The 57671-nt window shown below is 52.0% G+C and carries 45 protein-coding genes (2 of these 45 only partly in view); 17 read left to right on the top strand and 28 right to left on the bottom strand.

What is annotated here, in order from left to right:
* The 10 genes from sthA to SBL51_RS01595 all read right to left on the bottom strand — a co-directional run.
* On the bottom strand, positions 1 to 529 hold the beginning of the coding sequence (gene sthA / locus SBL51_RS01640) for a Si-specific NAD(P)(+) transhydrogenase (protein ID WP_317928726.1). 881 nt of this gene lie to the left of the window's left edge; the window shows 529 of its 1410 coding nt (coding positions 1-529); it begins with the start codon at positions 527 to 529; its stop codon lies beyond the left edge, outside the window.
* A 473-nt stretch (positions 530 to 1002) separates the two neighbouring features.
* On the bottom strand, positions 1003 to 1230 hold the full coding sequence (gene nqrM / locus SBL51_RS01635) for a (Na+)-NQR maturation NqrM (protein ID WP_317928725.1): 228 nt from the start codon (positions 1228 to 1230) through the stop codon (positions 1003 to 1005).
* 10 nt (positions 1231 to 1240) lie between these two features.
* The gene (locus SBL51_RS01630; RefSeq protein ID WP_317928724.1) at positions 1241 to 2296 is read right to left on the bottom strand and encodes an FAD:protein FMN transferase; all 1056 of its coding nucleotides are present in this window, start codon (positions 2294 to 2296) and stop codon (positions 1241 to 1243) included.
* On the bottom strand, positions 2262 to 3494 hold the full coding sequence (gene nqrF / locus SBL51_RS01625) for an NADH:ubiquinone reductase (Na(+)-transporting) subunit F (RefSeq protein WP_317928723.1): 1233 nt from the start codon (positions 3492 to 3494) through the stop codon (positions 2262 to 2264). Before nqrF ends, SBL51_RS01630 begins: the two co-directional genes overlap by 35 nt.
* A gap of 14 nt (positions 3495 to 3508) precedes the next feature.
* Entirely contained in the window at positions 3509 to 4117 is a 609-nt protein-coding gene (gene nqrE / locus SBL51_RS01620; protein WP_317928722.1) for an NADH:ubiquinone reductase (Na(+)-transporting) subunit E, read from the bottom strand.
* A gap of 3 nt (positions 4118 to 4120) precedes the next feature.
* Positions 4121 to 4777, bottom strand: coding sequence for an NADH:ubiquinone reductase (Na(+)-transporting) subunit D (locus tag SBL51_RS01615; protein ID WP_317928721.1), 657 nt, complete (start codon positions 4775 to 4777; stop codon positions 4121 to 4123).
* Between the two features lie 2 nt (positions 4778 to 4779).
* Positions 4780 to 5538 carry a Na(+)-translocating NADH-quinone reductase subunit C gene (locus tag SBL51_RS01610; RefSeq protein ID WP_317928720.1) on the bottom strand — a complete coding sequence of 253 codons (759 nt, stop codon included), beginning with the start codon at positions 5536 to 5538 and terminating at the stop codon, positions 4780 to 4782.
* Positions 5531 to 6727 (bottom strand): NADH:ubiquinone reductase (Na(+)-transporting) subunit B, encoded by a 1197-nt coding sequence (locus SBL51_RS01605; RefSeq protein ID WP_317928719.1) that lies wholly within the window; start codon positions 6725 to 6727, stop codon positions 5531 to 5533. The genes SBL51_RS01610 and SBL51_RS01605 overlap by 8 nt, the downstream gene beginning before the upstream one ends.
* Before the next feature lie 3 nt (positions 6728 to 6730).
* Entirely contained in the window at positions 6731 to 8071 is a 1341-nt protein-coding gene (locus SBL51_RS01600) for a Na(+)-translocating NADH-quinone reductase subunit A (protein ID WP_317928718.1), read from the bottom strand.
* A gap of 603 nt (positions 8072 to 8674) precedes the next feature.
* Complete coding sequence (locus tag SBL51_RS01595) at positions 8675 to 10144, bottom strand: glyceraldehyde-3-phosphate dehydrogenase (RefSeq protein WP_317928717.1); 1470 nt, start codon at positions 10142 to 10144, stop codon at positions 8675 to 8677.
* Between the two features lie 274 nt (positions 10145 to 10418).
* Here SBL51_RS01595 and mfd point away from each other — a divergent pair, with 274 nt between their 5' ends.
* Both mfd and SBL51_RS01585 read left to right on the top strand, forming a co-directional pair.
* Positions 10419 to 13859 (top strand): transcription-repair coupling factor, encoded by a 3441-nt coding sequence (gene mfd / locus SBL51_RS01590; protein WP_317928716.1) that lies wholly within the window; start codon positions 10419 to 10421, stop codon positions 13857 to 13859.
* A 13-nt stretch (positions 13860 to 13872) separates the two neighbouring features.
* Positions 13873 to 14868, top strand: a complete 996-nt coding sequence (locus SBL51_RS01585) for a CsiV family protein (protein WP_317928715.1) — start codon at positions 13873 to 13875, stop codon at positions 14866 to 14868.
* Positions 14869 to 15750: 882 nt separating this feature from the next.
* Here SBL51_RS01585 and SBL51_RS01580 read toward each other — a convergent pair.
* The 4 genes from SBL51_RS01580 to nagZ all read right to left on the bottom strand — a co-directional run bounded on the left by SBL51_RS01580 (position 15751) and on the right by nagZ (position 19172).
* A complete protein-coding gene (locus SBL51_RS01580; RefSeq protein ID WP_317928714.1) occupies positions 15751 to 15972 on the bottom strand; it encodes a cold shock domain-containing protein in 222 nt (73 codons plus the stop codon).
* A gap of 422 nt (positions 15973 to 16394) precedes the next feature.
* Positions 16395 to 16955: a hypoxanthine-guanine phosphoribosyltransferase gene (locus SBL51_RS01575; RefSeq protein ID WP_317928713.1), complete on the bottom strand. Its 561-nt coding sequence runs from the start codon at positions 16953 to 16955 to the stop codon at positions 16395 to 16397.
* Complete coding sequence (locus SBL51_RS01570) at positions 16952 to 18040, bottom strand: mechanosensitive ion channel family protein (protein ID WP_317928712.1); 1089 nt, start codon at positions 18038 to 18040, stop codon at positions 16952 to 16954. The genes SBL51_RS01575 and SBL51_RS01570 overlap by 4 nt, the downstream gene beginning before the upstream one ends.
* A 94-nt stretch (positions 18041 to 18134) precedes the next feature.
* Positions 18135 to 19172 carry a beta-N-acetylhexosaminidase gene (gene nagZ, locus SBL51_RS01565; protein WP_317928711.1) on the bottom strand — a complete coding sequence of 346 codons (1038 nt, stop codon included), beginning with the start codon at positions 19170 to 19172 and terminating at the stop codon, positions 18135 to 18137.
* Positions 19173 to 19642: 470 nt separating this feature from the next.
* Here nagZ and lexA point away from each other — a divergent pair, with 470 nt between their 5' ends.
* Positions 19643 to 20254 (top strand): transcriptional repressor LexA, encoded by a 612-nt coding sequence (gene lexA, locus SBL51_RS01560; RefSeq protein WP_317928710.1) that lies wholly within the window; start codon positions 19643 to 19645, stop codon positions 20252 to 20254.
* Complete coding sequence (locus tag SBL51_RS01555) at positions 20254 to 20709, top strand: hypothetical protein (protein ID WP_317928709.1); 456 nt, start codon at positions 20254 to 20256, stop codon at positions 20707 to 20709. Before lexA ends, SBL51_RS01555 begins: the two co-directional genes overlap by 1 nt.
* A 602-nt stretch (positions 20710 to 21311) precedes the next feature.
* Here SBL51_RS01555 and SBL51_RS01550 read toward each other — a convergent pair.
* On the bottom strand, positions 21312 to 21842 hold the full coding sequence (locus tag SBL51_RS01550) for a DUF6586 family protein (RefSeq protein WP_317928708.1): 531 nt from the start codon (positions 21840 to 21842) through the stop codon (positions 21312 to 21314).
* A gap of 50 nt (positions 21843 to 21892) precedes the next feature.
* The gene (gene topA, locus SBL51_RS01545) at positions 21893 to 24544 is read right to left on the bottom strand and encodes a type I DNA topoisomerase (protein ID WP_317928707.1); all 2652 of its coding nucleotides are present in this window, start codon (positions 24542 to 24544) and stop codon (positions 21893 to 21895) included.
* Positions 24545 to 24948: 404 nt separating this feature from the next.
* On the opposite strand from topA, the gene SBL51_RS01540 reads away from it, so the two are divergent.
* On the top strand, positions 24949 to 25587 hold the full coding sequence (locus SBL51_RS01540) for a hypothetical protein (protein ID WP_317928706.1): 639 nt from the start codon (positions 24949 to 24951) through the stop codon (positions 25585 to 25587).
* A 10-nt stretch (positions 25588 to 25597) separates the two neighbouring features.
* Here SBL51_RS01540 and SBL51_RS01535 read toward each other — a convergent pair whose 3' ends face one another.
* A complete protein-coding gene (locus SBL51_RS01535) occupies positions 25598 to 26074 on the bottom strand; it encodes a hypothetical protein (protein WP_317928705.1) in 477 nt (158 codons plus the stop codon).
* A gap of 104 nt (positions 26075 to 26178) precedes the next feature.
* Here SBL51_RS01535 and SBL51_RS01530 point away from each other — a divergent pair, with 104 nt between their 5' ends.
* On the top strand, positions 26179 to 26610 hold the full coding sequence (locus SBL51_RS01530; RefSeq protein ID WP_317928704.1) for a universal stress protein: 432 nt from the start codon (positions 26179 to 26181) through the stop codon (positions 26608 to 26610).
* Positions 26611 to 26734: 124 nt separating this feature from the next.
* On the opposite strand, the gene SBL51_RS01525 is transcribed toward SBL51_RS01530, so the two are convergent.
* Positions 26735 to 28657 (bottom strand): ATP-binding cassette domain-containing protein, encoded by a 1923-nt coding sequence (locus SBL51_RS01525; RefSeq protein WP_317928703.1) that lies wholly within the window; start codon positions 28655 to 28657, stop codon positions 26735 to 26737.
* Positions 28658 to 28825: 168 nt separating this feature from the next.
* Between SBL51_RS01525 and SBL51_RS01520 the strand changes: the two genes are divergently transcribed.
* Entirely contained in the window at positions 28826 to 30805 is a 1980-nt protein-coding gene (locus SBL51_RS01520) for a transglycosylase SLT domain-containing protein (RefSeq protein ID WP_317928702.1), read from the top strand.
* Between the two features lie 34 nt (positions 30806 to 30839).
* On the opposite strand, the gene SBL51_RS01515 is transcribed toward SBL51_RS01520, so the two are convergent.
* The 3 genes from SBL51_RS01515 to SBL51_RS01505 form a co-directional block, all read right to left on the bottom strand.
* Complete coding sequence (locus tag SBL51_RS01515; RefSeq protein WP_317928701.1) at positions 30840 to 31781, bottom strand: chemotaxis protein; 942 nt, start codon at positions 31779 to 31781, stop codon at positions 30840 to 30842.
* Positions 31782 to 32021: 240 nt separating this feature from the next.
* Complete coding sequence (locus SBL51_RS01510; protein ID WP_317928700.1) at positions 32022 to 32318, bottom strand: glutaredoxin family protein; 297 nt, start codon at positions 32316 to 32318, stop codon at positions 32022 to 32024.
* A 19-nt stretch (positions 32319 to 32337) separates the two neighbouring features.
* Positions 32338 to 33207: an FHA domain-containing protein gene (locus SBL51_RS01505; RefSeq protein ID WP_317928699.1), complete on the bottom strand. Its 870-nt coding sequence runs from the start codon at positions 33205 to 33207 to the stop codon at positions 32338 to 32340.
* Between the two features lie 205 nt (positions 33208 to 33412).
* Between SBL51_RS01505 and SBL51_RS01500 the strand changes: the two genes are divergently transcribed.
* Positions 33413 to 34192: a PP2C family protein-serine/threonine phosphatase gene (locus SBL51_RS01500; protein ID WP_317928698.1), complete on the top strand. Its 780-nt coding sequence runs from the start codon at positions 33413 to 33415 to the stop codon at positions 34190 to 34192.
* 16 nt (positions 34193 to 34208) lie between these two features.
* A complete protein-coding gene (locus tag SBL51_RS01495) occupies positions 34209 to 36389 on the top strand; it encodes a bifunctional serine/threonine-protein kinase/formylglycine-generating enzyme family protein (protein WP_317928697.1) in 2181 nt (726 codons plus the stop codon).
* A gap of 23 nt (positions 36390 to 36412) precedes the next feature.
* Here the strand turns inward: SBL51_RS01495 and uvrB are convergent, their stop codons facing one another.
* From uvrB to rlmKL, 4 genes are all read right to left on the bottom strand, one after another.
* Positions 36413 to 38410, bottom strand: coding sequence for an excinuclease ABC subunit UvrB (gene uvrB / locus SBL51_RS01490; RefSeq protein ID WP_317928696.1), 1998 nt, complete (start codon positions 38408 to 38410; stop codon positions 36413 to 36415).
* Positions 38411 to 38557: 147 nt separating this feature from the next.
* Positions 38558 to 39022: a CYTH domain-containing protein gene (locus SBL51_RS01485; RefSeq protein ID WP_317928695.1), complete on the bottom strand. Its 465-nt coding sequence runs from the start codon at positions 39020 to 39022 to the stop codon at positions 38558 to 38560.
* A 31-nt stretch (positions 39023 to 39053) separates the two neighbouring features.
* Positions 39054 to 39935 carry a CHAD domain-containing protein gene (locus tag SBL51_RS01480; RefSeq protein ID WP_317928694.1) on the bottom strand — a complete coding sequence of 294 codons (882 nt, stop codon included), beginning with the start codon at positions 39933 to 39935 and terminating at the stop codon, positions 39054 to 39056.
* Between the two features lie 24 nt (positions 39936 to 39959).
* A complete protein-coding gene (gene rlmKL, locus SBL51_RS01475; RefSeq protein ID WP_317928693.1) occupies positions 39960 to 42119 on the bottom strand; it encodes a bifunctional 23S rRNA (guanine(2069)-N(7))-methyltransferase RlmK/23S rRNA (guanine(2445)-N(2))-methyltransferase RlmL in 2160 nt (719 codons plus the stop codon).
* A gap of 369 nt (positions 42120 to 42488) precedes the next feature.
* Between rlmKL and rmf the strand changes: the two genes are divergently transcribed.
* Positions 42489 to 42692, top strand: coding sequence for a ribosome modulation factor (rmf, locus tag SBL51_RS01470; RefSeq protein ID WP_317928692.1), 204 nt, complete (start codon positions 42489 to 42491; stop codon positions 42690 to 42692).
* Between the two features lie 286 nt (positions 42693 to 42978).
* On the opposite strand, the gene SBL51_RS01465 is transcribed toward rmf, so the two are convergent.
* Genes SBL51_RS01465 through SBL51_RS01455 form a run of 3 tightly spaced genes read right to left on the bottom strand, consistent with a single transcriptional unit; the run spans position 42979 to position 49245 of the window.
* The gene (locus tag SBL51_RS01465) at positions 42979 to 43995 is read right to left on the bottom strand and encodes a quinone-dependent dihydroorotate dehydrogenase (protein ID WP_317928691.1); all 1017 of its coding nucleotides are present in this window, start codon (positions 43993 to 43995) and stop codon (positions 42979 to 42981) included.
* A gap of 45 nt (positions 43996 to 44040) precedes the next feature.
* On the bottom strand, positions 44041 to 44274 hold the full coding sequence (locus SBL51_RS01460; RefSeq protein ID WP_317928690.1) for a DUF2835 family protein: 234 nt from the start codon (positions 44272 to 44274) through the stop codon (positions 44041 to 44043).
* Between the two features lie 6 nt (positions 44275 to 44280).
* On the bottom strand, positions 44281 to 49245 hold the full coding sequence (locus tag SBL51_RS01455) for an NAD-glutamate dehydrogenase (protein ID WP_317928689.1): 4965 nt from the start codon (positions 49243 to 49245) through the stop codon (positions 44281 to 44283).
* A 437-nt stretch (positions 49246 to 49682) separates the two neighbouring features.
* Here SBL51_RS01455 and SBL51_RS01450 point away from each other — a divergent pair, with 437 nt between their 5' ends.
* The 7 genes from SBL51_RS01450 to SBL51_RS01420 all read left to right on the top strand — a co-directional run.
* Positions 49683 to 50642 (top strand): MoxR family ATPase, encoded by a 960-nt coding sequence (locus SBL51_RS01450; protein ID WP_317928688.1) that lies wholly within the window; start codon positions 49683 to 49685, stop codon positions 50640 to 50642.
* Between the two features lie 34 nt (positions 50643 to 50676).
* Positions 50677 to 51687: a DUF58 domain-containing protein gene (locus SBL51_RS01445; protein ID WP_317928687.1), complete on the top strand. Its 1011-nt coding sequence runs from the start codon at positions 50677 to 50679 to the stop codon at positions 51685 to 51687.
* 4 nt (positions 51688 to 51691) lie between these two features.
* Positions 51692 to 52237, top strand: a complete 546-nt coding sequence (locus SBL51_RS01440; protein ID WP_317928686.1) for a DUF4381 domain-containing protein — start codon at positions 51692 to 51694, stop codon at positions 52235 to 52237.
* Complete coding sequence (locus SBL51_RS01435; RefSeq protein ID WP_317928685.1) at positions 52224 to 53270, top strand: VWA domain-containing protein; 1047 nt, start codon at positions 52224 to 52226, stop codon at positions 53268 to 53270. The genes SBL51_RS01440 and SBL51_RS01435 overlap by 14 nt, the downstream gene beginning before the upstream one ends.
* Positions 53267 to 55198, top strand: a complete 1932-nt coding sequence (locus SBL51_RS01430; RefSeq protein WP_317928684.1) for a vWA domain-containing protein — start codon at positions 53267 to 53269, stop codon at positions 55196 to 55198. Before SBL51_RS01435 ends, SBL51_RS01430 begins: the two co-directional genes overlap by 4 nt.
* A 51-nt stretch (positions 55199 to 55249) precedes the next feature.
* Positions 55250 to 56977 carry a BatD family protein gene (locus SBL51_RS01425; RefSeq protein ID WP_317928683.1) on the top strand — a complete coding sequence of 576 codons (1728 nt, stop codon included), beginning with the start codon at positions 55250 to 55252 and terminating at the stop codon, positions 56975 to 56977.
* Between the two features lie 439 nt (positions 56978 to 57416).
* Positions 57417 to 57671: the 5' portion of a hypothetical protein gene (locus SBL51_RS01420; protein ID WP_317928682.1), read on the top strand. 243 nt of this gene lie beyond the right edge of the window; 255 of the gene's 498 nt are visible here — the first part of the coding sequence; the start codon lies at positions 57417 to 57419; its stop codon lies off the right edge, out of view.

The following is a 57671-nucleotide window of genomic DNA, read 5'->3' as shown; positions in this document are numbered from 1 at the left end:
TTCGCGGTGTATGCTCCATAGTGAGGATGGTATCGCTGTCGTAGATGCGCGGATGGTCGAAATCAACATTGGTTGGACGATAAGGTCGAGAGCCCGTTGCAATCACAATAGTCTGCGCCGTGATCACCTCAACCGCTCCGTCACTCAGGGAAATCTCTACTGTATTCTGATCCCGAAAACTGGCAGAACCAAAATAGAGTTGAATACGGTTGCGGGTAAAATTGGAGCCGTGCATCTCCACCTGCTTGGGAATCACCCGGGATGCAGCCTTGAGCACTTCTGGAAACGGTAATCGGCGATGATCACCCACCACACGGAACAGTGCATCGTTTTTGAAGCGAATAATCTGCTTAACAACGTGCCGCAGCGACTTTGAGGGGATAGTACCTTTATGTGCACAGTTGCCACCCACCATGCTCTGCGACTCAATCAGCGCAGTGCGTAAACCGTGCTTCGCACAGTAAATTGCCGCAGACTCACCGGCCGGGCCGGAGCCGATAATGATAACGTCGTAATTAAATTCGCTCATGCCGAAGGCATACTCCCTATACAGATTTCAATAAAGAAATCGGCCAACCAAGGGCTATAACAGTTTCCACAAACGCAATCGACCCTCTAACCGCAATAGAAGAAAAGGAATGAAGACGCGTCTAACAACTGTTATGCAGCACCCAGGTTATAACCAACCACTTAATTAGTTTAGTAAAGAATGAAGATATTATTAATCATCTACTGATAAGTCGACTAATTGGTGATACTACGCCAATACCAACAATCAATCATTACGACCAAGGCAGGGGTGACCACCAAGAGATGGGCTGTAACCCGTCAATAGCAGAGATTCAATAGCACTTGGCCAGACTGGGATGTACCGCCGGAAACAACAATTAAACGCGTTCCTGCGGCCTATGACTTATAGAGCTGTAGCCGTCGAGTCTTTGCAGCTTTCGATATAAAAACGAGCAGCAGCCGAGATTACAACGACTACGGCCCTGCACAACACTACTTGCGACTGGCGTCATAGCCGAGATTAGATTGCCCCATTTGCTGCTGGCGGGTTTCGCACTTACTTTCATCGCCACCACAATATTCACAAACGTAGTTTTCATCTTTCAGTGCTGCACCGACCCCGCCACAGGAGCCAGTAATTGGCTTACGCCCCATGATTACGCCGATGGACATCACTGTTACCACAATTAACATGACTAAAAAGGTTACTAAATAGATCATGGTATGCCTCCTACTGCATGTAAGGCTTGAAAGCCGAGGAGTAGTGTTCAATAAAACCGGAGCCATCGTGCTGTATGAAGAAACAAGCCAGTTGCTGCTCTTCACACACTTTTTGCGCTCTCTCATAACCCATGGCGTTTAAGCCAGTGGCCAGTGCATCGGCACGCGCCGTGCTCTTATCCAGTATGGTGATCGAAGCTAGGTCGGGAGCAATTGGCCGGCCAGTACTCGGGTCGATAGTATGAGAATAGCGAATTCCGTCGGCGTCGAAGAAGTTACGGTAATCACCCGACGTGGCAACCGCCACATCGGCAATACTAACAGATTGCACCGCGCCTGTATGTGCCAAGGATGGTGATTCAATTCCTATCCGCCAGCGTTCGCCCTCTCCGTTATGGCCCTTTACCCTTAGTTCGCCCCCAATCTCGACCAGGTAATTGATAATTCCCAGGCTCTCCAGATATTCCGCGACCCAATCGACCGCGTACCCTTTCGCAACAGAAGAGAGATCAATCTGGCTGGCAACAGAACGGGTTACGCTTTTTGTTTCCGCATCCATATGCAGTTTATTAAAACCAACCAAGGCCAAGGTCTCTGTGATTTTCTCGTCACTGGGCACCCCGTTAAGCGCTTCACTGCCAAAACCCCATAGGTTCACCAGAGGGCCGACCGTAACATCATAAACACCGTTGGTGAGCTCATATACTTCACCGCTGATCACCAACATATCGAACAGTTTGTCAGACACCTCTATCGGGGTATTAAGTTCCGCCCGATTTAAGCGCATCAATTCAGAGTCTGGAATATAGGTAGAGGCAATATTGTTGGCCTCGGCCAGAATATCAGTTACCACCGCCTCGATTTCTGGTTTTCTCGAGGGGGAAACTCCCACGATGGTTATATTAAAGCGGGTACCCATCGTCGGGCCACTGATGTGAAACAGCTCAGTTTTGGAACAAGCTGTTAGCAGAAGCACCAGGAAACAAAACAGGGCCCCGAAGGACCCTGTAGTAAGTTTGCCTGGAAGCGCTCTACCCACCGAAATCGTCGAGTAGGATATTTTCATCTTCAACTCCAAGGTCTTTCAACATCTTGATAACCGCCGCGTTCATCATCGGAGGCCCACACATGTAGTACTCACAATCTTCAGGTGCAGGATGATCCTTCAGATAGTTATCGTAGAGCACATTGTGAATAAAGCCCGTTAAACCGCTCCAGTTATCTTCCGGTTGCGGATCAGACAGTGCGATGTGCCAATTGAAGTTTTCATTCTCAGAGGCTAACTGGTCGTACTCATCTTGATAGAAAAGCTCGCGTAAAGAACGCGCACCGTACCAGAAAGACATCTTGCGATCGGTCTTAATGCGACGCAGCTGGTCGAAGATATGAGAGCGCATCGGCGCCATACCCGCACCGCCACCAATGAATACCATTTCAGCATCGGTGTCTTTAGCGAAGAATTCACCAAACGGTCCAAACACAGTGATTTGGTCACCAGGTTTTAAGCTAAACACGAAGGAAGACATCTGGCCTGGCGGAATACCAGTAGAGCCAGGAGGCGGTGTTGCAATACGAATATTGAACTTCACCACGCCCTTCTCTTCTGGATAGTTCGCCATGGAGTAGGCACGGATAATAGGCTCGTCTACTTTGGATTCCAAATTAAAGAAACCAAAACGCTCCCAGTCACCGCGATACTCAGCATCGATATCGAAGTCCTTGTAGTAAACGTGATGCGGAGGGGCCTCCAACTGAACATAGCCACCTGCACGGAAGTCCACGTTCTCTCCTTCCGGTAAGCGCAGGGTGAGTTCTTTAATGAAGGTCGCCATGTTGGGGTTGGATTCAACAGTACAGACCCACTGTTTTACCCCAAACACATCCTCTTCAACGTGAATTTCCATGTCCTGCTTAACAGGAACCTGGCAGGACAATCGCCAGCCCTCGCGAGCTTGACGCTTGTTAAAGTGCCCTTCTTCAGTCGGCAGCATAGAACCACCACCGCTGTTAACAATACACTTACACTGTGCACAGCTGCCACCGCCACCACAAGCCGAAGGCAGGAACATACCGCTTTCAGCCAGCGTTTGTAGAAGCTTACCACCGGCAGCGACGGTAAGTGTTTTTTCACCGTTAACAACGATATTTACATTGCCACTGCTAACCAGCTTGGAGCGAGCAACCAGAATGATTGCCACCAACACCAATACAATGACGGTGAACATAATGACACCGATCAAAATTACGCTTGTCGTACTGTCCATTTATCAACCACCCATTACAGATTGATGCCGCTGAACGACAGAAAACCAAGAGACATCAAGCCCACGGTAATGAACGCGATTCCCAAGCCTTGTAAGCCAGCAGGAACGTCGCTGTATTTGAGCTTTTCGCGAATACCGGCCAGTACAACAATGGCCAAAGCCCAACCAACACCAGCACCGACACCAAATACAGTACTCTCGGCAAGGTCGTAGTCACGCTCAACCATCAACAGCGAAGCTCCCATAATGGCACAGTTCACAGTGATCAAAGGCAGGAACACACCCAAGGCGTTGTAGAGAGCTGGTACATACTTATCGAGTACCATCTCCATGATCTGCACCAAAGCAGCAATTACGCCGATGTAACTGATCAAGCCCAGGAAGCTTAAATCGACATTGGGTAAGCCTGCCCAGGCAAGTGCGCCGTCGGCCAGCAGATAGGTATAAAGCAGATTGTTAATCGGCACAGTGAGGCCAAGTACAACAACTACCGCAATACCCAAACCAATTGCCGCATCAATTTTTTTGGAAAGTGCCAAAAAGGTACACATCCCCAAAAAGAAGGACAACGCCATATTGTCGATAAAAATCGACCGGATAAATAAGCTAAGGTAATACTCCACGGCTTATACCTCCTTAGGCTTGCTGTTGGCGGTGATTTTGAATTCCGGCTCTTCCGCCTGTTTCGGCTTCCAAGAGCGGAGCGCCCAAATAATCAGACCAATCAGGAAGAAGGCACTCGGTGGCATCAGTAACAGGCCATTGGAAACGTACCAACCACCATCGGTTGTCAAAGGCAGAACTTCAATGCCAAACAGCTTACCGGAGCCAAACAGCTCACGAATCACCGCCAGAGTTACCAACATAGCGCTGTAGCCCAAACCATTACCAATACCATCCAGGAAGCTTGGTATCGGTGGGTTTTTCATCGCATAAGCTTCAGCGCGGCCCATCACGATACAGTTGGTGATGATCAAGCCCACAAATACTGACAGTTGTTTACTGATATCGTAAAAGAATGCCTTGAGGATCTGATCCACCACAATTACCAATGAGGCAATGATGGTCATCTGTACGATGATCCTAATACTGCTCGGAATAAAATTACGAACCGCAGCCACAAAGAAGTTGGAAAAAGCCGTTACCAGTGTCAGAGCAACGGCCATTACCAAGGTAACTTTAAGACTACTGGTTACCGCCAGTGCCGAACAGATCCCTAGGATCTGCAAGGCAATTGGGTTGTTTTCAACAACCGGTTTAAAGAGTAGCTCTTTGGTTTTCATAATCAGGCGTCTCCCTCTTTGAGGTTGGACAAGAAGGGTCCAAAACCGTGATCTCCCAGCCAGAAGTGAACTAGGTTATTCACGCCCTTACTGGTGAGTGTTGCACCGGAAAGGGCATCTACTCGGTGAGGATTGTCGCCACTGAGCCCTTTCATCACTTCAAGGGCAACGCCGCCATCGTCACCGTAGACCTCTTTACCGACCCAAATGGCTTTCCAGCGAGGGTTATCAACCTCGCCACCCAGCCCCGGGGTCTCGCCATGTTCATAAAAGCCGATACCAACGACTGTGTTGAGGTCAGCCTCTAAGGCGATAAAGCCGTAGAGCGTCGACCACAAACCATAGCCACGAATCGGTAAAATGATCTTGTCGATACCGGAGTCACTTTCCACCAAGAATACCTTGGAGACATTTTCAAGTCGGGAAATTTTGGCGATATCGTCGTCATCGGAAAGCTCTTCTGAGCTTTTGGGATCTTTAGCAGCGAGCCATTGATCGTAGGTGTCCACATCACCGTCGGTAAAGGTACCCGACTGCAAATCAACCAGTTTGGTAGTGATCTGGCTGAACTGCTCCTCAATGGATTTACCTTCTACCAACAAGCCGGCCGCTTCCAGAATACCGGCTTGGAAGTCCTTCTGCTTATTGGCCTGCTGTGCAGGTTTCAACATAACCGCGGCAGTAGAGACAATCACTGAGCAGACAATACAGAGCACCAACGCGACGATGATCGTGCGGGCTGTAGATTCTTGATTAGACACGAGACAGTCTCCTCTTGATATTACCCTGCAACACGAAGTGATCAATGATCGGTGCGAAGAGGTTACCAAACAGAATGGCGAGCATCATGCCTTCGGGGTAAGCGGGGTTAACAACACGGATAACAACCGCCATAAAGCCTATCAAGATACCAAAATACCATTTACCAATGTTTGTCATGGCCGCTGATACCGGGTCGGTGGCCATGAAGATCATGCCGAAGGCAAATCCACCAACCACCAGATGCCAGTACCAAGGCATGGCGAACATTTGATTGGTATCGGAGTCAATCCAGTTAAATACGGTAGCCGTAGCGATCATACCCAGCATTACACCGCCGACAATGCGCCAGGAGGCGATCTTGGTGATCAGCAGGAACACCCCACCAATCAGAATAGCGAGTGTTGAAGTTTCACCAATTGAGCCCTGCATGTGGCCCAAGAAGGCATCGCTCCATGTAAGACCAAGAGAAGTCTGCATACCCGTCAGTCCCTGTGCCGCGGCTGTAGCCAGTGCAGTGGCACCGGTAAAGCCATCGACCGCGGTCCAGACAGAGTCGCCAGACATAAACGCAGGATAGGCGAAGAACAGGAAGGCCCGACCCGCCAGCGCTGGGTTAAGGAAGTTTTTGCCGGTACCACCGAACACCTCTTTGGCGATGACAACACCAAAGGTGATACCCAGGCCAGCCAGCCATAAAGGCAGGGTTGGAGGGCAAATCAAAGCGAACAGAATAGAGGTGACAAAAAAGCCTTCGTTAACTTCATGGCCGCGCTTCATCGCGAACAGCACTTCCCAGAAACCACCAACAATGAATGTCACGGCGTAGATAGGCAGGAAGTAGAGAGCGCCGTGCCAAAAACAGGCCAATACACTGTTAGGGTCGAAACTGGAGATAAACAAATCTCGCCAGTTACCGATCTCAGTAATACCGTTGGCCAACATGAAAGTGTTAGCTTGCCAACCGATGTTGTACATACCGTAGAGCATCGCCGGGAAGGTACACAGCCAGACAGTGATCATAATACGCTTCAGGTCAACGCCATCACGCACATGGGCACTGGATTTGGTTACAGAGTTGGGGCGATAGAAAATGGTATCGACCGCTTCATAAAGCGAATACCAGGATTCATATTTGCCGCCTTTATGGAAATGAGGTTCCAGATTGTCGAGAATTTTACGTAAAGACACCGATTAGCCCTCCTTCTCGATTCGCGTCAGATTGTCACGCAAGATGGGGCCGTATTCGTATTTGCCTGGGCACACAAAGGTACACAAAGCCAAATCTTCCTCATCCAACTCCAGGCAACCCAGCTTCTGCGCCATGTCAGTATCACCAACGATTAAGGACCGCAACAGATGGGTGGGCAGAATATCCAGTGGCATCACTCGCTCATAGTTACCAACCGGCACCATCGCGCGCTCACTACCACCGGTAGTGGTATCGAAGTCAAACTTTTTGCCAGAAAAGAGCTTAGATACGTAGATACCCATGGTGGAAAAATAATCAAAGCCTGGGCGCAAGTAGTGCAGAACCGGACGATCACGGCCTTCAAGCAACACCGAAACCTGGTTATGGTAGCGACCTAGATAGGCAAAAGCCCCTTTTGCGGTGCGACCACCAAACACCGAACCGGAAATAACCCGGTTGTCACCGGACTTCAGTTCACCGGCACACAGCTCTATCAGGTCGGCACCCAAACGGGTTTTGACCAGACGAGGTTTGTCGACTTGAGGACCAGCCAGGGCAATCACTCGCTCAGCAAACAGCTTACCAGTGGTGAACAGCTTGCCGACGGCAATCACATCTTGATAACCGATGGTCCAAACCGTTTTGGCGATTGAAACCGGATCCAGGAAGTGAATGTGAGTACCGGCATTACCGGCGGGATGCTTACCCTCAAACTCTTCCACTTTTACGTTGGCGCCAGTCGCAGAAATCTCTGCACGAGGAGCCTTACACACATAAACGCTACCTTCCGTCAAGGCGGAAAGTACTGTTATGCCGTTTTGGAACTCCTGCTGGTAAGCAGAGATAACAACTTGCGGATCGGCTGCCAAAGGGTTGGTATCTATGGCAGTGATAAAAATGGAATTGGGGGTTGAATCGATGGCGGGAACTTTACTAAACGGGCGGGTGCGTAAAGCAGTCCACAGTCCCGACTCCACCAGATTAGAGCGTACATCGTCTGCGGTTAGCGAAGCTAACGCCCCTTCCTCGAAGCTTTTGAATTGCTCGAACTCATCCCCTTCGACATCAATGACTACGGATTGTAATACCCTTTTCGCACCACGATTAATCGCGCTGACGGTACCTGCAGCAGGCGCTGTGTATTTGACACCTTCGGTCTTCTTATCTGTAAATAACAGCTGGCCAAGTTTAACCTTATCGCCGACCTGAACGGCCATGGTAGGTTTCATGCCATGATAATCTGGACCGATTACAGCAACCGAGGTAACTCGCTTGCTGTCATCAATGGCCTGTTGGGGTGCCCCGGTTATGGGTAATTCCAATCCCTTACGGATCTTTATCATACACCTTGCCTAATCACTAGTTGGACTGGAGTGGCGGCAACTAAGACAAAGCGATAGTTTGCAATCTGTATTAGGCCGCCATTCGCGGTTTCAGAATTGCTATTGTCTACATGGACGGTCTCTCGACAGTCCATCTCGATGGTCAGATGTTGAATGCCTATCTCGATGGGACGACCGGGCTCGTGCAGCTCGATCTGGAAACAATAGCCTTTATGTTGACCTTTAGCCGTTAACCCAGTAGCTCAAACTTCCGCCGGATCGCTGCGACACCATCCCTAAAGGTAGGTGATGTTGAGCAAAGCTGAGGCCAACATTTAGTTTCAGGTGCGACCAGCTGGGTTAACCCCCGCTTTTGCGGCGCTGAAACCGGTTTGGTTAATTGAACATTCGACGACCAATCACCTTGTGCCGCCACCAAAAAATCCGCGCAATTATATGTGTCTATCTGATCTGTTTCTAGAGTAAGACACTTTTTTTTGCTATCGCAGCATGGAAAAACCCTACAGCGACAGGTGGTTAGGATTCAAATCGATCGCCACCAATCGATAAATTTGACCAAAAAAAAGCCGCCTCAAGGGCGGCTTTTGCTTCAGATCGCCAAAATCAGGCTTCTGGATAGCTCTTGTAATCAACTCCAGCAATTTTCTCCAGGCAGCGAGCCACCTGGCAGCTGTAACCGAACTCATTGTCGTACCAAAGGTACAAAATGGCAGTAGTACCTTCAACGATGGTCGCTTTTGAGTCAAACACGCACGCATGGCGCGAACCGACGAAATCGGTAGAAACCACTTCAGGGGAGTTGGTGAAATCGATCTGCTGCGACAGCGGCGAGTGCAGGGCCACATTGCGCATGTACTCATTGAGCTCATCAACCGTGGTTGGCTTTTTCAGCTGCAGATTCAAAATCGCCATAGAGACGTTCGGCGTAGGTACACGAATGGCATTACCGGTAAGCTTACCTTTCAGCTCTGGCAGAGCCTTGGCTACTGCCTTGGCGGCACCGGTTTCGGTAATAACCATGTTCAACGAGGCCGCACGACCGCGTCGATCACCACTGTGGTAGTTATCGATCAGGTTTTGGTCGTTGGTGTAGGAGTGCACAGTTTCAACATGGCCGTGATCAATGCCGTACTCTTCCATGATGGTCTTCAGTACCGGTACGATGGCGTTGGTGGTACAGGAAGCGGCAGAGATAATGGTGTCTTCCGGGGTGATATCCTGGTGGTTGATACCGAAGACAATGTTCTTCAGGTCACCTTTGCCGGGCGCCGTTAACAGGACTTTGGAAACCCCCTTGGATTTAAGGTGCTTACCCAAGCCCTCGGCATCGCGCCAAACACCAGTGTTGTCTACTACCAGGGCATTATTAATGCCATAAGCGGTGTAATCGATTTCAGATGGGTCACTGGCGTAAATCAACTTAACTTCATTACCGTTAATAACCAGGCTGTTGTTCTCTTCGTCGACGCGAATGGTGCCTTTGAAAGAGCCATGGACAGAGTCACGGCGCAGTAGGCTGGCTCGTTTAACCAGGTCATTCGGTGCCTTACCCTTACGCACAACAATCGCGCGCAGACGTAGAGACTCACCACTACCGGTTTTCTCAACCAGAATACGGGCAACCAGGCGGCCAATTCGGCCGAAGCCATAGAGCACTACATCTTGCGGCTCGCTGAGTGGCGCATCACCACCGATCAAGTTGGCCAGCTCTCCGGCGACAAATTGATCAATATCGGCCGTTACCTCACCATCGGGCACCACTACGCCAGCATTCATGGCTTTGACGGTTAGTTTACCCAAATCGATGCGGGAAGCGCTCAAATTGAGCTTGGTCATGGCTTCCAGGATGGGGAAGGATTCGAATTCAGAGAGCTCGTTGGCTTCCACCTGACGAACGAATCGGTGAGCTTTCATAATATCGATTACAGATCGGTTGATCAGCGGCTTGCCATACATGCTGACGACGACGTTTTTCTCTCGGTAGAGCTTACCGATAACGGGAATCATCGATTCCGCTAACGCTTCGCGTTGTTTCCAGTCCTTGAAGTAATCATCCGGCTTAGGTCGATTCACTTGGTTACACCTTACTCAGTTAACTTTGTAAATGGTACGCTGGCACAATGTGCAGCAGAGACAGCAAGGCCGTAAATTAGCCCGCCTGAATACCCGCTAAAACTTGGGGCGACATATTATCCAGACAACCCCTTCGATACGCAACCGCCGACATTTTCCCTAATTTGTGCAAGGTCATTACTAAATTACTCAGCCTAGCCAATGAGTTGCTACGAATAGTCCTCAGCAAAGGCTACAATGCCGACTTTTTTGCGGAATCAAAATTCGATCGGTTATGTTTTCACCACTTGCTCCTCCCTGTTATAAGCCTCTGCAATCCATTTGGGGCAACCTGCCTACCACCGCAGCTGCACTAACATTGATGAGCGCCGCGCGGCTTAACGCTGGCGCCCACCTGGTTATCACCCCGGATAACCGCACCGCACTGCAACTGGAGCAGGAGATTACGGCACTGGGTCAATCCTGCCCGCAAATGCCTCCGGTGATCCATTTCCCCGATCGGGAGACCCTACCCTTCGATCACTTTTCACCCAATGCGGACATCATCTCGGACCGGCTGGAGGCCCTCTATAGACTTTCGTCAGAGAGCCGCTACCTGGTTACCGTACCTATTACCCTACTGTTAACCAATTTACCGCCGCGTGGCTTTGTCGATGCCCGCAGCCTGGTGATCAAGTGCGGTGAACAGCTGGATCTAAAAGCCGCCTGCAATCGACTCAATAACGCTGGTTACCACCGGGTGGATACCGTGTTGGAGCATGGTGAATACGCTGTTCGGGGAGCGATAGTCGACATCTTTGCCATGGGCTCGCACCAGCCCTTTCGCATCGATCTGTTCGACGACGAGGTGGACAGCATCCGCAGCTTTGACCCGTCCACCCAGTTGACCGTCGATAGTGTTCAGGAAATTAAACTGTTACCGGCGCATGAATTTCCACTGGATGATGGCGGCATACGCCTTTTTCGCGACCAATGGCACTCGCATTTCGATGTTGACCACAAAAACTGTCCGGTCTACCAAGATGTCTGCCAGGGAATTTCGCCACCCGGAATTGAGTACTATCTGCCCCTCTTCTACGAGCAGATGGCCACCCTGTTTGACTACCTGCCAGAACAGCTGACCATCTACAGCCTTGGCGATATTCACAGTGCGGCGGAAAACTTCTGGCAGGAGATCCGGGCGCGCTTTGAAAACCTCAATGTCGACCCGCGACGACCACTGCTCCCTCCGAAACACCTCTATCTCACCACAGAGAGCTGCTTTCAAACACTCAAGACGCACGCCCACATCAAGTTGGAAAGCGGTAGCAACGCCGCGGATCTCGCTCAAGTCAGCCCATTACCAGAGCTGGGCGCCAGCAGCCATGAGCAGGAGCCCCTGGCAAAATTGCGCCAATACCTGGCCGGCCAACAACAGCGCACACTGATTTGTGCCGATACTAACGGCCGCCGCGAGATACTGCAGGAGCAGCTTGCCAAGCAGGGCATCAAGGCTGAAAGCGCAGAGAGCTTTTGGCAGTTTGTCTCGAGTGACTGGCCTGTAGCCATTACCCTATGCCCTATCGAGCGGGGCTTTGTGTTTGACGAGGGCACGGCACGCATAGCCCTGGTGGGTGAAGCCGACCTCTATGGCACCCGCATCGCGCCACAAAGGCGACGCCGAAAAGCCATCGATGCCACCGAGCAGGTGATCAAACACCTGACCGAACTCAATATCGACTCCCCGGTTGTCCATATCGACCATGGCGTAGGGCGGTACCGTGGCCTGCAGATGATTGAAATCGACGGCCAGATGAACGAGTTTTTAACGCTGGAATACGCCGACGCCGCCAAACTCTATGTCCCGGTCGCCAACTTACATCTGATCAGCCGCTACAGCGGTGCCGATGAAGCCTTAGCACCCCTGCACCGCCTGGGCACCGACACTTGGAGCAAAGCGAAACAGAAGGCGGCCGAGAAAGTGCGGGATGTCGCCGCGGAACTGCTCGATATCTACGCCCATCGTGCCGCCAAAAAAGGGCGCTCCTTCGACTACCAGGATGAGCTCTACAGCCAGTTCGCTAAGAGCTTCCCGTTCCAGGAGACCGAAGACCAGCAATCCGCCATCGACGCCGTGCTGGCCGACATGAAATCGGCGCGGCCGATGGATCGCCTGGTCTGTGGTGATGTGGGCTTTGGTAAAACCGAAGTTGCTATACGTGCGGCATTCGTGGCGGCCATCTGTGGTAAACAGGTAGCGGTAATGGTGCCCACTACCCTGCTCGCCCAACAACACTACGATAACTTCACCGACCGCTTCGCCCAGTGGCCGGTGAAAGTTGGCCTATTGTCACGCTTTCAGACTACCTCTGAAATCAATAAAACCCTGGCCGAGGTTAAATCCGGCCAGTTGGATATCGTCATCGGTACCCATAAGCTGATTCAGCAAGATGTGAAATACCACGACCTTGGCCTAGTGATCATTGACGAGGAGCATCGCTTCGGAGTCCGCCAGAAAGATCGATTCAAATCGCTGCGCGCAGAGGTGGATGTGCTCGCCCTGACCGCGACCCCCATCCCCAGAACACTCAACCTCTCTATGCAGGGGGTGCGCGATCTATCCATTATTGCCACTCCGCCCGCCAAACGACTCTCTGTAAAGACCTTCGTCCAAGAGAAACAGGCAGGTTTATTAAAAGAGGCAGTACTGCGGGAGATCCTGCGCGGCGGCCAGGTTTACTACCTGCACAACGAGGTAAAGACCATCGACAAGATGGCCGAGGAGCTGAGAGAGCTGATACCCGAAGCAAGAATCAGCATCGGCCATGGCCAAATGCGTGAGCGCGAACTGGAAGTGGTGATGAACGACTTCTACCACAAGCGGTTCAATGTGCTGGTAGCCACCACCATTATTGAAACCGGCCTAGACATACCCAACGCTAATACCATCATTATTGAACGGGCCGACAAGTTTGGTTTGGCGCAACTGCACCAATTGCGGGGCCGGGTGGGCCGCTCCCACCATCAGGCCTACGCCTACCTGTTAACGCCGCCTGGGCGAAAACTCACCCCGGATGCGCAAAAACGGCTGGAAGCCATCAGCTTGGCGACTGAACTGGGTTCTGGCTTCACCTTGGCGACCCACGACCTGGAGATCCGCGGGGCGGGCGAGCTTTTGGGTGAGGAGCAGAGCGGCCAAATCCAGCACGTCGGCTTTTCCCTCTACATGGATATGCTGGATCGCGCTGTTAAAGCGATTCGATCTGGCAAAATGGCCGATGCCAGCGTCGGCGAATCTGCCCAGGCGGAGATCAACCTACGCATACCCGCGCTAATTCCGGAAGACTACCTACCCGACGTTAACCAGCGGTTGATGCTCTACAAGCGCCTCTCCAACACTGAAAATGAACAGGATGCGACCCTGTTACAGATGGAAATCATCGACCGCTTTGGCTCACTGCCTGAACCGACCAAAAATTTGATACGGGTAACATTGATTCGACTGCAATCTGAACAGCTGGGTATTCAGAAGATCGAAGCCAGCAGTGAACAGATAAAACTGGAATTTGCCGCAAATACCAAGGTCAACCCAATGGCCATAGTGAACCTAGTTCAAAAACAGCCCAAGTTCTATGCCCTAGATGGAGCAAACAAGCTAAAGTTTAAAACGGCGTTGCCAGATGCGATGTCTAAGCTCGAGCAAACAGAACAACTGCTAGACCGATTAACCCAATAACGAATCCATTGTCATGCTAATTGAAAAGAACCTGTTTAACCGCCCCTGGCAGAGAACACTTGCCACTATTGCCATGGTGCTATCGAGCTCATCTCTATTTGCCCAGGATCAGACCAATTGGTACCAGGTAGAAATCGTTGTATTTTCCCAAACACTGCGCGCCGCCGATGCCCAGGAGGCTTGGCCAACGGATATTGCCCTCGCCTACCCGCCAGGTACTGTTACTCTATTCGACCCAAGCGCACCGCCACCGGCAAGCGAAGAGACACTGGCTGAGGGCGGTAGCGCCCTCTCTTCTATGACAACTCCGGCCTCTGGCGATCAGTCGCTTGAAAACGATAATCCAGTAGGCGACGCCAACTTAGCACCCGAGGGCCCTACGCCTTTTAGCCTGGTCGACGACGACTCACTGGCACTGAACAATATCGCCAGCAAGTTAACCCGTAACTCAAATTACCGCGTACTTCGTCATGTCGCCTGGATTCAGCCCGCTCTTGCCTCTAAAGAGGCAAAATCGGTGGTGCTCACTGGCGGCGACCTGTTTGACAACCACCATGAGCTGGAAGGTACAGTAACCTTGCGGGTAGCCCGCTACCTGCACCTGGATGTGAATCTTTGGTTAACGCAGTTCTATCCCAATTATGGGCAGGAGAGTGGGTACACTGTTTGGCCACAGTTGCCAGAAATCCCAACCGTTGGGCATGGTGGACCGCTATCTGCCTCAACCAGCAGTGGACCTATCGATTTTAACTTTTCACTCTCTGGTGGCCGCGAAGAGACACACTCGGGATTTAACGGTTTCGAAACCAAATCAGCCTCAAGCACAGCCAAAAGCCCCGGTTATATTATCGAGCGGATAATTCTGCACAAACAGTCACGTAAGATGCGCAGCAATGAGATCCACTATATCGACCACCCTGTACTAGGGCTGGTGGTAAAGGTAACACCCTGGACAGCCCCTGAGACCATAGAGCCCGCCAGCGAAACAGCTCAGGGCAGTGCGCAATAGTTTCCCAACCCAGGAGGCCCTACCCTCTATGGCGACAGGAGCTACAGCTGGAGCAGAGCCGGCAATCGAAGTCAGCTAAAGGTGTTCACGGAAATGTGGATAAACTCAGGCAAATAAACTCAAATAAAATTGAAAAAGGCGCCTCTTTTATATTGCCCAGTTACCAAGCCGTATATTACAAGTTGGGTGAATTCCCTAGCTCAATCAAGATCCCATAAGCCGCGCCTGCATCTTAACCCCACTGCCTGGGTTTTATGATATCAACATCATCATTGATTTAGCCCTAGCAATGTCAGCTGCAAATAACCATCTCCCTTACCACTGCGACGCTTCGACAAAAACTGAATCATCCAAGGCCACACAAACAATTAACTTGCCTAATTAGTAACTAACTCGTGACACTCATACAGTAGCAACTGACAACAACAGACTGTGCTAGCGCTTATAAGAACCACCTTTTAGTTATGTCGGTTAACAGCTGGAGCCTCTCATGCAAATTACCACTGCTGTGTACCGAGGGAGGAGCCCGCAACGACAAGAAAAATGTCATCAAACAGCCCATAGAGAGGCTCTTCAAATTGAAATGTTTATTGAGTAGGAGACAAACGAAGAGCAGCAAAATCAAGCGTGCGCTATTGGAAACTGCGTGCAGAAGTTACAAATCAACAGTAAAAAGCAGCGCCCAGGAATAATTACAGACTAGTTAACTGCCGGTCGAAATGACAGGAGTTGAATTGGAAAGTGATCAGTAAATATTGGGGCTGATCGCCCAACAATCACAAAGCACAGGCATTATTACCCAGTAAACCAATACGTTTTTTTAATTTGCCAGGGCTGGAAGAGGTGCACAAAAAAGCCCTAGATAATCCAGGGCTTTTAAAATCAATTTGTCGTTAGGCTCACCACATTATCTGCCTGAAGACCTTTGTCACCTTTCAGTAGATCGAACTCGACCAACTGCCCCTCCATTAAAGACTTATAACCTGAACCAGCAATATTGCGGTAGTGGACGAAGACATCATCACCTGCCTCAGACAACGTAATAAAGCCATAACCTCTCGCATTATTAAACCATTTAACAGTTCCGCGATCTCGATCCGCCATATCCAACCTCTTATTGTTTTACTAGGAAAAACGGTACACCCCGTGCCCTTTCTCCGGTTAATGATCCAAGAATTAAACATGGAAATATTATTTCCAGAGCTGCTAATTATTGGTCACTGCAATCTGGGGTCAACTGACATTAGTAATAGGTTGTTGCCTTATAATACTTGGCTCCCAACACAGTCCCCAACGCGTGAGAACATATGCTTTCGTTTTTCCCAAGACAACCCACATGCGATTCGTTATATGTTTTTTTTGAAGGGATGTGATAAAGATAACACTTTAAAGTTATATGAGGACCTTAGAAATCGAAATATCATTAAATATATAAAATTGATTTCAACAATTAAAAAGCGGAATAATTTTCAACAACGATTTACTCTTTAAAAGAGGTGTAATAAAACAATATTACACGCCAGCAATTACTCTTTAATTGCAAAAATTGCCGGAAGATTACGAAAAAAACCCTTGTAATCCATACCACAGCCGAAGACATATTTATCCGGCACATCGACACCAACATAATCACCGAGTTGATTATCGACACAACGGTCATGCACCTTACGGGCAAGGATGGCGGTTACGGTACTGTTAGCCCCCTTTTCGTTACAGAATTTTATTAACGCCTGGAGAGTAACACCTTCATCTAAAATATCGTCGACAATAATGATATCCCGACCTTCCAGTGATATTTTCGGCTCAGCTAGCCAACTGAGAGCAGCGCCAGTCGTACCATTGTTGTAGCGAGTGGCGTGTATATAATCAATTTCAAGCGGCATGGTTAACTTACTAACAAGCCTGGCAGTTGCAATCAGACCACCATTCATCACACACAAAATCAACGGACACCGATTTTTATAGTCTTCATTGATTTTTGCTGCCATATCGTTAAGAGCCTGCTCAATGACCTCTTCAGAATGAACGACAATAGCAGAGGCCAATGCCTGTTCCGCTTCACAAGCTTTTTCTAGTTTGTTATTCACAAATCAACCTTTGTTTTTTCAAATGGGGATTCAGGCATAGAGGCCAAATGCAGTGTCGACGTTGGGAATGCGATCTCCGCACCATGCTGTTCAATGATGGCCATTATTTTAAACAACACATCTTGCTTCACTTGGTGGTAGGTTACCCAGTCTGTGGTTTTGGTTAGAACGTAGATAAAAAAGTCTAGCGAGCTACTGGCAAACTTATTGAAATTCACCATCTGTACCAACTTATGGTCGATTCCATCATGCTCGCTCAACATAGTTTTGATGTCTGTAAGAATCGCAGGCAATCGATCACCATCTTCATAACGAACCCCAATGGTTTCGTATATGCGACGATTTGTCATTCGAGAAGGATTCTCCACCGCTATTTGCGCAAACACCGCATTAGGAACATACAGAGGGCGCTTATCAAAGGTGCGAATTATGGTTAGCCGCCAACCAATATTTTCCACAACGCCCTCAATCTCCTTGTCTGGCGATCTGACCCAATCACCCACTTTAAACGGGCGATCCAAATGAATCATCAAAGCACCAAAGAAATTGGAGAGAAGATCCTTAGCGGCAAAACCCACGGCAATACCACCAATACCACCAAAGGCAAGCACACCAGAGACACTGTAGCCCAAAGACTGCATTACAATCAGACCACAGGAGACAATAACCGATACGCGCAATAACTTGCTGACAGCCGCTGCTGTTGTCTCATCGACCGATTGCCCACCGCCGTCAGCAGCAACCAGAATCGCCTCGGCCTGGCGAATAAAATTAACGAGAAACCAGGCAAATAGAACGATTAAGCCCAACTCCCGGACTAAAGGCACAATTTCCAGTAGATAGGTGCCGTCTTTTTCCGGATAAGGTTCAGTCGCAAAGGCTAAGCCGATTAAAATCACGCCGAGGTTCACGGGGACTAGCAAAGCGCTAATGATGCCATCATCCCAACGATTGCGCGTAATTTTGGCCTTTTTCAGTAGTTGTCGCAGTATTCGCCTAACAATAAATGCCAGGAAAAAGGTCAGCGTCGTAATGACAAACGTTTGCGCCATCCAATTTTCTAGGAACTCTTCTAACCAATTCATCTCGCCCAACCAAACGTATAAAACGCACAGAGTGTCTCTATTACTGTGTAAGGAGCAGGATAACGCCCTGCAGACAACCAGCGCCCAAGGCAGATCATACCAAGTACATCGTCTCTATTTGCTCACGAACCCTGACTCGACGGGAAGGATCAACTTGAGCCCCCTTTGAATGACCATCCAGCAGCAGCGCCAATTTCTGCTGCTGGGCTCGAGCACTCAATTGTTGATGAATCAGATCATCCAACACAGGAAGAGCTTCGCTCCGGTTATTACATAACAGTAGTAAGTCGCACCCGGCCGCCAATGCTGCTCTGGTTCGCTCCCGGTAACCACCACCACTTGCGGCGGCAGACATACTTAAATCATCGCTGAAAATCAGCCCCTGGAAGCCAAGACGGGTACGTAGAAGCACTTGTAGCCAATGAGAGGAGAAGCCCACAGCCTGGGAATCGATTTGAGGGAAAAGAATATGCGCCGGCATGATGCCGGCTAAAGAGGAAGCCAGGGCGCGGAATGGTAGCATGTCATCATCCCATAGCTCGGACAATGAGCGTTGGTCGACCGGCAGGTCGAAGTGGCTGTCGACATTAACCTTGCCATGTCCGGGGAAGTGCTTTCCTATTGCCCCCATACCAGTGCTGTTCATACCTTGTATAAACGCCTGGGCCAATTGAATCACCTGGTCAGCGCCAGCACCAAATGCACGGTCACCTATCGCCGGGCAAAAGTTATCGTCCATATCCAACACTGGAGCCAGGCTTAAATCAATGCCAGCCGAACGAACCTCGGCCGCCATAAGCCAACCAATCTCCTGGGCATCTGCCAATGCTTCGGACGGCGAGCTCTGATAGCGGTGGCCCAACCTAGCCATCGGCGGAAGACGAGAAAACCCGTCACGCAAACGCTGTACACGCCCCCCCTCCTGATCAACACAGATCAACAGATCGGGACGTAAAGTCTTCATCTCCCGGCACAGCTCGCGCACCTGCGCAAATGAAGCGATATTGCGGGCAAACAAAATAATACCGGCAACGGCGGGATGGCGAAGAATATCCCTATCCTCCTCTGTTAAATGGTGACCCTCGATATCAACGATGGCTGGGCCACTAGGCGTTTGCGGAACTACAGACATAGGCAAATCACACCGGTAGTACCGGCAAATTGAAAAGCCGAAACACTAAGACGCCAGGCCGATACTGTCAAGCATGACGCGCATTACCAATGGAAACAATTTCATAAGATTCAATGAGTTATAGAATCCACACGATATCTCAAACCACGCCACAGCCTATCTACTGCATACATGGAAGAACCACTTGGTCGCTGTAACAAAGTGAGGGACAGGTGACCTTAGAGGCTATAATTTACCACTTTACATTGCAACGACTTACAAAAAACTGGTTGTACATACAGTAAATGTGAGATATAAAGTACTGTATAAATATTCAGATCCGCGTGATTTACTCTGGTAATACCAGGCCTTTCACCGGAATGTGGGCAGCAGCAAGCTGCCCCATCAATTGTCGAATGGATGGTGAGCAAAGCGCAGATTCAACCTACTGCGAATTGCCCATCGCTACAATGCACCTGAAGAGTATGGTTATGGAAAAACTCACAGCCCGGCAACAGCAGATTCTGGATCTCATCAAGTCGCATCTTGAAGAGACTGGCTACCCCCCTACTCGCGCAGAAATTGCTGAGATATTGGGGTTTCGCTCCGCCAACGCCGCTGAAGAGCATCTGCGAGCACTCGCCAGAAAAGGGGTAATCGAGATGGTTCCCGGGGCCTCACGCGGGATTCGTATCCCAGAAATGGAACAGAGCGGGTTGCCAATCGTAGGCCTGGTTGCTGCCGGCTACCCCATACTCGCCCAAGAGAACATCGAAAACTTTCTGGATCTCTCCCCAAATACCTTCTCTCCCGCCGCAGATTATCTGTTGAAAGTTCGCGGCATGAGTATGAAAGATGTCGGAATCCTGGAAGGTGACCTGTTGGCTGTACACAAAACCAATCAGGTGCGTTCCGGGCAGATAATTGTCGCGCGCATCGGTGATGAAGTAACTGTAAAACGGTTGCGTCGTGGCAAAAATCGTAACCAAGTTGAGTTACTGCCAGAAAATGAAGAGTTCGAGCCTATTTATGTCGATCTGCGCGAGCAGGATTTCAGCATAGAAGGCCTTAGTGTTGGTGTTATTCGATTAGGAGTTTATTAATGGCTATTGCACTCCCGCTCTCACCCATCGCACGTCGACCTGCCCAGCAGGTTGAGCAAGCCCCAGCGTCACTGGATTACATTACCGAACTACTGGTTTCCCGTTATTGCCCGGATTATCTGCCGCTACTGTTACCCATGTTGAACTATCAATCCCGGGTTAGTGGCAACCGCTGGATTACCTGGATAAGCGCAACCCGGCCTGATCCAGAACTTTTTACCCAATTTGGTTTAAATAATTCATGCGTACGCTTTGTTTACACCAGCAGCAAACATGACCTCTACCAACTTACTCACCAGGCCCTCCAGGCAGGTAATAGCCACTGCGTAGTAGCCATTCAGGAAGCGGCAAATGCCACCAACAAGTTTAACCCAGAGCAACTGGCTGCGCTTAATGCGGCCGCTAAGCTGGGCGGCTCTTTGGGGTTGTTTGTTACCAGCCGAGATGAGTTCTAAACTGACCGCGACTTCCTGTGTAGCCACAAACTACCGGGAAAAGAGTGCCCTTGTCAAAACGCGCCATAGGCGTTGAGTGGCGTTGAAAACCAGAGCTATAAGCAAACCCTTGTTCAATAATGTAGGTGCACTATCGCTATTGTGGATTAACTGGCGACAGCCACAACACTAAAGCGGAAATCAGCTACATTGGGAACAGAGGAAGCAAGGAAGCAAAAGGAGCAGAAGGAGCAGAAGGAGCAGAAGGAGCAGAAGGAGCAGAAGATAATAGCTTACTGCTCTGTACAAAGCGGTCTTTCGGATGTTGCTTCATTGTTGTAGTAGCTTGATCTGCAATATAGCTTAATTTATTTGCCTCGGGCGCACTCGGTATCAGTAGCGTAGCGCCTACCTACCATACAGCAGGCTTGAAAGGCCCACTTTTCCTGTTGAACGCAAAACCAATAGACAAAAGTACCCTTAAACCTAAAGCACCGATTAACCAAAGGCACCGATTAACCAAAGGCACCGATTAACCAAAGGCACCGATTAACCAAAATTGCTTGTTAATCAGAAACACCAATAAGTCACGAGCGAATAGCTCTTTTTACCATTCTAAGATTTTAGTATTCCTGAGTGGTGGATCGTTGATGATTTATGAATTCATCGCATTCCGACCATAACCACTTACATTGCGGCAAAGAGAGAGTAATTGTCTCGCTGCTGTCGATGACAACTCCATCTGTCTGAATCAGATTAATACTCCCACTATCCTCAGCAAATTTTCCGTCGACCTCCAATCTAGCGGGCTTGGTTACCAAAGTCTTATTTAGTGTCAGTAATTGATTCAGCCAGTGATCTTTCTGCCGGCTTAACTGTATCAATACTTTCAGCTCTGGCAACCATACATTGTTGGCATCGAGCATCGTTAACTGAGCGATAGTAACGGGTAGGTTTTGCCACTCGGCGTATCCCATTGACTTGGCGGCCTGCTGCAGTTCAATTAGGTGGCTTTGAATAACCGCCTGCAACTGCAGACAGCAACTAGCCAGGAGCGTCAAACGCTCAACACCCGCCACGCTCTCTGCCAACACCAGTAGTGTCTTAGAAAACTGAAGTTTCTGACTAACTGTCCGCCGGCTACGCTCTAACATACAAAACAAAGGACTCCATTAGCCTAGCTGTGGGAGCCAAAAGCCCTCACCTACCCGCTCTTGGACTTTTTAACGGGAGGCTTGGTTACCGCCCATTTACCGCCCTCGTAGAAGGCTTTCCAACCGGTAGCCTTACCATCAATTTCAGTTTGGACGTACTGCTCTTTGGTTTTACGGCTAAAACGAACTAACACACGGTTGCCATCGTCATCTTTGACGGGCGCCTTTAACAGAAAATGATATTTAGGATCAATTTCATCTTTATGGGGTATCAGCTCATCAATATAAGGTGCTCGGGTTTCCCGATTTTTGGGGAATTGACTGGCAGCCAGGAAAAGTCCGGATGCGCCATCACGCAGCACATACACATCGTCCACCTTTTCACAGGCCAATTCTGGCATTGGTACCGGGTCCATCTTCGGTGGAGCCGCTTCACCACTTTTCAACAATTTACGCGTGTTACTACAAGCGTCGTTAGTACAACCAAAATATTTGCCAAAGCGGCCCGTCTTCAGTTGCATCTCCTGGCCGCATTTATCACACTCGATGGTAGGACCATCATAGCCTTTGATCTTAAATTTGCCCTCTTCCACCTCGTACCCGGAACAATCTGGGTTGCGACCACAAATATGGATCTTATGGGTTTCGTCCATAAGGTAACTATCCATCGCGGTATTACAGATGGGACAACGACGCTTGGAGCGTAGCAACCTGGATTCCGCTTCATCGTCAGCATCCACGTCAACGGCTTCATCGCCTGAAATCAAGTTTTTAGTGGATTTGCATCGCTCCTTAGGCGGCAGCGCATAGCCAGAACAGCCCAGGAAGACGCCGGTACTGGCCGTTCGAATCTGCATCGGGCGACCACAGGTTTCACAGGGGATATCGGTATTGGTGGGGCTATTGGCACGCATACCGTGCTCGGAGTCCTGAGCTTCAGACAATCGATCTGAAAAATCGTCGTAAAACTCGTCCAGTACCTGGGACCAGCCCAATTTGCCGTCGGCCACCTGATCGAGAGACTCCTCCATCTTGGCCGTAAAGCCATAGTCCATCAGATCATTGAAACTCTCCTGCAGCCGCTCAGTGACAATGTCACCCATTTTTTCAGCGTAGAAACGTCGGTTCTCCAAGCGGACATAGCCGCGCTCCTGAATGGTCGAGATGATCGCAGCATAGGTTGAAGGACGGCCAATACCCCGTTTTTCAAGCTCCTTCACCAGGCTCGCTTCACTGTAGCGCGCGGGGGGTTTGGTAAAGTGCTGGGCGGGATCTAAAGCTTTGAGTGATAACACATCACCCACCTTCACCTCTGGCAACACCTGGTCTTCCTCTTTCTTAGAGACCATCGGCAGCACTTTCAGGAAGCCATCAAAGCGGATTACCCGGCCACGGGTGCGCAATTCATAGCCTTCAGTTTCAATCACCACGTTGGTACTGGTGAACTCGGCGGGGGGCATCTGGCAGGCCACAAACTGCTGCCAGATCAAGGTATAGAGGCGCTCTGCGTCACGCTCCATGCCCGACAGTTGCGTTGGTTTGATGGTTACATCTGACGGGCGAATCGCTTCGTGCGCCTCTTGAGCGCCGGCTTTGCTGGAGTAGATATTAGGCGTGGCAGGCAGATACTTATCACCATAGCTGCTCTGGACGAAATTCCGGCAGGCTGAGATAGCCTCCTGACTCAGATTGGTAGAGTCGGTACGCATATAGGTTATGTAGCCCGCCTCGTAAAGACGCTGGGCCATGGTCATGGTCTTTTTAACACTGAAACCCAAGCGATTACTGGCCGCCTGTTGCAGTGTGGAGGTAATGAATGGGGCTGAGGGTTTGGATTGAGTTGGCTTATCTTCCCGTGCGGTAACCTGGTATTTTGCCGGCGATAGGGTGGCAACGGCAGTATCGGAATCTGCCTGTTTCTCCGGCCGGTAGGCCTTATCTTTGTACTTTTTAACTTCGAAGCGAAGCTGGTCTTTATCAGGGCTGATAAGATCCGCGTGCAGAGTCCAATACTCTTCCGGGATAAATGCGCGGATCTCGTTTTCCCGCTCAACGATCAGCTTTACCGCCACCGACTGTACGCGGCCAGCAGAGAGTCCGCGCGCGACCTTCTCCCACAGCAGTGGCGACACCATATAACCAACTATGCGGTCCAGGAAGCGCCGGGATTGCTGTGCATTGACCCGGTTCATATCCACCGGCCCCGGCGACTTAAATGCCTCCTGGATGGCGGACTTGGTAATTTCGTTGAATACAACCCGGCGATAACGGGCTTCATCGCCGCCAATTGCTTCGCGCAGATGCCAGGCAATAGCCTCCCCCTCTCTATCCAAGTCCGTTGCCAGATAGATGGTGTCGGCCTTACTGGCCAGTGCTTTCAGCTCGGAAACGACCTTCTCCTTGCCGGGCAGGATCTCGTAAGTGGCCTGCCAGCCGTGCTCGGGGTCAATCCCCATCTTTTTGATGAGCTGCTCTTTGGCTTTCTTCTGTTTGTGGACCACCTTCTGTTCAGCAGACATCTTCCGAGTAATTGCCGCCTGGCGCGCGCGCTCCTTGGCGTCTATCCCACCACTTTGGCCTCCTTTGGTCGGTAGATCTCGAATATGACCGACGCTCGACTTCACCACAAAATCTTTACCCAGATATTTGTTGATGGTTTTTGCCTTAGCGGGTGATTCCACAATTACTAAAGATTTACTCATGCTTTAGGGTTGCCCTGAGTCAGTGATTGATTTTTGTTCTAAACGAAGCAGCAGACTGCTAGAGCCGCATATATAAGTCCTGTTTTGGTAGGGGTCAAGCGATACCGTTTAGACAAAGGTAGGTCATATTGAGAATTTTCATGGGTAATCGGCCTAAATTTGGCAACAAGACGACGTACAGACAGGCAGTTTGGCACTAATATCATCATAGTTATTATAGAGTGCGATAGGACTAAAAAAATCTCTCCGTCCGCCGACATTATTAGCATATAGAACCAATTCAAACTTCTCTTATGAGCTCATTTTTTGCACTACTCCTATTCTCGGCCATCAGCGTCTCTTCGCTATTAGTGGTTAGCTGGGCCAATCATATAGAGACTCGTAAACGGCTCATCAAGAGCAAAATGCGTGTCCTGAAGGCCCAATATGAGGAGCTGCAACAGATAATCGCCACAGTTGATCAAACGGTCGAACCCCGATCAATTTCCCGCATTTTGAACGAAGAAGCGATCAATATGACCGAATCCATGCGTGAACTGGAGCCTGGAGATGGTTATGTCCTGGCGGCGCTTAACAACGCCATGGCACTGCAGGAGGAGTTGATCCAAGAGCAAGCCAAGGGGCGGGTCTACCGCATTCGCGAATCAGACTCCCACATAGCGCTCACCCAAAAGCAACTTGAGAAGGCAGCTGTACTACTCTCCCGCCGGCAGGCCCTGGGGCTGATCAGCCCAGAAGAGCTGAACAGCTTTCGGGCCAGCCTGGCATGGGCGCGACTGATGATCTCGGTGCTCTCCTACGTCGCCCAAGGGCATCAGGCGACCAATCGGGGTGAAGTGTTGCCGGCCAAGGCCTACTACCAAAGAGCAAAATCAGCCCTGGCTCAATCCTCGCACCCGGATAAGCGCCGCACGACCATGATCCGGGAGCTAAAAGAGATTATTGCCAACCGCCGGGTCTCGCTCTCAGAAGAATTGATGCCCGAAACCGATTTCAACCCGGATATACAACCAGCGCTGGGTAGCGAAGAGGCCGCCTCTTAATGGTCGACCGTTAAGAGTCGACCATAGTTTGCAAAAGCGAGATGATCGCCTCCAACTCTGCTTCTTTCAGCTCATCCCAATCGATAAAAGCCCCCTCTGGAGCCACTCCCAACGCCTTTACTGACGGGGGAATTGTCTCCGATGAGAGAAATTCCCCCAGCCACGGTGGCAGGTTCTTGCCGGAGGGGTGAGCCTCCCAAATACCGGCCACGTGCATGTCATGAGGGTAGTTTTTACGAAACAGCAAAGTGTAAGGCAATGATGGAGTGGAGCGTTTCCACGGCTTGGTGTAGCGCATAATGCCGATGGGCTTTTGCTGCAGCTTCTCCGGCCACACAGTACTACCCACAGATAAGCCGGCTTTGGCCGCGCGCGCGCGGACACTGGCCAAACGACGCTGCTGAGCGGTGGGCTGCATCAACATCACCGGGCCGACCGCCATGGCGATGGCAAATATTACAAATAGAATTGGCAGCCAACTTTGCATTCAATTGCACCACATCAAATTCACTTTAATAGAGAAGAGGTAGTTTACTCTTGCAAAGAGTTGGTTACTATTGAGGCCACAAAGCTGCTACCTATGGGGGAACCATGAGCACATATAAACATATCATCGCCGGGCTTGATCTTTCGAATGACTCCAAACAGATTGTGGAGAAAGCCAAATTCCTGGCAGACGCCACCAAAGCCAAGCTCTCAATTGCCCACGTTATTGAACCACTCGTATTTACCTACGGTGGCGATATCCCCATGGACATCTCTTCTGTGCAAGAGCAGATAGAAACCCAAGCCACTAAGGATCTTGCCAAGTTGGGCGAGGAGTTTGGTATTGCATCGGACAACCAGTTTATTGTGGTCGGGCAACCGGCGAATGAACTGCATGCCATAGCCACACAAAATGGCGGTGATCTAATCGTGGTGGGCAGTCACGGTCGTCATGGCCTGTCGCTGCTGCTGGGCTCCACTTCCAACTCCGTACTGCATGGCAGTCAGTGCGATGTATTGGCGGTGCGCGTCAAATAGACCATAAAGCCGTGCTGTAAAGAACCATTGCAATGGCCCGATAAGCAGTGCAATCGCTTGCAGTCGAACCGTCCGGTGTTGCCACGGCAACGCCGGCGGTTAACGTCCAACACTACCCTGCCTACTACTCCTGCATCGCCTCCAGCTCAAGCCAGCGCTCCATTGCGACTTCCAACTTTTGCTGAGACTCACTTAAAAGAGCGAGTGTGCTCTCAACTGCTTCGCGCGTTCCTTGATAGAACTCCGGCGCCGCCACTTGCTGCTCAAGGCCAGCAATCTCTGCTTCCAAAGCCTCTATCTGCCCAGGTAATGAGTCTAACTCCCGCTGTAGTTTGTAACTGAGCTTGTTGGCCTTCTTAGCCGGTTTTGTGGCTGGCAGGGGTAGAGCATCAGCAACCGGTGGAGAATTCTCAGCTGATTTGGCCACAGGGCCAGGTGATTGCGTACCAGATATATGAAAGCCCGTACTCTGCCGCAACCAGTCGTCGTAACCGCCCACGTATTCACGAACGCAACCTTCACCCTCAAACGCAATGGTACTGGTGACGACGTTATTGAGGAACTCCCGGTCATGGCTCACCAGCAGTAAAGTTCCTTTATAATCCCCTAACACCTCTTCCAGCAGCTCGAGTGTTTCCACGTCTAGATCATTGGTAGGTTCATCCAGCACCAATAGGTTACTGGGCTTGCTAAACAGCTTAGCCAGCAGAACGCGATTACGCTCACCACCAGACAGCGCTCGCAGCGGTGTGCGGGCGCGATCGCCGGTGAACAAAAAGTCATTGAGATAGCTGATGACGTGGCGTTGATTGCCGTTAATTTCGATAAAATCACGGCCTTCTGCCACATTGTCGACCGGAGTGGCATCCAGATTGAGTTGTTCGCGCATCTGGTCAAAGTAGGCAATATTAAGCCCGGTGCCCAAACGAATATCGCCCTCGTCGGGCTTGAGCTGCCCCAGAATAATCTTCAACAGCGTACTCTTACCGGCACCGTTGGGTCCAATCAGGCCTACACGATCACCGCGTTGAATAACAGTACTGAAGTCACTGATAAGGCAGCGGCCACCATAGCCGTGCGAAACCCGTTTGAGCTCGGCAACCAGCTTACCGGAGCGTTGGCTATCGGTGATGTTGATCTGTGCCGATCCCTGTTGCTCCAGCCGTTGAGAGCGCTCTACGCGCATGGCTTTTAAAGCCCGTACCCGGCCCTCATTGCGCGTGCGACGAGCCTTGATGCCCTGCCGTATCCAGCGCTCCTCCTCCGCCAACCGTTTATCAAACAGGGCATTATGGCGGGCCTCCTCAGCCAACAGCGCCTCTTTATAGTCGTTAAAGGCGTCAATACCGCCACTAAACTTTAAAATCTTGCCGCGATCCAACTCACCGATGGACGATGCCACCGCTTTAAGAAAGGCCCGGTCGTGAGTAATAAAGACGATGGCTCCATCAAACGTGAGCAGCTGTTGTTCCAGCCAACTGATGGTCTCCAGATCCAGATGGTTGGTGGGTTCATCCAGTAGCAGCAGGTCAGGCTCACTTACCAGCGCACGAGCCAAGGCCACTCGTCGCCGCCATCCACCCGACAATTCGTGCATGAAGCGGCTGCCATCCAGTGACAGACGCGTTAAAACAGTGTCGATTTTCTGGTTTAACCGCCAACCGTCTGCGGCTTCAATCTGGTGCTGTAACCTGGCTAGCTTCTCGACATCTGCCCCATCCGACATCTGTAGCGACAGCTGTGTATAACGATGAATCAACGAACCAATCTCTCCCAAGCCCAAGGCTACGGAGTCGAACACTGTGAGATCATCGGCATCCGGTAGATCCTGCTCCAACCGAGCAATCTTTAGTGCGGGCTTACGCCAGACAGAGCCGTCATCCAGCGCCAGCTCCCCATCTAATACCTTCAATAAACTCGATTTACCGGCACCGTTACGGCCTATCAGGCACAAACGATCGCCTTTATAGATCTCCAATCCCTGCCTATCCAAAAGCACAGTGGTACCGAAGTTTAAACAAGCATTTTCTAATTTTATCAATAACATATGTAGTTTTAGGAATAATCTGCTTTAAATGGCGGGAGGAATATAGTATCAATTGAGACTTGCATTCCAAGTGCAACTTGAAGTTGCGTACTATAATGCTTTTTACTGACTACAATTGTGCTTGTTTTAGATGCTCGAGAAATAACAATCCCCACAACGGAGAGATAAATGCGGCGCCTCCAGTTGCAGCAACCTGGCCGAAAAGGAAAAAACCTAGCAATTAATGTGGCCGCTGGCCTCTCGTTACTGATTGCCAGCCTGGGCACCACTGCCAATACCGAGGCAGTTGAACAAACCTCACTCGAAACACAACGGGAGCTCTACTCCAGCATCCGGGGACAACTCAGCACCCGCGCAATCAATCTGGATGAGATCCCCTACGACCAGCTGGCCGACTACCCATTAATCCCCTACCTGCAGTTTCAACATCTGAATGCCAGTTTAAACACGCTCCCCTATCAAGAGGTCGATGCCTTTCTGGATGAAAACGCCAACAGCTGGTTGGCTGATCGGCTGTTAAAGAGCTGGCTGGAAGTTCTCGCCTCCAAAAGACGTTGGCATGAATTCCAGAGCTATTACCAACCCAACGTCGCGGATACCGGGTTACACTGTCTCTATCTGATGGCACGCAGCAACAATGGCGACCCAGAAGCTCTCAACGACGTAGCCACCCTCTGGAATGAGGGCAAGTCCCTGCCCAAGCGCTGCGATGCACTCTTTGCCGCCTGGTTAGACAGCGACTACTTCACCTCAGATGTCGCCTGGTCCCGTTATGTCAAATCCATCGGCAACCGCAAACTCGCCCTGGCACACTACGTCAGAGGGTTGATGGACGAAAAACACCAGGCTTTAGCCGACACCATGCTGGAGTTGTACAACTACCCTTCCCGGCTACACCGTTTACAGGGCTCGCTCGATACCAGCGCAGAGATGCAGGAGATCATCCATTTTGGTGTGCGCCGCTATGCCAAATACGACTCCGTGGCAGCGCTGCATGAGTGGGAAAAATTTGATTCCGCCCTGCTGCTCGAGCAGGAACAGCGTAACGAAACGGTTGAGTATCTGGCTTACCAACTAATTCTCGACGGCCACCCCAATACCGCCAACCGCCTTTTGGAGCGCAATCAGATTGTCAGTTCACGTGTAACAGAACGGCAACTGCGCGACGCATTAAAAGTACAGGACTGGTCCGCCGTTATTGCCCTTATCTCTCAACTGCCCGCCGATGAGCAAATCAGTGAACGCTGGCGCTACTGGAGCATCCGGGCAATTGAAGAACAGAAATTACAAACCCCAGAACAGATTGCACAACAGTATCGCGAGCTGGCCAACCACCGTGATTTTTATGGCTTCCTATCAGCCGAGAGAACTGAAAGCCCCTATACCATGGGCCACAGAGCTGTGGAATCGAGCGCTGAAGAGATACAGGCGGTGGAAAATATTCCCGCACTAGAGCGTTCCCGCGAGCTGTTTAAACTGGGTTACTTAAACCAGGCCAGAATGGAGTGGCGCTACGGCACCCAACTTCTGGACCACGCGCAGCTTCTGGCTGCCGGTCAACTGGCCAACAGCTGGGGCTGGCACCGCAAAACCATTGAATCTTTAGGGCAGGCAAAATATTGGGATGATCTCGACCTTCGGTTCCCGGTTATCTATAGCCAGGAAGTCGCCACCGCGTCGGAAGCCTCAAGCGTCGCCCCTGAGTACATTCTGGCCATCGCCCGCCAGGAGAGTGCCTTCGCCGCCGACGCCCGCTCTCCCGCTGGCGCCATGGGTTTAATGCAGTTAATGCCAACCACAGCCCTGCAAACGGCGAAGAAGATTGGAGTGCGCTACAACAAGTCAGACCTATTGCAACCCAAGCAAAACCTATTGCTGGGCGGCTCCTATTTAAGCCAGATGCTGGAGCGGTTTGGCGGCAACCGTATTCTGGCTACCGCGGCCTACAATGCCGGCCCCCATCGCGTGGATAGCTGGTTAAATCCGGTTGGTAAACAGGTCGCCTATGATATCTGGATCGAAACCATCCCCTTTAAAGAGACCCGTGGCTATGTCCAAAATGTACTCACCTACTCTCTGATCTACAGTCACCGCTTGGGTATCGATTCAAAACTGCTGCAGGTTAGCGAGATGGAAGAGCCTCTGTAAGAGGTCTTTCACTAGCGAAAAGTGAGTCGGTCGCTTAACGAGCGGCTCTGAACACCTGCAGAGCCCTCTGCACTACTCCGGCCACCTCATCCGGGCGGAATTTCGATAAAAATTCATTACAACCCACCTTATCAACCAGCGCCTGATTGAAGGCACCACTCAACGAGGTGTGCATAATGATGTGTAATTCCGACAACTCGGGGACGCTGCGGACTTCATGCGTTAGTCGATAGCCATCCATCTCCGGCATTTCGGCATCAGTAATCATCAACATAATGGCATCGGTTATCGGCCCTCTACTGGCCATCTGCTTAAGCAATGCCAACCCTTCCGTGCCATTTCTGGCTTGCATACACCCCACACCCAGCTTGGCCAGTGTACTCACCAACTGTTGCCGGGCGGTGGTGGAATCATCAACAATCAATACTTTTATTTCATTGGCAACTGCCCAGCTGCGTAGATCGTCATTGAGCACCTCGGGCGATACATCCGTGTTGTAGGGCACAATCTCGGCCAATACTTTTTCAACATCGATAATCTGAATCAAGCGGCCATCCAACTGAGTTAGCGCGGTGAGAAAGTGGTTGACGCCACTGGAGACAGGTGGCGGCATAATCACCTCCCAATTCAGGTTGACAATCCTATCCACCTCACCCACCAGAAAACCCTGCACTGAACTATTGTATTCGCTGATAATCAGGTTAGTAGCCTTGTTACTGCCATACAGAGGGCTGCGACCGAGCGCTGCTTGCAGATCAATCACCGAAAAGCTGGCACCGCGCAGGTGGGCGACGCCACAAACCGCTGGATGCCGATTCGGTATTGCTGATAGCCTCGGTAACGCCACCACTTCACGAACTTTAAATACGTTTATGGCAAACGTCTGCTGGCCACCCAACTTAAAGAGCAACAATTCAAGTCGGTTCTCGCCCACCAATTTTGTACGGCTATCGACCGACTTCATCAATTTCGACATGTTACAAAAACCTTTCCTAGCAATCTTAAAATCTGACTCTAGCCAAGCACCCACAACTTGTGAATTTATGGACCGATTCATTGGCTTATCGGCGCCTGGGCACAACTCTTGAGCTGGGCAGGGGTCAATCACGCAGCCCTGCAGGGAAGCCAGCGACCAGGCAATTAATATAAGTTTAGCAGTTTAAAAAATAGCCAGAATCGCCCATGCGGGGTTAGGGGGAGGCTAACTCAGGGGACGCTAAGTGCGGTTTTTGAGGTTTTCAGCAAGCCAGAAGTACACCTGCTCACGATCAAACGGCCAACCGAGATAACACTCTTTGGCAGGGGGAACGGGATTGTGCAGAGTAACTACCGGAATCTGCACAGAGAAGCGCTCAAACAGGTCACGGTCGTCGACGATATCCAACTCAACCAATGTCAGGCTAAAGTGGCTAACCGCATCCCACAACTGCTCCTTGGCCTTTTCACACAGCGAGCAGCCCTCGGTAGTTAACAGATAGAGCGGTGTTTGCTTTGTGCTGGTAGTAGGCGGCATGCGGGCTGTTCAACTCGGTTTACTGGGTTAATAACCAGATCACTAGGCCGACAATCACCACAGCCGCAATCAAGCCCAAAAGAGTGAGCACCACACCATTACCGGATTTAGCAGCCGCACTATTGTTTGGCTCGGGTGCGGCAGTAGCGCGCAGGGATTTAATGCGCGGTTGGGGACTATTTTTCATCTTTTCGGCCAGCGCGCTTTTCAGCTCAACGTTAGCCATGGGGCGCATCACCGTCCGGTCGGAATCTTCCTTTGGCAAAGAGAGCTCCTTGGGGCCGGCAACGGTAAAGCTCAGAGTATCAAAGCGCACTTCGTCACCGTGGTTCAAAAAAGCAGTGGTGATCTGTTTACCGTTTACAAAGGTACCGTTGGAAGAGTTGAGATCGGTGATCTCCAACCGGTTATTGGCTAACAAACGAAATTGTGCGTGGCGACGGGACAGATGGGCCAACAAAATGACAATATCACACTCTTTCGAGCGGCCGATCACCGTACCGTCGGCAAGTGGATAACGGTTGCGGCTGAGCCCCGTTTGCACCGGCAGCAGTGACCATTCGCTGCCCTGTTGCGGGGCCACTGGTGCGCTTTGGGCACGCTCAGCTTTGGGATCAACAACCTCTAGTCGGGTGTTGCCGATGATAATTTCATCATTAACATTGATTCGCGCTTTAACACCCAGCTTTTTGCCATTTACCAAGCTAGGCTTATCGGAACGGCGATGGATGATCAGCTCCTCACCCTTGGCAAAAATCTCGATGTGACAATCATCCACTTCAGGATCAGTTATGACCAAATTGTTGGAAGCGGCGCGGCCCACCGTTATTTTTGGCTCAACCAGCCAAATACCGCTTTTGCTGTCGCCCGAAATCCTAAGCTTAAGCATACTAGATCCCTTAAAAAATCATGCTGGCTATACTAAATGTAGCGTAGCCTATAATTCGATACTACCGCAGGCCATCTAACAGCCCAAGCGCAGTACTGATATCTGTGGCAAAATCGACACTAACTGGATCTTTTACAAAGAATTTGCGCCAGCCATAGCCGGTGGCAACACCGACATAATTAATTAAAAGGAACCCGGATACCCTATGCCTGTATCGTTTGCGGCAAAAACAGACCCCGGAAAAGTGCGAACCAATAACGAAGACTCCTACACAGTGGATGTCAACCTGGGGTTATTTATGGTTGCCGATGGCATGGGGGGGCACGATGCTGGTGAAGTTGCCGCCGCAATGGCTATTTTTCAAACACATCGCTATATCGCCGCAGGCGTTTCTCTGACAGATTCACTCTCAAAAACCCATCAGGACATCCTCCAAGCCGGAGGCAAAAACCGCCATAGCATGGGTTCCACCGGTGTAGCCCTTCACCATTTGGGAGACCAGTATGAGGTCGGTTGGGTCGGAGACAGTCGCGCCTACCGCTATACCTTTGGTACCGGCCAAAACCTTCTTGAACGGTTGACCCAGGATCACTCTTTCGTCCAGACGTTAATTGATCAGGGCAGCATCACAGAGGAGGAGGCGCGGGTCCACCCACAGCGTAATGTTATTACCCAATGTCTGGGCAACCGCTCACAGGAGCAGGTTAAAGTGGGTAAAACGGCAGGTATCTGGCGGCCAAATCAGTGGCTGCTGTTGTGCAGTGATGGCTTAACAGGCGAGCTGGACGACCAGGCAATAAGCCAAATCTTATCCTCTTGCAACGGCAGTGAAAATGCCGTGGAACTGTTGGTACAGGCCGCCATCGCCAAAGGCGGTAACGATAATATTACCGTCATTATCGTAGAGTCCCCCAAACAGCCCTCATGGATCGACAGCTTTCGGCAAAAGCTATTGTCACTCCTTCCCAAATTGACACCAGCTTAAGCAAAGCGCACACGAAATGCAGATACCGGGCTACAGAATCATCCGTAAAATCAGTCAAGGGGGTATGTCTACCGTCTATTTGGCTGAACAGGAGAACTTAAAACGTTTAGTCGCGCTCAAGGTGATGGCACCGGCGCTCAACGCAGACCCAATCTTTAGTGAGCGTTTCCAGCGAGAGGCGAAAATCGTCAGCCAGCTAAACCACCCCAATATTGTTGCTATTCACGATATTGGGCGGCATAAAACGATTAACTATATCGCCATGGACTACCTCGAGCAGGGCTCGGTGGCCAATAAAATCAGACAGGGAATGACCGCCAAGGAGTGTTTGAGCATAGTACAACAGGTGGCACTGGCGCTGGACCACGCCCATACCATGGGTTACATCCATCGCGATATCAAACCGGAGAACATCCTCCTGCGCGGCGATGGCACAGCCATTCTCTCCGACTTCGGCGTCGCCCGGGCCGTGAGCAGCGCCACCAAGATGACCAACGCCGGCACAGTACTGGGTACACCCAGCTACATGAGCCCCGAACAAGCGCGTGGCAAGGAGTTGGACGGGCGCTCCGATATCTACAGCCTGGGGATCGTATTATTTGAAATGCTTACCGGCAGCCCACCCTATGAAGGTGAAGAAGCGGTGGCTATAGCCATTCAACACCTAACCGCGCCGGTACCCAAGCTCCCGCCCAAATACGCACAATTGCAACCACTGCTCGACCTGATGTCGGCCAAAAAACCACAAGACCGCCTGCAAACAGCCCGGGAAGTGGCGGATGCCATTGGCGAAGTACTGGAAAAACTGAATAGCGATGGCAGTGGTGCAGAGTTAAGAACACGCAAGACGAAACTGGCTAAACATCGACCGCGTTTTCCCGCCTGGTTTCCTTGGCTGAACCGGAACAGAAATAGCCATAACGCCCTCAATAAATTGCGAATTACTGAAATCCAACTTGCCTTCGACGATGAAGCGCTTACCAAAAAATCCAGTACAAAATTGGTGGCGGCCCTTTTTCTGCTGATCTTAATTGGCTCATCCGCCACTGCATACTGGTATTGGCAAAGCTACGAGAAGCTGCCCACCCCGGTAATCGCAAACGCCACCATCGCACCCGGTACTCTCTCAGACAACCAGGATGGTTCCGCAGCCAACTCCGCCGGCAATAGCGAACAAAATCAACCCACCACTATCGACCCAGCGGCACAATTGACTCGCTATAACCTGACGGTCACTACAACCCCGGAAAATGCCCAGATCCGCATCATGAACATTAAAGAGAAGTATCTGCCCGGCATGGCGTTACCCAATGGGAAATACCTGATTCAAGCCCAAGCCACTGGTTATTTTCAGGCCGAGTCCTGGGTAACCATCAGCGATGAGCCTAAAACCGTCTCCATCGAACTACCACCGGCCAAGTTACCGGGCGAGGTGATCCAGCATACACTGGCCGATGGCTCGCCAGGGCCGGAACTGGTTGTGCTGGGTCCCGGGGTATTTGTCATGGGCAGCCTGCGCTACAGCGATAGTCAGCCGCGCCATGAGGAGGAGATGCCCCGCCCCTTCGCCATTGCCAAAACCGAAACCACTTTTGCCCAGTTCGATGCCTATCGCAGGGCCGTCGGCCTGCCGTCATCGTCGGATCAGGATTGGGGGCGGGACCAACGCCCAGTGATAAACATCAGCTGGGACGATGCCCAGGGCTATGTGCAATGGTTGGCCGCCAATACCGGTCAGCCCTATCGACTACCAACTGAAGTGGAGTGGGAATATGCTGCCAGCAATGGTGGCAACCAGGAGTACCCCTGGCCGGGTACGGCGGAGAGCGGCCGGGAGCAGGCCAACTGTCGCAAGGGCTGCCGCAGTGCCTACGTTACCCTGTTTGGCGGCAAGACCGCCCCGGTGGCCAGTTATGGTGCCAGTCCGCAGGGGCTCTACGACCTGGGCGGCAATGTCGCCGAATGGGTCAGCAGCTGTTACAGCCGCTCCTACCAGGTCACGCCACCGTCCGAAGCAGAGTGCGAAAGAGTCATTCGTGGTGGCAGTTTTCTCGACCCTATTGAAGAGTTAAATGTTTTTCGTAGAGACCACCAGCCACCTGAGTTTCTCGATCGCCATATCGGCTTTCGCGTCATCCTGGCGCTGCCACGCTACTCAGAAGGCACGTACACGCCCGAACCGACACCGCTTGATTAACCGCCTTAACTTAATTAACACCCTTAAAGGGTGTTCTTAAGCGACTGAATTTTATCGCGGTACTGCGCCGCCAGCTCAAATTCCAGATCTTTAGCCGCCTGCATCATTTTCTGTTCCAGATCAGCAATCTGATGCCAGCCATCCTTACTGCTGTCGACCTGAATATCCGCCACCGCCTTACGACCGCGTTTGTTCGACTTTAAACTGCTGCCGGCCTGGAAGTGTGCCCCTTCCAGAATATCGGCCACCCGCTTTTTGATACCTTGTGGCGTGATGCCGTGCTCGTCATTGAATTCAATCTGTTTGGCCCGGCGGCGTTCGGTCTCGTCCATCGCCCGCTGCATGGAGCCAGTTATTTTTTCGGCGTAGAGAATAGCTTTGCCGTTCACATTACGAGCGGCCCGGCCGATGGTTTGAATCAGCGAGCGGTCAGAGCGCAGAAAACCCTCTTTGTCGGCATCGAAGATAGCCACCAGAGAGACCTCTGGCATATCCAGTCCCTCCCGTAACAGGTTGATCCCCACCAGAACATCAAACTCGCCGATGCGCAGATCACGAATGATCTCCACCCGCTCGACAGTGTCGATATCCGAATGCAAGTAGCGAACTCTTACGCCATGGTCCTGCAGGTACTCGGTTAAATCCTCGGCCATACGTTTGGTTAGGGTAGTAATTAACACCCGCTCGTTGGCCTCGACCCGTTTATGAATTTCACTCAGGCAGTCGTCCACCTGGCTGCTGGCTGGTCGAATCTCAATTTCTGGGTCGACCAACCCGGTGGGCCGCACTACCTGCTCCACCACCTGCCCGGCGTGCTTGGCTTCGTAGTCACCCGGTGTGGCCGAGACAAAAATCATCTGTGGCGCCAGGCGCTCCCACTCATCGAAGCGCAGAGGGCGGTTATCGAGTGCCGATGGCAGTCGAAAGCCGTACTCAACCAGCGTCTCTTTACGGGAGCGGTCACCGCGATACATGCCACCAATTTGCGGCACGGTGACGTGGGATTCATCGATCACCAAGAGCGCGTCGGGCGGCAGGTAGTCGAATAGCGTCGGCGGTGGCTCACCTTCACCCCGGCCGGAGAGGTAGCGCGAGTAGTTTTCAATGCCCGTACAGTAACCGAGCTCCTGCATCATCTCCAGGTCGTACTTGGTGCGCTGCTCCAGTCGCTGTAGCTCCACCAGTTTATCCGCCGAGCGCAGCTGCTCAGAGCGAACCCTTAACTCGTCTTTAATCTGGTCGATCGCCTCCAACACCCGGCTCCTGGGCGTCACATAGTGCGATTTTGGGTAGATGGTAACGCGCGGCATGCGCCCTAAAATTTCACCGGTTAACGGGTCAAAGGCGGAGATATTTTCCACCTCGTCGTCAAACAGCTCAACACGAATGGCCTCACGCTCGGAGTCGGCAGGGAAGATATCGATCACCTCGCCCCGGGAGCGGTAGGTGGCGCGATGAAAATCGGCATCATTGCGGGTGTACTGCAGCTCCGCCAGGCGTCGCAAAATATCACGCTGGCTAACCTGGTCGCCACGTACCAGATGCAACACCATCTTCAGGTAGGCATCCGGGTCCCCCAAACCGTAGATCGCCGAAACCGTTGCCACGATGATGGCATCCTTACGCTCCATCAACGCCTTGGTGGCAGAGAGGCGCATCTGCTCTATGTGCTCGTTAATGGAGGCATCTTTCTCAATGAAGGTATCCGATGAAGGTACGTAGGCTTCAGGCTGGTAGTAGTCGTAGTAGGAGACAAAGTACTCTACGGAGTTGTGTGGGAAAAACTCCTTGAATTCGCCGTAAAGCTGTGCGGCTAGAGTTTTATTGTGCGCCATGATCATGGTTGGGCGCTGTACCTGGGCGATAACATTGGCAATGGTGAAGGTTTTGCCGGAGCCGGTTACCCCTAACAGCGTCTGGTGGGCCAGGCCATTTTCAATACCCTCGACCAATCGCCGGATTGCCTCCGGTTGATCGCCTGCAGGCTCGAATTGGCTCTCCACCTCAAACTGCTTGGACATGCTACAACTCCCAGGATAGTCGACCCAAAAGGGGGAGTATAACCAGGATTGCCGCTCAGCTCGACAACCCAACTACCCTGCTCCGAGCAAGTAAAACAGACGCCGAATCGCCACCACAGCCCCAGTGCCAAGCCCGGAGCAGAGCCGCTACCAGTCACAAAACGGGTGATGTAGCAGATTGACATTGTAATAGCGGGGATCGTCGGTCACCTCTGCGGTAACCCAGGGGGGCAATGGCAAGGCCTCGTGCTCATTGTCGAGCTCGACTTCCGCCACAATCAAACCCTCATTGTTCCCGTGAAATATATCGATCTCCCAGCAGTGCGAAGCGAGTGTAAGGGTATAACGGGTTTTCTCAATTTTGGGGCCGGTACAGAGCTGTTCCAACATGATTTCGGCATCAGCCAGAGGAATGGGATACTCGAACTCAGCCCGCACAGCACCTCGATTTTCCCCTTTAATGGTTAAATAGGCGTTCGCGCCTTTGATTCGAACCCGCACGGCTGTTTTTGTCGCCGTTGGGATATACCCCTGGCAAATCATTTCCCCATCGCCAAGCGCGCCCAACCGCTGGCTATCTACCAAAAATTTACGTTCAATTTCCAAAGCCATACGATCAGCTCCAAGCAGTGGGGAGTAAACATTACTGTTCAGCCAGGGATTGATAGATCTCGGCCGGCTTTTTGCGAAACAGCTTATCACCGAGCTTAAGCGCAGACTTTTTAAGGGTGGCCTGCTCCTTTTCAATCAGCGTTATCATTGCCCGATAAAGCGACTTTTCACCTTTTTTAGACAGGCTGCGATTCTGAGCTAGCCAATCGGTTAGCGTGGATAGGTCCTGATACTCACCTAATAGATCGGCCAACTGGGTTTGGCAATCGAGCCACGGTGGCAGTACAGCAGGATAGAGCGCCGCCAGATACTGCGCCTGATAAACAAAATCCTTTACCCGCTTGCGCCAGGCGTGCATCAACTTAACATCGTGCGAGTGCTTACATTGCCGGTAGAGATTACGGCTCAGTTGGTAACTTTCGCAGATGCCCAACACGGCATCGTTCTGCCGGGTAAAATTGAGCGGTAATGGCGTTAACAGGCAGAGGCTGAGTTGCTGTGCGGCCGCTGCCGGGATGGCCTGTGGACAACCCGTAAGCGACTGCTGTTGGCCCGACTTCTGTTGCAATAGCGCAGCCATCGCTTGCAGGCAGGATTCTTGGCAACTCTTTTTGCGGTGCTTTACCAGACGCGCGTGGGTCTCCCACAACGCCTGCTCATCCCGCAGATCGCACAGCGAGCGGTTGACATCGCGTAGCAGGCTGTTGGCCTGGTGAAAGGCCGACTCCCCCAAACCGGTGCGAACCAACCGCAACAGCGCCCGCAGGCGTTTAATGTTTTTCCTTGCCGAGTGGACTGCATCTGCCGGTGGCGTCGGGGACTGCAGCAGAGCTACCGTTTTGCGCAGTAGTTGCCGGTGGATGCGGCGCACAGAGAGCGCTACGGGTTCGTTTACCTGAAAAACCAATTTCATAGCGCCCGCTCCCTTACGTGAACATTAACGCTTATGTTGTAGCAACCAGCACTGATGTATTTTTTGGTTACGTTTAAAATCCGGATCGATAGACTGCTCGTGATAATCCACCACTTTATAAGCCTCCGCCAGCGTATTATCCAGCTTAAAAGAGCGCAAATTATTGGAAAATATCAACAGTCCGTCGGCCGTTAACAGCTCCATGCAGCGTTTGATTAGTGCCGGATGATCACGCTGAATATCCAATACACCCTGCATGCGCTTGGAGTTGGAAAAGGTGGGCGGATCCAACAAAATCAGATCAAACCCCTCCCGGCAACGTTGTAACCACTCGATACAATCGGCTTGTTCAAAACGGTGTTTGTTACTGCGCAAATTATTTTTGGCGAAGTTGCGTTTGGCCCACTCCAGGTAAGTATGCGACATATCGACACTGACCGTTTCGCGGGCACCGCCCAAAGCCGCCTGCACACTGGCCGTCGCGGTATAACAGAAGAGATTTAAAAACTTTTTATTGAGCGCCTGCTCGGCAATCAACTTGCGCACCGGGCGATGATCCAAAAACAGGCCTGTATCGAGGTAATCCCACAAGTTCACTTCCAGTTGTGCATCGCCCTCCCGCATTACCAGCGTTCGATGGCTGGCCTGTTCGGCCCGCTCATATTGTTGCTTACCCTTGTTACGACGGCGCTGCTTGATACTGATTTTATCCAGGTCCGGTTGTAATACCTGCTTAACCGCCGCCACCAGGTCGTGAAACCGCTCCGCGGCCCGCTTCTCATCCACAGACTTAGGTGCCTGGTACTCCTGTATGTGTATATACTCGCCGTACAGATCCACAGCAGCGGAGTATTCAGGCATATCAGCATCGTAGAGTCGATAGCACTCAATATTATTAGCCTTCACCCATTTGCTTAACTGCTTGAGATTTTTTTGCAGTCGGTTCATTACCATCCGGGCACCCTCAGTCACCTTATAGGGATCGCTGGGTCTGGTCAGGATGGCTTCGGGGGGTGGAGCATTCACAAACTGCTCGGGCTGCACATTAAAGAGCAATAGCTCCGCCGGCAGGCTGCCATTAAAGAGTTTGTATTTTTTGTGGCTACGCAGACCCATGAATTTGCCCAGGTCGGGGTTGCCGGTAAACACACCGGCCTGCCAGCCAACAAACTCTTCACGCAGCGAGCGGCCAAGATCACTGTAGAGCGTGGTCAACGCCTGCACATCACCCAGACGTTCACCATAGGGCGGATTGGTGACAATCAGGCCGCAGCCTATATCGCGGTGAGTGGGTTTTTTGAATTCATTAACGGGCTTGGCAGAAACGCGCACGTAACCTGCAAGGCCCGCGTCTTCAATGTTGTGCTCGGCAGCATCTAATACTCCGCGGTGAATATCGTAACCGCGAATCTCCCCTATCTTATTTTTGTCTACCCGGGCAAACGCCTCTTCGCGCAGTTCCAGCCAGATATCATTTTGGTGGTTGAGCCAGCGTTCAAAGGCAAATGACGAGCGTTGTAAGCCCGGGGCTATGTCGGCCGCCATCAATGCGGCTTCAATCAGCAAAGTGCCAGAGCCACACATAGGGTCGAGCAGCGGTGCCCCCTGCTTGGCTAAAGCCGGCCACTCGCACCGATAGAGAATACCGGCTGCGAGGTTCTCTTTCAGCGGTGCCGCCCCCTGCTCCATTCGATAACCCCGGCGGTGCAGGCTCTCGCCACACAGATCGAGCAGTACTGTCAGCTGCCCTTTTGCCAGGCGCAGGCTGAGCGTGAGGTCGGGATTCTGTTTAGCTACGGAGGGACGCTCGCCAAAGCGGCTGCGAATACGGTCGACCAGGGCATCCTTCGCCTTAAGAGCACCAAATTGGGTATCACGCAGATATTTGTTGGTGCCCCGAAAATCGATCCAGAGGGAACCTGAGGGGTTGATGTGGTCCTCCCAGGGGATATCGGCCACTACCTCATAGAGCTGCTCCGCCGTAGTAACCGGCTTGACCGCCAGCGGCAGATAGACCTTATTGGCAATGCGGGACCAGAGACAAACGCGATAGCTCACCGCCAGGCTCGCCAAAAACCAGACGCCACCTACGGTTTCACGTTGAAACTCCCCACCCAGGCTAACAACCTCCTGTTGCAGTAGCGGTTCCAGCCCTTTAGGGCAGGTGGAAAAAAATTCATGCATATAAGTTCTTCTTTAAATTCAATTAGGGAATGAGATCGAAATCAAAAAAGTAGTGGATCGATTCATTATTAAAACTGCGGGATCTATTAGAATTAGCGTTCATAAACCGGCTCAACCCCCGCCCCGCGGCTATTAAGCACAAAACGTAAGGAAAAATATACTTTTACGTCATATTGTCGTCATCTTTTAGAAATATTCGATCGTTCAAACCACTTATCAATTTTGGTCTACTGACCTTCCGGCTCCTGAAGCAACCCCGTAATCATAGCGTTTTTAACTGCCGCTATGAGTACCTGGGCCAAAAAAGGGGTGCACGGTGCTGGTTAGCAAATATCATCGAAAAATACCAACAAAGAGGTACGCTAAACCATGAAACGTCAGAAGCGCAATCCATCTGAACGGGCTTTCAGCAAAGGATATATGGCTGGTTTTGAAGGGCGATCACGTAGCACATGCCCGCACGAAACCATTAAAACTCGGTTTGATTGGCTCAACGGCTGGCGTGAAGGACGCAAAGATCAATGGAACGGTTTTAACCGCTTCGCATCCACTCAAAAACTCACAAATTTCTAATCGGATACCTCTTTTAATCCATTTATCAGTCACTACGTAAGGCCTAAGATCCGGCCAATAGCTTTCCAAGCTACTAAACACCCGGTGTTTAGTCATTGACGGCTTCCAACGAAGCCTAGTGCGAAAAGCCGCATTGTCACAACCAGTGGCAATGCGGCTTGCCTCGCACAACCCCCTGCCTTATTACTTGCTCGGCTTTGCAATTAAATTCAGGGCAGTTAAACCCGGGGCGATAAAAACCACAGCATTCATATCTTTATTATTTGAAGACAAAACATCGAACCGTTTAACGATTCTGAAGGGCCCGATTTATTTCTGCAATTAAGCCTGGTCCCTGATAGATAAACCCGGTGTAGATTTGCACCAGGCTGGCGCCGGCCTCTAGCTTCTCAAGCGCATCGTCGGCCGAGAAGATGCCACCCACACCAATAATCGGCAAGGCATCGCCCAATACGGCATTTATTGTTTTGATAACCTGTGTCGATTTATCCCGCACCGGCAGGCCGGATAAGCCACCGGCTTCGCTACCAAATTCCAGCTGTTCAACAGAAGATTTATCCAAAGTGGTATTGGTGGCAATGATGGCATCCATTTTCTGCTCGGCGATGGTTTCGGCCACCTGTTTAATCTCTTCCTCAGACATGTCAGGCGCAATTTTTACAGCGATGGGCACCTGCCGTTGGTGTTCCTCGCTTAATGCCAGACGCTGCTCATGAATACCACGCAACAGGTTAGATAAAGTCTCACCGAATTGCAGATTGCGCAAACCGGGCGTATTGGGAGAGGAGATATTTACCGTAACGTAATCGGCATAGGGAAAAACCGCGCGCAAGGCGATTAAATAATCATCCAGAGCACTCTCTTCCGGGGTGACCTTGTTCTTACCAATATTGATACCGAGGACACCGGTGTATTTCCGCTGTTTTACCCGCTCAACAAGGTGCTCAACGCCCAGATTGTTAAACCCCATGCGATTGATAATTGCCTGTTTTTCCGGCAAGCGGAACAGCCGCGGCTGGTCATTACCTGGCTGCGCTAGCGGAGTCACGGTACCCACCTCAACAAAGCCAAAACCCAAGCAGCCCAGGGCATTGTAGTAATCGGCGTTTTTATCCAGGCCTGCTGCCAGGCCAACGGGGTTCGCGAAAGATAATCCCATCACTTCAACAGGGTTATCCACCACTTTCGGTGCAACGACTGGCAGAATTCCAAGGCGGTAGAGCGCTCCAATCCAATCGAGACTAAATTCGTGTGAGAGCTCTGGATCCAGGCGGAAGAGAAGATTTCGTATTAGCTGATACATAGATAACCTGACTGGCGGGGAAATGATCGGGGCATAGCGCCATCGCTAGCCGCGACTGTTGGCGGGCTCAATTCTACTCAAGCGGTTATTCTGATCAAAGTAAATCCGAAAATTTCCTCGTACACCCCAGTGATCCACCCAGGGCCGCAAGGCGGTGGCGGGAAACTGCACCCGCCGGCCGTCCAGAGCCCGAGCATTAACCACGGCACTGCCACGCCGGTAGAGTATAAGCAACTCCTCCCGGCTGATGGCGATGGAAACCTCAATAAAGTTGGACATAACAGTCTAAGAAGCCCTGCTCGATTCAATCCCCACGCTGGCTTGGCCACCAGTGCATTCGGTGGAGACATCACACAAATTGTCGCAGAAGCTGGTAGCCTGCGCTAAATCGAACAGTTCGCGCATGGCCACCGAAAACATGGCGAAGTCAGAGACACTACTGCTTTGCAACTCCAGCATCATGGTTGACCAGCGGTCGTACATCTCTTTGTGCTGCTGCATCCAACGGCTGTAGGTTTCGTCCAGGTCCATCGTCTCCGGTTTCAACCGCACGAACGAGACGGTAAGCGAACGGATCTGGGACTCCATATCATCCAGGAACGACTCCCGGGCCATGGCCTGCCAGTAGTTTTCCACCGAGACATCGGAAATCTGCCGGGCAAACCAATTCAGCCCTAAACGGTCGCTCAAAAAGAAGAAGATCTGAGCCACCTGACGCAGATCACCTTTGCTCTCCCGTGCCGCTTCGACAGCTCCCAATCCGGAGTAGAGGTGCGAAGGCAAGGCATTGGCGCCGGCATAAAGCGCCGAAAAGCCGAGCTCGATACTCTCCTGGTAGCGGCATTGCCAGGTCGCACGCTCTTCACCCTGTAAAACTTCCGGCATTATCTTGGCCAGCTCAGCTAATGAGCGATTGAAATGGGGTACCTCTGCCACCGGGTTCAACTGCGAGCGCCGGTTGCGCAAAAACCAGCGGGTGCCGCGTCTTACCCGCCGCACCAGCTTGTTCAACTCCTGCATCTGTAGCTCGGCGCCCTGTTTCAGATCCAACTGTTCAATTTCGGAACGAAAATCAGGCATCGAAAAGACATCCCGGGCTGTGACATAGGCGCGTGCGATATTGGTTGCCGGTGCGCCGGTGGTTTCAAACAGACGATGGTAAAAAGTAATACCACCATTGTTAACCATGTCATTGGCCAACTGAGTGGCAATAATCTCTTTGCGCAGAATGTGTTGTTGAATCTCTTTCAGGAAGTTCTTTTTCAACAGCGCAGGAAACGCGCTCTCAACCATTCGACAGATATAGGGGTCGGCAACAATGTCGTCCGCGGCAAACAACTCCTTAAGCATCACCTTCACGTAGGAGATCAACACCGACAGCTCCGGACGGGTCAGTCCCTTCTGGTGGCTGTGCCGCTCGAGCAGCCCCTCTTCGTCGGGCAGGAACTCCAGTTTACGTTTCAGACGGCCCTGGCTCTCCAGCTGCGCGATCAGCCGGCGGTATTCAGCAAACCGTTCCAGGCCGCTGTGATGAGCCAGGCTGATAGCTTGAGTTTGTTGATAATTGTTGGCCAGCACCAGCTCGGCAACCGACTCGGTCATATCAACCAGCAACTTGTTGCGCTGCTTGTCGGTCATATCGCCCTGGGCCACCAATTTATCGATCAAAATTTTGATATTGACCTCGTGGTCGGAACAGTCGACGCCGGCGGCGTTATCGATAAAGTCGGTATTACAGGCACCACCGTTTAGGCAGTACTCCACCCGGCCCAGCTGCGTCATCCCCAGGTTGCCACCCTCGCCGAACACACGGCAACGCAGCTCGTTACCATCGACACGCAGGGTATCGTTGGTTTTGTCACCAACGTCGCCGTTAATCTCCCTGGACGATTTTACGTAGGTGCCAATACCCCCGTTCCAGATCAGATCAACCGGCGACTTAAGCAGCCGGTTGATCAAATCGTTTGGTGCCAATCGGGGCTCTTCAATTTGGAAGCGCTCTTTCATCTCTGGCGTGATGACAATGCTCTTCAGGTCGCGAGAGAAGACACCGCCACCACCGGAGATGAGCTCGCGATTGTAGTCCTCCCAATTCAATTGCGGGTTTTGAAACAGCCGCTGACGCTCCGTAAAGCTGGCTGCGGCATCGGGGTTCGGGTCGATAAAAATGGAGAGGTGGTTAAAGGCAGCCACCAGACAGATGTGCTCCGACAGCAGCATGCCATTGCCGAAAACATCACCACTCATATCGCCAATGCCAACCACGGAAAAATCCTGCTGCTGAATATCGATACCCTGCTCACGGAAATGACGCTGCACGGAAACCCAGGCACCGCGGGCGGTAATACCCATGCCTTTATGGTCATATCCCTGGCTACCGCCAGAGGCAAAGGCATCGCCCAGCCAATGGCCGTACTCCAGCGAAATCCGGTTGGCGATATCGGAAAAGGTGGCCGTGCCCTTATCCGCCGCCACCACCAGATAGGGGTCGGCGCCATCATGGCGCACCACATCCTTTGGGGCCCGCGGCTGGCCATCGATGATGTTATCGGTAATATCGAGCAGCCCGCGAATAAAGATTTTGTAACACTCGATGGCTTCGGCCTGTAACCCTTTGCGGCCGCCCTCTTTCGGTGGCTGCTTAACCACGAAACCACCTTTGGCACCACTGGGCACGATCACCGCGTTTTTTACCTGCTGGGCTTTTACCAGGCCAAGCACCTCAGTACGGTAGTCCTGCAGGCGATCAGACCAACGCAAGCCACCCCGGGCCACGGCACCGCCACGCAGATGCACCCCCTCAATGCGGGGGGAGTAAACAAATATTTCGTAGAGTGGGCGCGGCTCGGGAATCTCTGGAATTTCTCTTGGGGCCAACTTAAAGGAGAGGTAAGCAAGCGGTTCGCCGTCTGCCCCCTTCTTGAAATAGTTGGTGCGCAAGGTGCCTTTGAGCAGATCGAGGTAGCGGCGGATGATCCGGTCATCATTAAGGTTATCGACATTTTCCAGGGCGTCGACAATCTTCTGTTGCAGTCGCTCAATGCGCTCCTTGTCGAGTTTGCTGAACTGATTAATCCGGGGTTCAAATTTCGCCTTAAACAGGGCAATCAGGTTGCGGGTGATATCCACATGTACGGCCAGGGTGTCGGCGATGTAGCTCTGGCCAAAATTGAACACCGTCTGCTTCATGTAACGTGCGTAGGAGCGCAATATCGCCACCTCCCGCCAGCTCAGCCGCGCACCCAATACCAGGCGATTAAAGGCATCGTTTTCCGCTTGCCCCTGCCAAATGGCTTTAAATGCCTCCTGAAAAACCCGCTTGGTGTTGGAGACATCGACATTGGCACTGCCATCAAACACCAGGTTAAAGTCGTGCAACCAGATAACCGGTGCGCCCTCCGGCTCGATGTCGTAAGGGTATTCACCCAGCACCCGCAAACCGAGATTCTCCAGAATCGGCACCACCGTGGAGAGGTGCAGCGGCGAGCCCGCATGGAAGACCTTAAAGCGGATTGCCTTGGGGTTGGAGCCCAATGGCTGATAGAAACTCATCGCCACCGGGTTGTCGATAGAGAGCGCCGAAACAGTGGCGATATCCGCTACCGCGGCGCGCGCGTCATAGGCCTCCCGATAGGCATCCGAGAAGGCATTTTGATAGCTTCGGTACTGCTTGGTACCCACCTCTTCCCCCAGCGCCTCCAACAAGCCGGAGAATAGATTTTCATCCCAGCCACGGGTTAGATCGATGGTTTTTTGCTCGATGGCGTGAACATCAAACTCAGGGCTGCCGCCTGGCTTTAAGCGAAACACCAAATGCGCACGCGCCAGAATCGACTCGGAGAAATAGGTATTAAATTCACACTCCTCTGCGTCGATTTCCGCCGCAATCAGGTTTTGGATTTGTAGGCGAATTTTGGTACTGAAGATATCGCGCGGTACAAATACCAGGCAATTAACGAACTTGCCATAGGGGTCTGCTCGCATAAACAGCCGCACCAGCGGCCGCTCGTTAATTTGTGCTACTGCGGTACTGAGCGTTAACACCTGCTCTTTGGAGAGCTGAAACATCTCATCGCGTGGTAAGGTGGCCAGTATGCGCAACAGGGTTTTGCCGTCGTAGCAATCGGGATCGATGGCCGTCTGCTCCATCACATATTTTACTTTGTCGCGAATCAATGGGATGTTGGCCACCTTATTTTCGTAGACGGCACTGGTATACAAGCCCAGAAAGCGGCACTCGCCGATCACTTCGCCCGTTTCACTGTATTTTTTTACCACCACATAATCGGAATAGGCGGAACGGTGAACGCGTGAGCGGCTATTGGATTTGGTAAAGGCTATGCAGTCGTCTGCGCGGTAGAAGACGGCCATTCCCTGGTTGAAATCAGCCTCGGCCAGAGGCGCCTTTTCGGCCTCTGAACGACGAAAAATACCACGCCGCCGGTCGGTCAACTCACGCAAAACCCGCTTCTTACTTTTGCCAGGTGCGGTTAACTCAAATTCACTGTAACCCAGAAATGTAAAGTGCCCCTGCCCCAGCCACTGCAAAAAAGCTTGCGATTCAGCCACCAGCTCAGCATTGGCAGCCGGATTGTTCTTGGCCAAGCTTAAATTTTGGCAGGCGGATTCGGCCTCGCTGCACATGGGTTGGTAATCGGCTACCACCGCACAGATATCCACCAGCACATCTTCCATCGCATTACGCAACTGCATCATTTCGCTACTGCTGGAGTGCAGGTTGATCTCAAAATAGATCAGTGCCTCGTTTTGCACATAATGGCCGATAGGCAATTCGGTGACCGCGGCATTGCGATCCAGTACTGAGACCAACGCACCATTAGCTGCACGCACCACCTGCAATACACGACTGTACAGAAAATGGACACGAATATTACGCCGGTTCAACTCCAAACGGATGGAATCAGTCAAAAACGGCATATCGCGAATGTGCACCTGAATAACCGTGTGGCTACACAACCAACCGTGCTCTTCCAAGTTGGGGTTATAGACAACTACCCGGTAATCACTCTCCTGGTAGCACTTCAGCCTTTGCCACCAGCCGGCGAGAAAACCGTAAATATCCTTATATTGGCGCCCCTGAATTTCATTTAATGGGAAGCGGTGAAAGTAGAGCTCGGTAAAATGACCGAACTCCTGCTGCTGACTTACAGCTTGTTCTTCTTTGATATTGACCCCTAGTCGCTCCAAAAACTGGCTTTCCGACTGGGTCATAACGGAATTGATTTCCACGATGGCCTCTCTCAAATCAGCTTGCTGGCCGATTTACATTTCTGCTTTGCAAGGTGCTTACTTTACCGATTTTATTCGCAGGCCGGTGGTGAAAACTCCAAGCTTGTCATCCGCCCTTAGATTCGGCATTTTTTTGTAGAATTATTTCCCTAAAGTTTAGTACATGTGTACCGTTTAGCCTGCCCTAACCGCGCCCTGGGTGGCTGTAAAACCGGGTTGTTTACCCACAATTTGCGACTCAGCAACCGCAGAAGTCGCAGCTTGCTTTTGTATTCAGCTTTGTCAGACTTAGGAACTTTCCATATGACCGCCAGTCTTCATGGAACAGCCAAGGCGCTACAGCTGCCTGGATACTTGAATTTTGGCCAAAAGCCCACACATGAACGGATGGTTTGCCCCCACCCACAACTGCATTAACAGGCCTGACGCACTAGCTTATGACGGATCAAAACGCCCTTCTCTCCCTAAAAAAATGGCTTAATCAGACAATTGTCGGCCAACCACATCTCATTGATCGTTTGTTGATCGCACTGCTGGCGGATGGCCACCTACTGGTGGAAGGGGCACCCGGCCTGGCAAAAACCAAAGCGATTAAAACCCTCTCAGAGGGGCTGGAAGCCAGTTTTCACCGCATACAATTTACCCCGGACTTATTGCCATCGGATGTAACCGGTACCGATATCTATCGTCCTGAAACCGGCGTTTTTGAGTTTCAATCCGGCCCGATTTTTCACAACCTGGTATTGGCCGATGAGATCAATCGGGCGCCGGCCAAGGTGCAATCCTCACTGTTGGAAGCCATGGCGGAACGCCAGGTCAGCATCGGCCGGTCAACCTACAAGCTGCCGGAGCTGTTTCTGGTGATGGCCACCCAAAACCCAGTTGAGCAGGAGGGAACCTACCCACTGCCGGAAGCCCAGCTCGACCGGTTTCTAATGCACGTCAACGTCGATTACCCCAACAGCGAGGCCGAACTGGCCATTTTACGGCTGGCCAGACGAGAGGCACAGAAGGAGCAAAACCAGCCGCCAGTGACCATCTCCCAGGAGCAGTTGCTGGCCGACCGGGATGCAATCTTGCATCTGCATCTGTCGGAAGCGGTGGAGAACTATATCGTCGCCCTCACCTGCGCCACCCGCAAGGCCGAAGCCATCAACGCCGAGCTGGCCCAATGGATTGAGTTTGGGGTCAGTCCGCGGGCCACGATTGCGCTTGAGCGCTGCGCCCGAGCCCACGCTTGGCTTGCCGAGCGCGATTACGTCAGCCCGGATGATGTCCAAGCTGTTATTCACGATGTCTTCCGGCATCGCCTGATTTTAAGTTTCGAGGCCGAGGCCAACGGCATCTCCGCCGACGATATTATCGATCGATTGCTCTCTTTGGTGGCAGTTGCCTAAAATGTCCCTGCGTTGGGTTAGTAAGGGAGAGACGATGAAACGCCAAGCTGCAGAAGTGAAATCGCTTTCGTCCCGCACCGGAGTGTCGGGTGTCCATGCCGAGCTCGAGGAGCTGCTGCTCACCCGTCTGACCGCCAGCCAATTGAACCTGCAATACGCCAAGCCCAGCCGCTCACTACTGGCAGGACCAATCCATACCCGCACCAAAGGCCGCGGTATGGAGTTCGAGGAGGTGCGCGTGTACCACCCCGGCGATGACATCCGCAGTATCGACTGGCGGGTAACTGCCCGCACCCAAGTAACGCACACCAAGCTCTTCCAGGAGGAGCGGGAAAAACCGGTTCTGGTGGTGGTCGACCAACGCTCCAATATGTTCTTTGGCAGCCAACGTTGTTTTAAATCGGTCTATGCAGCACACCTGGCCGCCGCCATTGGCTGGGCTGCTATTGGTCAGAACGATCGCATCGGCGCGCTGCTGTTTGCCGATGACACTCAACAGGATGTGCGCCCCAAACGCAGCAAGCACGCCCAACTGGCTTTGCTGCAAAAACTGGTGGAATTTAATCAGCGGCTGCATTCACCGCTACCCTCGGGCCGAAAAATCTCCATGGAGGAGATGCTCGCCGATGTGCGACGGGTAGCCAAACCGGGCACCAATATTTTCATCCTGAGCGACTTCTCCGACCTAAACCCCGAGTGCGAAAAACAGCTCTATCTATTGGCCCGCCACAACGATGTCAGCCTGTTCCACATTTTCGACACCCTGGAGCAACAGCTGCCCAACACTGCGCAACTGTCGGTCAGTAACGGCCATCAGCGCCTACAACTAAACCCTCAGGAGTTGGGCTTCCAGCAACGCTACCAAAATCTCTTTGACTCCCGCCTTGCGCGGCTGCAACAGATAGCCAACAGCTTCGCCGTGAATGTGGTTAATGCCTGTACCACCGAAGACCCTGAACGCCTGCTACTTGGCCTGTATGGCAAAGCCAAACGCTCCAACCGTTTTAAATCGGCCGCCAGGGCCAACCATCAAAGCAGCCGTTAACGCTATGCCCTCTGCACCATCATCCGCCCCCAGCCAGCCACCCATACCGGAGCTACGCGACATCGTGCTTCCGCCCGAGGTCAGTGGCTACTGGTTGGCTCCGGGTTGGCTGTTGCTGGCCCTGCTGGTAACCGCACTGTTAGTGAGCGTGGCCTATCTCGGTTACCGCCAGCGCCAACGCACCGCCTTCCGGCGCCAGGCCAAGACCGAGCTCACCACTTGGTTACAGCAACAACCGGTCAATAGCCCCATCACAGCCGAACAGCTGCTCTTTCTAAACAGCCTGCTTAAGCGGGTGGCGATGCGCACCGGGCGGGCCGGTGTAGCTGCCCTCTCCGGCAGCCGTTGGCATCAATTTCTGGACGCCTCAGCCAACAAAACCCTCTCCCAGGAGAGCCTGGCACTCTTGGCTGGCGGTCACTACCAAGCATCAGTCGATACCCAATTGAGCCTGGCCACACTGACCCGTGAGTGCCAGCGCTGGGTTGGCAAGCACCATATTGATCAACGAACCCAGCTACATGAGGGAGACAACTATGCTCTCCTTTGAGTGGCCCTGGGTATTTCTACTGATTCCCCTACCCCTGCTGGTTTGGCGTTGGCTGCCGGCGGCCAAGGATACCAACAGCGCTCTACTGGTCCCGTTCTTCACCCAAGTCCAGGCGCTCAGCGACAGCAACTCGCTCAAATCGGCTTCCCGCTGGAGTCACTGGCTGCTCCTGCTCTGCCTTTGGCTGACACTGTTGTGCAGCGCCGCCCGCCCAGAGTGGTTGGGAGAGCCCATCGAACTGCCCACCTCCGGCCGCGACCTGCTGCTGGCGGTAGACATATCCGGCAGTATGGATACCCGCGATATGATCGTCGCCGGCGAAAACCTGGATCGGCTTACCATCGTTAAATATGTGGTAGGAGAGTTTGTCCAACGTCGCCATCAGGATCGCTTAGGGCTGATTCTGTTCGGTACCAACGCCTACCTGCAGGCGCCTCTCACCTTCGACCGCGAGACGGTCAACACTCTGCTACAAGAGGCGCAACTTGGCTTTGCCGGCGAGAAAACCGCTATCGGCGAGGCCATCGGCCTGGGTATCAAACGCCTGCAGGATCGCCCCGAGTCCTCCCGGGTAATGATTCTGCTAACCGACGGCGCCAACACGGCCGGTGCCGTCGCGCCACTGCAGGCAGCGGAACTGGCCAAACTGGCCGGGGTGAAAATCTATACCATTGGTGTTGGCGCAGACGAGATAACCATGCGCAGCCTGCTCAACCCGCGCGGCCGGACCTTCAACCCCTCCCGCGACCTGGACGAAGACACCTTAATGAAGATCGCCGAACAGACCGGCGGCCGTTACTTTCGCGCACGTAACCCCAAGGAGCTGATCGAAATCTACTCGGTGCTGGACGAACTGGAGCCCATCGAACAGGCGGCAGAAACCTTTCGCCCCATTCGGGCTCTATTCTACTGGCCATTAACCGTAGCGCTGCTGGCCAGCATCCTACTGGCACTGAAAAAATTATCCGCCAGTTGGTGGCTGCGTGCCAGCAGCCAACAATCCGTCGTTAAAGATTCCGCCGCCGAATTATGAGCATTACCGATTTTCACTTTCTGCGTCCCGGCTGGCTGCTGTTACTGCTTCCGCTGGCGGCAATTCTGTTTGGGCTTCTGGCCAGTCAACGACTCGACAACCAGTGGCAAAAATGGGTCGACAGTCGTCTGCTCAGCCACCTGCTCGACAAACAGCAACAGAAAGCCAATCGTTGGCCACTCTGGGCGTTAGCCGCCGCCTGGCTGATTGCCACCCTGGCCACCGCCGGGCCCACCTGGGAAAAACTGCCGCAGCCGGTAATGAAAAAAGAGCAGTCGCTGGTGATTTTGTGGGATCTCTCGCCCTCCATGCTCGCCCGCGATCTTAAACCTGACCGCCTCACCCGGGCCCGTTACAAATTGATGGATCTGCTCAAGGCCAAACACGAAGGTGAAGCGGCGCTGGTAGTTTATGCCGGCGAAGCCTATGTGGTAACGCCGCTATCCGACGATATGGACACCATCATCGCCCAACTTCCTGCTCTCGAGCCGGGCCTGATGCCAGTGCGTGGCAGCAACACTGAAATGGCCGTCGAGACCGCCATCCGCCTGTTTAAAGATGCTTCGGTCTATGCCGGCGATATTCTACTGGTCACCGATGGTGTAGTACCGGAGGCCATCGATACCATAAGCAACGCCTTGGCCAGCACCCAACACACCCTCTCCGTGCTGGCAGTCGGTACAGAGACCGGTGCCCCCGTCCCCATCGGCGATGGCTTTGCCAAAGACAGCAGCGGCAAAGTAATTGTCGACCAGTTAAACATCGCCCAACTGCAGGGATTGGCCGAACGCAATGGCGGGAAATTTACTGTGCTGCGTTCCGATAACCTCGACGTTGAATACCTGTTGGCCGACCAGAATCGGGCACTGCTCGACAGCAGCCACTACAGCAATAACGACGACGAACAGCACCAGTTTGATATCTGGCAGGAACAGGGTCCCTACCTGGTGCTGTTGCTGTTACCCTTTGCCGCCCTGGCCTTTCGCCGCGGCTGGTTGTTAACCCCCCTGCTGGCAATTGGCCTGGCCACAGGCTACACCCCAACGGCCAGTGCGCTCGAATGGCAGGATCTTTGGCAAACCCATGATCAACGGGCCATGAACCTGCTTGAGCAGGGCAAGTCTGCCGAGGCCGCGCAGCTGTTTGACGACCCAGCCTGGGCGGCCAGTGCCCACTATAAAAATGGCGACTACGACCAGGCCGCCTCCCTATTTGACCCCGCCACCCCAGAGGGGCTCTACAACCAGGGCAATGCACTGGCCCAGGCCGGCCAACTGCAAGAAGCCTTAGCCGCCTACGACAAGGCACTGGCTGCCAACCCCAATTTTGAAGATGCCCAATACAACCGCGATGTGGTCGAAAAACGGCTTCAACAGCAACAAAACAGTCAGAGCCAGAAGCAGAATCAACAGAACGACTCCGATCAAAATCAGGAACAGTCGGATCAGCAGGATGGGCAGAGCAGTAATCAGGATCAGTCCCAGCAGTCTGAGCAGCAAGATGGCGACCAGCAACAGGCCGACAACGAACAGCAAAACGACAGTAGCTCCCAGCAGAGTGCCGACAATCAATCGCAACAAAATACCGAAAACAAAAGCGGCCGTGACGAACAACAATCGGCCGACCGGGACTCCAATAGCGAGCAAAACGGGGATCAAAACCAGGCCGACCAGATGGCCAGTGCTGATGAGTCGCAATCAGACGAAGAACAAAGTGACGCCGATAACAGCAACGCCAGCGCAGCCCTCGCCAACGACGACATGTCGGAGGAGCAGCGCCAGGCTCTGGAACAGTGGCTAAAACAGATACCAGACGATCCCTCCGGTCTGCTGCGCCGTAAATTTCAACACCAATATCGGCAGCGACGCCAGGAGTATCGCGCCGGCGAGTGGCATCTGCCCAGTAACAACGCCGCGTCGCGACTCTAAGCAAACGCGTGCAACCCGAACCCGCACTGAGATACCGCTAAGAACACAACCATGATTAGAAGCACCAGCCTAAATTTTCCCCAACAGCTGATACTGATGTTGATAGTCAGCCTCGCATTGGTGTTGATTAGCCAGGCCAGCCACGCCGACGAAGTGGTCGCTACCGTCGACCGCAACAATCTCACCGTCGAAGAGACACTCAATCTAAAAGTTCGCTACCAGGGCAACAATCAGGCGGCCACCCCCGAGCTGGAAGATCTGATGATCAACTTCGACATCATCTCCCAGAGCCGCAGTAATCAGTTTCGCAGCTTTAATGGCCAGGTGGAGTCTTGGGTGGAGTGGTCGTTTGTGATCGCACCGAAAAAAGAGGGAAAATTGCTGATCCCTTCGTTTAACCTGGACGGCAATTTCAGCACCCCAATAGAGGTCACAGTAACTAAAGCCAAACCACTAAATTTAGGGTCCGGCCAGACACGGGACATCTTTTTAGAGACCGAGCTCGACCACGAAAGCGCCTATGTACAGCAGCAGGTACTGCTCACCCTGCGGCTGAACACCTCAATTCCTGTCTCCAGCATTACACCGGAGGAGTTGAAGCTGCCTCAGGCTAAAATCGAAATGGTTTCGGAGCAGCGCTACAACCGCAATATCAACGGCAGAGACTACGCCGTGGTCGAACTGGTTTATGCCCTCTACCCGCAGGAATCCGGTAAATTAACCATTCCCAGCCTCACCTGGGAAGCCACCATTGGCAGCCGCTCCAACTCACTGTTTGATCTCTACTCCAGAAGCAGTATGCGGCGCCTACGCTCGGATGCAGAGACGATTAATATTCTGCCCAAACCAGACAGCTTCTCAGGTAACTCCTGGTTACCGGCAAAAAACTTGTCCATTACCGAGACCTGGAGTGATGGTTTTCCTGAGTTCGTACAGGGAGAACCCATCACCCGCAATATAATCGTCACCGCCGATGGCTTAACTGCCTCTCAACTGCCAGAGATGCCCGTTGATTATCCGGACAATATCAACCAGTACCCAGAACCAACCAAAGCCGATGAACAGAAGAGCAACCACGGCATAGTCACTCAGGCCACCCAGGCACAGGCGCTGTTGGTGACACAACCGGGCACCTATACCCTACCGGAAGTCTCCCTCACCTGGTGGGACACAGATAAAAACGAGCAGGCGGTGGTACGCCTGCCCGCCCGACAAATTACCGTTAAGGCGGCCGCAGGCGCTAATACCAACGCACCGCCGATAATTACCAAGCCGACCATCCCCCCGGTAATCGACCTGGCTGCTCCCGCTACCGCCGGCAACCAAAATAGTGGTTCATCTAATTGGCCATTGCTGTTAATCAGCAACCTGGTGACGGCCGTGGTCGTGGTGATACTTACCCTGCTCTGGCTAAAAATGACCGGGAAAGCTGCCACCCAACCACACTGGCAGGAAGCAGCGGAAGAACCGCCCCTGAAAAGTGTGCAAAAGCAGTTGCGAAAATATTGTCACCAACAACAAACGCAGCAGGTACACGCGACCTTATTGCTACTCTCACGCACACTCGACCCCAAATTACCTGCCACACTTGCCAATGTCAGCCGGCAGCTAACAGACAGCAGAGCCCAAGCAGCTATTGCCCAGCTTGACCGCAGTCTCTTCCATGGTGAAGTGGGTACCGCCATCGACTTTGCCAGCATCGCCAAAGCCTGCAGTGAATTGGGGGTAAAGCCCAGTAAGAAAAGCAGTACCCAGCTCGCGCCTCTTAACCCGGTGTAACCTCTTACAACCCCGCGTACAGATATACGCGGGAATTTACCCATTTAATCACTTTGCCAACGCCATCAAATGGCCAGGTCATGGCGATCGAACAACACCCAATGATACCGGTGCCATTGACATCGCTCGCCGGCAAATACCGTTAAAAATTGTTCACTTTTCCTACTGCCACCATTGACAGAGGCGACACTTTGCGAGCACGATTAGCGCTCTTTCAGCAGAGCGTTTGCTACCGCTGCTTCCACCCCATACGATCAATAATTGAGTAACTGTTATCCCAACAACACGCCGTCATGCAGTAGCGTGGGTTATTTAGTCGTTACTAGAATCAGGTTTTTAAAAGCAGGTATGTTTATTACATAACGTGTAATAAACCGTGTTATCAACAGACCAGATTGTACCCAAAGGCAAAAGCAAATCCCGAAAATGGAGAGCCAAAATGAGTGACTCAATTGTAGAACCCGAACTGCAGGAAGCCCTCGATAGAGCCAAGGAAGTTGCAGACAAAATTATTGAAAGCAGCAAAGGTGCAGCGGAACCGCTAAAAGAGATGCAAACCCTAAGCAGTGAAATCAGCGACATCTACAAAGATGTGAATTGGTTCCAGGTAAATACCAACCTGTTTAATCCCAAAAAGTGCCAGCCCCTTTACGAGGAGTTGTTCTCGTTACAAAAAGCCAATTTCGACACCCTG

Source organism: Halioxenophilus sp. WMMB6 (genome assembly GCF_033283405.1).
Taxonomy (GTDB): Bacteria; Pseudomonadota; Gammaproteobacteria; order Pseudomonadales; family Cellvibrionaceae; genus Halioxenophilus.
This window is presented reverse-complemented; position numbering and strand designations above follow the sequence as displayed.

Bases quoted from the DNA above. Each gene is read 5' to 3' on its own strand.
- nqrM (WP_317928725.1), bottom strand. From the start codon at position 1,230: ATGATCTATTTAGTAACCTTTTTAGTCATGTTAATTGTGGTAACAGTG.
- SBL51_RS01630 (WP_317928724.1), bottom strand. From the start codon at position 2,296: ATGAAAATATCCTACTCGACGATTTCGGTGGGTAGAGCGCTTCCAGGC.
- nqrF (WP_317928723.1), bottom strand. From the start codon at position 3,494: ATGGACAGTACGACAAGCGTAATTTTGATCGGTGTCATTATGTTCACC.
- SBL51_RS01615 (WP_317928721.1), bottom strand. From the start codon at position 4,777: ATGAAAACCAAAGAGCTACTCTTTAAACCGGTTGTTGAAAACAACCCA.
- SBL51_RS01600 (WP_317928718.1), bottom strand. From the start codon at position 8,071: ATGATAAAGATCCGTAAGGGATTGGAATTACCCATAACCGGGGCACCC.
- mfd (WP_317928716.1), top strand. From the start codon at position 10,419: ATGTTTTCACCACTTGCTCCTCCCTGTTATAAGCCTCTGCAATCCATT.
- SBL51_RS01585 (WP_317928715.1), top strand. From the start codon at position 13,873: ATGCTAATTGAAAAGAACCTGTTTAACCGCCCCTGGCAGAGAACACTT.
- SBL51_RS01580 (WP_317928714.1), bottom strand. From the start codon at position 15,972: ATGGCGGATCGAGATCGCGGAACTGTTAAATGGTTTAATAATGCGAGA.
- SBL51_RS01570 (WP_317928712.1), bottom strand. From the start codon at position 18,040: ATGAATTGGTTAGAAGAGTTCCTAGAAAATTGGATGGCGCAAACGTTT.
- nagZ (WP_317928711.1), bottom strand. From the start codon at position 19,172: ATGTCTGTAGTTCCGCAAACGCCTAGTGGCCCAGCCATCGTTGATATC.
- lexA (WP_317928710.1), top strand. From the start codon at position 19,643: ATGGAAAAACTCACAGCCCGGCAACAGCAGATTCTGGATCTCATCAAG.
- SBL51_RS01555 (WP_317928709.1), top strand. From the start codon at position 20,254: ATGGCTATTGCACTCCCGCTCTCACCCATCGCACGTCGACCTGCCCAG.
- SBL51_RS01550 (WP_317928708.1), bottom strand. From the start codon at position 21,842: ATGTTAGAGCGTAGCCGGCGGACAGTTAGTCAGAAACTTCAGTTTTCT.
- topA (WP_317928707.1), bottom strand. From the start codon at position 24,544: ATGAGTAAATCTTTAGTAATTGTGGAATCACCCGCTAAGGCAAAAACC.
- SBL51_RS01540 (WP_317928706.1), top strand. From the start codon at position 24,949: ATGCGTGTCCTGAAGGCCCAATATGAGGAGCTGCAACAGATAATCGCC.
- SBL51_RS01535 (WP_317928705.1), bottom strand. From the start codon at position 26,074: ATGCAAAGTTGGCTGCCAATTCTATTTGTAATATTTGCCATCGCCATG.
- SBL51_RS01530 (WP_317928704.1), top strand. From the start codon at position 26,179: ATGAGCACATATAAACATATCATCGCCGGGCTTGATCTTTCGAATGAC.
- SBL51_RS01525 (WP_317928703.1), bottom strand. From the start codon at position 28,657: ATGTTATTGATAAAATTAGAAAATGCTTGTTTAAACTTCGGTACCACT.
- SBL51_RS01520 (WP_317928702.1), top strand. From the start codon at position 28,826: ATGCGGCGCCTCCAGTTGCAGCAACCTGGCCGAAAAGGAAAAAACCTA.
- SBL51_RS01515 (WP_317928701.1), bottom strand. From the start codon at position 31,781: ATGTCGAAATTGATGAAGTCGGTCGATAGCCGTACAAAATTGGTGGGC.
- SBL51_RS01510 (WP_317928700.1), bottom strand. From the start codon at position 32,318: ATGCCGCCTACTACCAGCACAAAGCAAACACCGCTCTATCTGTTAACT.
- SBL51_RS01505 (WP_317928699.1), bottom strand. From the start codon at position 33,207: ATGCTTAAGCTTAGGATTTCGGGCGACAGCAAAAGCGGTATTTGGCTG.
- SBL51_RS01500 (WP_317928698.1), top strand. From the start codon at position 33,413: ATGCCTGTATCGTTTGCGGCAAAAACAGACCCCGGAAAAGTGCGAACC.
- SBL51_RS01495 (WP_317928697.1), top strand. From the start codon at position 34,209: ATGCAGATACCGGGCTACAGAATCATCCGTAAAATCAGTCAAGGGGGT.
- uvrB (WP_317928696.1), bottom strand. From the start codon at position 38,410: ATGTCCAAGCAGTTTGAGGTGGAGAGCCAATTCGAGCCTGCAGGCGAT.
- SBL51_RS01485 (WP_317928695.1), bottom strand. From the start codon at position 39,022: ATGGCTTTGGAAATTGAACGTAAATTTTTGGTAGATAGCCAGCGGTTG.
- SBL51_RS01480 (WP_317928694.1), bottom strand. From the start codon at position 39,935: ATGAAATTGGTTTTTCAGGTAAACGAACCCGTAGCGCTCTCTGTGCGC.
- rlmKL (WP_317928693.1), bottom strand. From the start codon at position 42,119: ATGCATGAATTTTTTTCCACCTGCCCTAAAGGGCTGGAACCGCTACTG.
- rmf (WP_317928692.1), top strand. From the start codon at position 42,489: ATGAAACGTCAGAAGCGCAATCCATCTGAACGGGCTTTCAGCAAAGGA.
- SBL51_RS01465 (WP_317928691.1), bottom strand. From the start codon at position 43,995: ATGTATCAGCTAATACGAAATCTTCTCTTCCGCCTGGATCCAGAGCTC.
- SBL51_RS01460 (WP_317928690.1), bottom strand. From the start codon at position 44,274: ATGTCCAACTTTATTGAGGTTTCCATCGCCATCAGCCGGGAGGAGTTG.
- SBL51_RS01450 (WP_317928688.1), top strand. From the start codon at position 49,683: ATGACGGATCAAAACGCCCTTCTCTCCCTAAAAAAATGGCTTAATCAG.
- SBL51_RS01445 (WP_317928687.1), top strand. From the start codon at position 50,677: ATGAAACGCCAAGCTGCAGAAGTGAAATCGCTTTCGTCCCGCACCGGA.
- SBL51_RS01440 (WP_317928686.1), top strand. From the start codon at position 51,692: ATGCCCTCTGCACCATCATCCGCCCCCAGCCAGCCACCCATACCGGAG.
- SBL51_RS01435 (WP_317928685.1), top strand. From the start codon at position 52,224: ATGCTCTCCTTTGAGTGGCCCTGGGTATTTCTACTGATTCCCCTACCC.
- SBL51_RS01430 (WP_317928684.1), top strand. From the start codon at position 53,267: ATGAGCATTACCGATTTTCACTTTCTGCGTCCCGGCTGGCTGCTGTTA.
- SBL51_RS01425 (WP_317928683.1), top strand. From the start codon at position 55,250: ATGATTAGAAGCACCAGCCTAAATTTTCCCCAACAGCTGATACTGATG.